Source organism: Levilactobacillus acidifarinae DSM 19394 = JCM 15949 (genome assembly GCF_001434835.1).
Lineage (GTDB): Bacteria > Bacillota > Bacilli > Lactobacillales > Lactobacillaceae > Levilactobacillus > Levilactobacillus acidifarinae.
Window position 1 is genome coordinate 1 of sequence record NZ_AZDV01000001.1, and the last position, 57,671, is coordinate 57,671.

Below are 57,671 nucleotides of genomic sequence, written 5' to 3' on the forward strand. Positions count from 1 at the left end.
ATCGAGAATTTCCTTCCTGTTTTTCTATAGAACTCGAGTTATGTCCCGAACTCTTTGGATTTCGGAACTATGATTTGCGTATATCTCGAATTGTAGGTGTTACTGTTATTCTATTGACGGCAATATGTGGTTACGGATTTTTTAATGCACAGAAAAAGGATACTTTATCCTATAAAGTTGCACATGCGATGGGAAATAATCCGCTCTATTTAAATCCAGAGATTGCTGTTGAAACTAATGGTCCTATTGTGAACTTTTTTAATAATATGAATATCCAAGTTATGGATAAACCTGATAGGTATTCAAAAGCAACCATGGCTAAGCTCGTTGCGCGATATACGAAAATAAGTCGCGATGAGAATAAAACAAGAACAGGTAAAAAACAGAAAGTGGTTTTTATTTTATCAGAGAGTTTTAGTGATCCAACCAAGGTACCAGGTATAAGATTGAATCACGATCCTATACCCTATACTCGAAATGTTATTCGTAATGGCGTTGGTGGTAATATGATTAGCGATGGCTATGGTGGCGGGACCGCAAACATGGAATATCAAGCATTAACGGGATTATCGTTAGGCAATTTTTCTGCAACATTGCCAACCCCCTATACACAGTTGGTAGTCCATCAAACGAAGACCTTTTCTATTAACAACTTGTTCAGTCGAAGCATGGCAATTCACCCATATGAGGGAACATTATATTCGCGAAAAGCGGTCTTTAAAAAGATGCAATTTAATGAATTTAATTATTTAAAGCATGGTTATACAAAACCGTATATTAAAACAATTGATAAGAATCCCTATGTTTCAGATCGCGCAGTTTACAAAAATTTGATTAATACGTTAAAAAGCAACAAAAATAGTGATTTTATTCAGTTGTCTACTATGCAGAACCATATGCCATACAGTAATTATTACAAGAATAATCGTTTTAAAGTAACAGGGAATATTTCGGCTAAAGAAAAAGCGATGATTGAAACGTATGCGCAAGGAATTAATTATACAGATTCTGATAATCGATATCTTCTTAAGCAACTGAAAAAAATGAAACAGAATATTACGGTAGTATTTTATGGAGATCATTTACCTAGTATTTATAATCATGTGAATTTAGAAAAGTATGGGGTAGCTATGCATGAGACACCTTATTTCATCTGGTCTAATCATCTTTCCTTGAGAAAAACAGCATATCAAAGTATGATTGGCACTTACTCCTTTGCTAATGAAATGCAGCAGGTTACTAATACCCAAACAACCCCGTATTATGCTTTACTGAAAGAAGTAACTGAGAAGCTACCAATTATTGCTTCAAAAGTATCCACAACTTCAGCTGACCCTAATTTGCCTAGTGGTGGAATGAATTTAATAAATCGAGAAAATGGTGCGTTCACGAGTGTTTCAAAATTAACAACGAAACAAAAACAACTTTTAAAAGATTATCAGTTGGTTCAGTATGATTTTACGGCTGGTAAACACTATGCTCTGTCTAGAATGACAAGGTAGATAGCATGTATTATTGGGAGTTTTGGCTTTAGAATCACTGGAGTTACCGGTTAAGTAATTTTGATTATTTATCAATTGAGCAAGATGTGGCAACTTATTTTTTAAGTTCATAGACGCCAATATGAAAACAACTTGGCTATTTTCCACCGGTTTGTTTATGATGTTCCCGTGGCGAAAATTACTGGTAAGACATATCGACTAAAAGGTGTTAGATGGCTGTCGTTATGCGATTAATATCACGAAGCTCCGCCAAAAACTAGACTAGCGGTCAGAAGTCACTTACTTTGTGCAGGGCTTACAGCAGACCATTGACTGGTATCGTGAGCATGAAGACTGGTGGCGGGCTGAGAAGGCTGCCGTGGAAGCCAAGTATGCGCAGCGGGGACAATAAGTCGAATAAAACCGTCAACCAGATGTTTTTCCGGTTGGCGGTTTTAGTGTGTGATTAGAGATCTTACTTCGTGTAATATTCAGTCTGTGTGTCGTAAGTAATCTTCAACGCCTTGTGGTGCTTATAGTGACTGCGCTTGAGGTTGAAGTTTTCACCGACTTGTTTACCCTTGTGGGCCTGAAAGACGGTGACGTAACCCTTACCGACGTGGACGCCAAGCTGTTTACCCTTGAACTGAATCACGGCGGCCTTAATGGAACGGGCATGGACCACTAACTTTTGCCCCCGTTTAATTTTAGGGGAGCGCAGGACCCAGGTTCCCCGGTATGACTTGGGAATCGACCGATAGACGCTTTTGGCTGAAGCGGGTTGAACCGTTGCGAAGGTGCCCAAACTGAGGAGTAACGTTAGCATGGTAATCATGAGTTTCTTGAACATGGTAAAACTTCCTTTTATGTAGATTTGGTTCACTTAGTATAATCTTCCCGAAACACGGTGTGGTGGTTAGTTGCCAACTGCTTTTGCCGTTGATCCAGGTAGGCCTTGGCTTCCTGACTGTTGGTGCAGTCCGTCAAGATGACGGCTTCTTGGACCGTGGCGAATCGCTTAGAGGATTGGTCATCCCCGGCCACGGTGAACTTCCCCGTCGACAACTTCTTAAACGCAAAGTTTAAGCTTTTTCGTAATCGGTGAAAGAGCAGATAGTCGTTGTTATCGGACACCGTAATCGCGATAATGGCGTTAGCCGGAGCGGCTAAGATAGCGGCTCGTCGTTGTTGAGGAAGGTACTTTGACAGATAATCGGTCTGTGGGGTGGAATGCTTGACGGCTACTGGCTTAGCTGCGGAGATGCCCACTTCTTGCGGTTGATATCCAAACGTGTGCTGGTTAGCGGGGTTATTTAGGGCCTTAACAAGTTGGTCTTCTCGAACTGCCGTGAATTTGCCGCCCCGCACGGCTTGGTAACCATACCGTTTCATCAGATTTAACGTAGCTTGGGTCTCCGCCGCTTCCAAGTCGGGTCGGGTGATGTCGGTAAATTCCGTTAAACCGATGACCTCTAACGGGTGATGGTCGGTCGTCCAGTAAGCACATTTGAAGCCGTCCTCGTTTTCACCGAGAAAGTGGGCTTGAATGCGACTCCGTAAGTGACTAGTCGAGCCAACGTAGTACTTACCGTCCCGGAGGCGTAATTCGTAAACGTAATTGTGGTGACCTTCGTCTTTTTCGAAGAAGTGCCAGGCCGAGAGTTGTCGTTTTTGATCTTCCAGCTGCTGGGTCTTGGTTACGAGGTCTTGAATTCGCACGGAAGCTTGATCATACCGTGCTTGGGCGTTTTGTAGGTGTTCGCTTAGGGTGTCTAGCCGTTGTTGCAAAGCCTGGGTTTGTTGTTGAAGCTGTTGATTGGTGGCGCGTAGCTCGGTGGTGTCCGGATGATTGCCGAAAAGACCCATAGTGATTCCTCCCAGTTAATTAGTCATTATAAATCTATCTTACCGCTTTTAGATGGAGATGGTAATTAGAACTGGCTATAAATTAAGTGATATAAGGATTATGGTTAATGCAAATTATTTTATGGAAATGATTAATCTTAGTGATAGGGAGCGGTATACTAAAAGTGGTTAATAATTATAAAGGAGAAATTCACGATGCAGAAGTTGGTAAAATTGACCAGTGCGTTACTAATCACAATGGCGGTTGGCACGTCCGGCGTAGAACTGACGACCACGGCAGCTCAGGCCAAGGCGAAGAGGACGGAACGAACGTTACCTAAGTCGATTCGGGGGACCTGGTGGCATTATGATGGCAAAGGACACTACGGCAAAACGACCATTACGGCTAAGAAAATCAAGTCACGTAGTTATAGTAGTGGCGAGTGGTTCAAGTATTCGACAGCAATCCACTCTCGTAAACTAAGCGCTAATCCAGATAAATTGAAAATACATAATAATTGGGGCGTTATTTCGGGTCATTACCATGGCTGGACGGATGTCCGGGGCTGGAATCAATCAGCTGGTGATGGCACCTACTATAAGCTGAGTCAGCGTCAATATCATGGCAAAAAGGTGCGTGTATTGAAGTTGGCTGGTGGCGCGGGTATTGAAACGTATTCTCACCAGTACACAACTAAGAAATTAGCCAAGCATTTTAAGAGTAGTCACGAAATTTACTAAACAAAAACGAGGTAGCTTATTCGAAAATAGGCTACCTCGTTATTAGTATCTCGTTTATCCCGGAGGTGGGGTTCGACCCCCACGTCCCCTTAGGACACTGGAATTTTAGTTTAGTGGTCCCGTTTTAACAACATCCCCGTCAGCCGCGCCAGCGCCTCCCGGTTACTCCCAGCGGGTAACGCCGCAATCAGGTTCAGCGCCCTGTCCGTCCATTCGGTGGCTAACTGCCGCGCGGCTTCGACACCACCATGTTGGGTAACCAGTTCACGTACGGCCAGGATATCGTCTGCTGTCATGTCCTGACGTTTCTTCAGGTACTGATGGAAGTCACGTTTGGCCTTAGGCATTGCCAGCAAGAGTGGCAACGAGTACACGCCGGAACGCAGGTCTTCCAAGATCGGTTTCTTGGTCTTCTTCGGGTCACCCGCGTAGTCCAAGATGTCGTCTAACATCTGGTAGGCGCTCCCGATAGCCTCACCGATCGGCCGGGCACTGTCCTGCACGACTTGCGGTGCGTTGGTCAGCATGGCGCCTTGGTAACAGGCCAGCGCGAACAGCTCGGCCGTCTTGCCGGCAATTTCACTCAGGTAAGCGTCTAGCGTGGCGTCCTCTTGGTAGTTCAATGCCATTTGGCCCAGTTCGCCGGTCAAAATCTTGTGCATGGCGTTAATGTGGGTTTGAATCAAGTATGTATCGCTGGTCGACTTTAAAACCTGGTCGAAGTAGACCGTGAACATGAAGTCCCCGGCGTAAATCGCGTTGCGTTGGCCGTACTTCATCTGAATGGTCCGCACCCCGCGGCGAGTGGGGGAGGCGTCAATCACGTCGTCGTGAATCAACGTCCCCACGTGGAGAATTTCTAGCGCCGCGGCCCCGGATCGTAAGCGTTCGGCCGGTACCGGTTCGCCAAATTTGGTAAATAAATAAAAGTATCCGGGACGGAGAAGCTTGCCGCCGGATTCCAATAAGGCTAATATTTTATTGTGGATAGGTTGGTTGGTCAAGTTTACCGCATCCAGCAGATAGGGCTGTAACGCGTTGAGTTCTGGCTCAACCTGCGGAAATTGCCGCCAAAGTTGTCGATCCATACTGCACCTCGTTTGTTAGTCAAAATTAATCTTACCGACAACCGGAAACGTTGTCAAACAAAGCCGCCCCTAGGGGTGACGAAACTGGGGGAAATTAGCGTGAACCTGAAAGTTTTTCTAGAATTAGTCGAAATTAAAGCCAAAATTGCATCCGTCTGGCCGTTTTTACTGGGCCTGATTTTTGTCTTCCATAATTATGGCCACTTAAATGGGGGGATCAGTCTACTGTTCTTCATCGCCATGTTCCTGTTCAACATGGCCGTGGACATCAACGACAACTACCAAGATTACACCAAGGCCGACGATAATCAAGCCGCCGAATGGAAAAAACATACCAATATTATCGGGGTGCACCACTTGAACGTCCACGGCATCTTCGCGCTGATGGCCAGTTTCACGGTGGTGGCCGCGCTGATTGGGCTGTACCTGGTCTGGCTGACTGGTTGGCCGCTCCTGGTCATGGGCATCTTCTGTTTTCTGGTGGGTTACCTCTACGCTGGTGGACCCAAGCCGTTGTCCGGGACGCCGACCGGAGAGTTCTTCGCCGGCTTCACCATGGGTTTCATGATCATGGCGATCACCGTCTACCTGAACCTTTATCAAACCAATGTCTTGACGTGGACATTGTGGGGCCGGGTCCTGCTGGCTTCCGGGGTGGCCGTCACGGCCATCGCCGCCTTACTACTGGCCAACAACATCTGTGACGCCCAGGAAGACCTGGATCTCAACCGGACCACCATCGTGTACTTCATCGGCAAGCAACGCGCCTTGTGGCTGTTTGCCGGTTTCTACGTCGTGGGGTACCTGTCGTTGATCGTCAGCGTCCTCATTGGGGACTTACCGGTCTGGTCGTTACTGGCCCTAGTCAGCGCCGTACCGGTGGGCAAAAACATCCGCGCCTTCTTCAAGGTTCAGGTTAAAAAGGAAACCTTCATCTTGGCGGTGCGCAACCTCGGCCTGTTAGCCGTCTTCACGGTGGTTTGTGAAGCTATCGGACTATTGTGACCTTAAAGCTTCCTAAATTTATCGGCCCGGGCGTTGTGCATTTGACGATAAGTCGGGTAGAATGGAAGTTAACAGTTTAAACGGCAAACGAGAGCTTGGAGGCTATTATGAAAATTTTAGAGGACCGTATTTTAAAGGATGGCACGATTTTACCCGGGAACGTTTTGAAGGTGGATAACTTCTTGAACCACGAAGTCGACCCCCAACTGATGGACCAGATGGGCGCCGAGTTCGCCCGGAAGTTCAAAGACGCCGGGGTGACCAAGGTCCTCACCGTCGAGTCTTCCGGGATCGCGCCGGCCGTGATGGCAGCCCTGCATTTGGGCGTACCGATGATTTTCGCCCGGAAACACAAGAGTCTGACGCTGACCGACCACCTGTACACGGCCAAGGTCTACTCGTACACCAAGCAGGTCAATAACGACATCTCGATCGACCGGCGCTTCTTGAGTCCCGACGACAACGTCCTAATTATCGACGACTTCTTGGCGAACGGCCAGGCGGTTCAGGGCTTACTGGACATCGCTGAAACGGCCCAGATCAAGGTTGCCGGCGTGGGCGTGGTCATTGAGAAACGCTTCCAGAAGGGCCACCAGTTGGTCACGGACGCGGGCATCCCGTTGGTCGCTTTGGCCAGCATCGCCAAGTTCGAGAACGGTACGGTGACCTTTGCGCAGGACTAGCGGGCTAACGCTTGTGTATTCTGCGGCAAAACTTTAAACTTGAGTTAGGTAAAATCTGCCGCTTCCGGCCAAGTCAAAACGGGCTGGAACGGGGTAGCTGAAACTGTTCGCCTTCCGGCTCTCAGGGGCTGGAACGCCTGCGGGCACGATTCTGAACCTCGCAAAAGGCGCGAGTTTCAAAACTCGGCCTTATTCTAGGGCGGCATAAAACGCCACCCAAGAATAATTTCGCTGGCTGAGCCCCCGAGAGCCTCCAGGCTGGACATTGGTCGTTGTCAGCTTTACTTGCGAAGACGCAACCTGTAAGCTGGGGGTAACGATACTATCTGGTGGATTACCTACCAAACTTAGCGGAGCGGAGTCGACTGGATTGGCTATGGTGAAATTAATGTTAGTCGACGTTTTGGGTCGGCTTACATTAAGGTCGAGTTTCGGAGACCGCGGGTTTGGCGGGCTCCGAAATCGTGCCCACCATAGCGAATCTTGCTCGACGGAGCGCAGCGGCAACAACAAACTATATTTAAAAATCAAACTTAAACTAAACGTGGAAAGTAGGGAGTAAATTGGCGAATACGGTCTTATATCCAGGAGATACCATTGGGGTGATTGGCAACAGTGCCAACGCCGCAATGTTGGTCACCACGGCCCGCAAGATGGGGTTGCGCGTGGGGGCATACGGCGCCGACGAAACCGGCGAAGCCTTACAACTAGCCGACTTCAAGGCAGTGGGGACCGCCAAAGATAAGGACAAGTTACAACATTTTGCGGAAAGCTGTGCGGCGGTGGTCTACGATTCCGACCACGTCAGCACCGCCGTCGTGAAGTTTTTGTCCCAGTTCACCCGGATTCCGCAAGGTAGCGACCTGCTGGAAATGATGCAGGACCGCTTACTCGAACGGGCCTTCTTCGAACAATTAAACGTCAATATCGCGCCGTACGCCACGATCATTAGCCTTGATGACGTGTACCAATCCGTCAACTCGATCGGTTACCCGTGTGTGCTTAAGCCGATTCAAAAGGAATGGTCCCGGGGCCGCGAGTTAGTGATTCGCACCCAAACGGACATCGCCAAGGCGGCCGGTCTACTGGACTGGGGGACCTACATTTTGGAATCCCAGATTGCCTACGACAAGGAGTACTCCTTGATCGTGGCTCGAGACGCGGCGGGTAACCAACAGTTGTTCCCGATTACCGAAGCACAATCCATCGACGACCGGGCGTTTAAGACCTGGGTCCCGGCTAACGTGGATCAAGCCGTTGCCGGGGAACTCCAACGCATCGCGGGCGAAGTCGGCAAGCACGTCAACTACGTGGGGGTCTACGAGGTCAGCTTCTACCTGACCAAGAGTGGCGCCATCTATGTCAAGAAGATCACGCCGGCGCCGAGTGAAAACGGCTACGTCTTCGCCGTGGCCGCCACGGTCGACGAATTCGATCAACATCTGCGCGCCATCTGTGGCTTGCCATTAGCGACGCCTCAGATTTTGACGCCGGCCGTGACGGTGGCCTTCATGGTCAGCCAACAACCGGCCATGCGGACCCAGTGGCAGATCAAGCCTAATTGGCATTTCAACTTCTACCACCTGCGCAACCAGCGGCCCGACGACATCATGGGTCACATCGCCGTAACGGGCGATTCGGCCAAGACCATGTTAGACCAACTTGATGATACTGGGATCTGGTCGGACGATGATGCGGACGATACCGCCGAATAAGTTGAATCTAAGTTAAAAGGTCTTTGAGCCAGTTGGTTCAAAGACCTCTTTTAGATGGAGAAACCAAGGGGCTGGTTAAGTTAGTAGCTTAAAGGGTTGTTCACCCATAAATCGTTTGGGAAGCTTTTCTCAGGGCTATCGGGTATGATTAACGTAACTTGAGACGCGCAACCGGCTAAGGGAGGCCCTGACGATGGAACACATCACGGATACGGAGTTACAACGTAAGGTTTGTCACTATTTAAACGGGGTGACGGATCGTCGCAAGCCCCTCACGGTGACGGCCAAGAACGGCGACGAAGTGGTGATCATTTCCGAAGCGAATTACCGCAACTTGCGGGCCAACCAGCTAGTGTTAGGTGACCCGGCCCACCAAGCGTGGATTCAGGAATCCATGCGCCAAGTCCGCGAGTTGGACGCCCAACAGACGTCCTTGCCGCGGGCACTGGACGAAACGAAATAGCAGCATCGGTGGCTACCCCGGGGTGGGTGGTCATTTTTTGACTGAAGGAGGAACCCAATATAATATGACGATTCACGAAATTCAAGAACGCCCCCAGTTATTAATCGACCAATTGGTAGCATTGTGGGAGGGTTCGGTGCGCGCGACGCACCTCTTTTTATCAACTGACGAGGTGACCCAGATCAAGGCCTACGTGCCCCAGGCGCTACGGCAAGTGCCCAAATTAGTGGTGCTGACCGATAACGACGGCGAACCGGTGGCCTTTATGGGCCTCACGCAACATCACCTGGACATGTTGTTCATTGCCGCCGACCAACGGGGCCACGGGTTGGGCAAACAACTGCTGACCTACGGCATCCAGCAGTGCGGCGTCGACCGGTTAACGGTTAACGAACAGAATCCCGGCGCTTTAGGGTTTTATCAGCACATGGGCTTTCAGGTGACTGAACGTAGCGCCACGGATGAACAGGGTCAGCCGTACCCGGTATTGACCATGCGGCTGGGGTGAAATTGAGTGATGAAAAATAGAAACGACTTAAAAAAGCGTTCAGTCATTTATCCTGAACGCTTTTTGGGGCTAATCTAATAATAGCCCAAAGATACTCCGAACTGCTATTAGGGCTTTTTTACGCGAATTCCTATTAATTTCGCCAACAATCTTACCATGACGTGCCTGGTAGTCATATCCTAAAATGCCACTGAAAACGGCATAGCCATGAATAGACTGGTCCTCTATTCTCATAATTGTTGCGGCGGGCATTGTTTGAGCGATTTCAGACGACGTAATGGGGAACCCAACGACCATGTGTGTGCTGCGATTATAGATTTCGTCACTAATGACTAGCATTGGTCGTCGACTATTGCCGCGGATGGCATCGTGGTCACCGGATTCTTGACCAGCGTGTGGTTCCGCATCGATTCAAATCAAGTCGCCCGGTTTAGGGATGGCCTTTTTCTCTAGCTTACCAGACATTTTCTTTACCTGTTAACTTGCCGTTATCGTGAATTCCCATGTCCTTCATCGCCTTTGAGAAATCAAAATCGGTGTCAAAGATGTTTTGCGGCTTGTCAGGATGATAGGCAATCGTCCCATCTGTAAGTAGTTCAATATGGTAAGCTTTGTCAGAAGGAACACCAAAGCTTACAGGGACTGTTAAAGTCATTAGGTGAGGTTAAGGGGGAAATGATCTTATGGGTTTACAATCAAAGCTAGAGCAGACAATAGCACTAAGGGGCCGTTTAGCACAATTAAAACCGTTATCCCGGCCACAGGCCCATCAACTCGCCACTAACGTGCGTATCGAACACGTCTGGGCCTCTAACGCCCTGGAAGGGAATCGGCTGACACAACCACAGACGGCTTCAATCGTTCAAGCGGGAATAACGGTTGCGGGAGCGACCGTTAGGGATACGTTGGACGCCATAAATCTGAATACGGCCTACCTAGCTGTCATGAAGCCAACGGTTGTCCCTGCTTTAACCATAACCACGATTCAGGAGATTAATCGGCTTATTTTGGGACCAGTGTATCAACTTCGACACCCCATGGTGGGATATCGGACGGTTCCGGCCTGGCCCTGTGGTTTAGAAACGCACCCGTATATGTTACCGCAAAGACTTGAACCGGCCATGGTGGAATTCGAGACCTGGTTAGATGGTAGTGTTGGAAAAATTTCACCCGTACTTTTAGCGGTACAGTTACATCGGCGGTTGGTGACAATCCATCCTTTCCTCGACGGTAACGGTCGGACTGCACGTTTATTGATGAATCTAATGTTGACTCAGGCGGGTTATCCCAGCGTTAATCTACACCCCACCGTCCGGACAGCCTACCTGGAAAGACTGGAATTGGCGCGTTGCGGTAATGAAGAACCCTTCGAAGTTTTCATGGTAGAACACGCCTTACAAGCTCTCCGACAGCGGATTAAAACACTTGAACTTAATGAGCAGAATTATCGTGACGCTCAGCGGGAAACGAATCTCTAAGTGAGGGGTGCAGTCGATATTTAGCCCTGTCGGTTAGCTAAATTCTCCCGACAAATTTTCTCTTAAATTTCCCGGGAACTCGGCAGAACGTATGTTTCTTTGGTATAATAGTCAGGACTAACTACAGAGAGGATTGTGTTCACGGTGGCAGGAGAAGAATTGTTAACGGGCATGAATGACAAACAAACGGAGGCCGTCCTGCAGACGGAGGGCCCCTTATTGGTATTGGCCGGCGCCGGGAGTGGGAAGACGCGGGTCTTGACCCACCGGGTGGCCTATCTGATCGAACACAACCACGTGTTACCGTGGCACATCTTGGCGATCACCTTTACCAACAAGGCCGCCAAGGAAATGCGCGAACGGGTGATCAAGCTTTTGGGCCCCGACGGCAACGACGTCTGGGTCTCGACGTTCCACGCCTTGTGTGTGCGGGTCTTGCGCCGCGATGCCGATAAATTAGGCTACACGCGCGCCTTCACCATCGCCGACACCGGCGAACAACGCACGCTGATCAAGCGGACCTTACAGGAACTCAACCTGGACGTGAAGAAGTACGACCCGCGTTCCGTTTTGAGCACCATTTCCAACGCGAAGAACGCCCTGCAGACGCCGGCCATGTTGGCGGCCGAAGCGGGTGACCCGTTCAAGCAAAAGGTGGCCGAAGTCTACGACCGCTACCAACGGGCGTTAAAGGCCAACCAGGCCATGGATTTTGATGACTTGATCATGTTGACGATTCAACTCTTTCAACAGAATCCCGACGTGCTGGGCTACTACCAGGACAAATTTCAATACATCCACGTCGACGAATACCAGGATACCAACGACGCGCAGTACATGCTGGTCAACATGCTGGCCAAAAAGCACGACAACCTGTGCGTGGTCGGGGATGGTGACCAGAGTATCTACGGCTGGCGGGGCGCCAACATGGAAAACATCCTGAACTTTGAACGGGATTATCCGGGCGCACACGTGACCTTACTGGAACAGAACTACCGCTCGACCAAGACCATCCTGGAAGCGGCTAACGACGTGATTCAAAAGAACGTCAACCGGAAGAAAAAGGACCTCTGGACGGAAAATCCGGAGGGCGATAAGATTTCGTATTACCGCGGGCAAAACGAAAACGACGAGGCCCATTACGTGGTGGCCAAGATTCAAGAAGAACGCGAACAACACCACCGCGGATACGGTGACTTCGCCGTGCTGTATCGGACCAACGCCCAATCCCGGGTGATTGAAGAAACGCTGGTCAAGGCCAACATTCCGTACACCATGGTCGGGGGCCACAAGTTCTACGACCGGAAGGAAATCCGTGACGTTTTGGCTTACCTGACGTTGATCGCCAACCCGGCCGATTCGATGAGCCTGGAACGGATCATCAACGAACCCAAGCGAGGTATCGGGGCCACCAGCTTAGAAAAACTGCGCGACTTCGCCGATTACAACGACTGGACGGAATTGGAAGCCACGCAAAACATTACGCTAGCCACCAACATCAGTACCCGGACGCGCAACGCGATGGATAAGTTCGGCCACACGATTGCCACGGTGCAGGCCACGGCAGCCACGGCCAGCGTGTCCGACATCACCAACGATATTTTGGATAAGACCGGCTACCTGAAGCTCCTCAAGGACGCCAAGTCACTGGAAGCCGAGACCCGGGTGGAAAACATCGAAGAATTCCTGTCCGTGACCCAGAAGTTCGACACGGACTGGGATCAGGCCGATCACGACGAGAACGATAATCGGTTGGTCGAATTCTTGGCTGATTTAGCGCTGGTCTCGGCCCAAGACGACGTCGACGAAGAACCCGCCGAAGTGACGTTGATGACGCTCCACGCCGCCAAAGGGTTGGAATTTCCGGTCATCTTCTTAATGGGGCTCGAAGAGGGCATCTTCCCGTTATCGCGGGCCATGCTCGAAGAAGACGAACTGGAAGAAGAACGCCGGTTAGCTTACGTGGGCATCACGCGGGCGCAAAATAAACTGTATCTGACCAACGCCTATTCGCGGATGCTCTACGGTCGGCGGCAGAATAATCCGGAATCCCGGTTCGTGACCGAAATCAATCCGGAACTCTTACACTTGGACTACAGCGAAAGTAAGAGTGGCTTGACGCCTTCACGCCGCGACGTGCCGTTTGCCCGGCGAACGGCCAGTGCGGTTGCCAACCCGTACCACGGTAAGACCGGTCGGGTGTCGACTGACACGGGGACCGGAGCCGGTAAGGTTGCCTGGACCGTGGGCGACAAGGCCAGCCACAAGAAGTGGGGTGTGGGGACCGTAGTCAAGGTCAGCGGGACCGGCGAAGACGCCGAGCTCGACATTGCCTTTCCAGAACAGGGTGTTAAGCGGCTGTTGGCCGCCTTCGCCCCCATCAAACGTGTCGATTAACCTTAAACGCAAAAGCGTCACGGCGGTCAACGACCGTGGTGGCGTTTTTTTCAGGGGTAGCGAGTAACATTTTTGAGCTATCTGGCGTAAAATTAAAGTGTTATTGAGTGGGGAATCGCTCCATTTCGCCGAGCAAGATTAGCTATGGTGTGAAGGTTGGCGCTCCACGCCGTCGATTAGCGACTGGTAGTGGGCACGATTCTGAAGCCTCGAAACCCTCGAGTCTCCAGAACTCGACCTGATGGTAAGCCAGCAAGAAACGCTGACTAACCATCATTTCACTACCAGTCACCATTCGACTCTGTTACGCTCACGCTAGTTGTTGCTGGTGACATATGGTTTGGTAATTCACCAATAGTCAAGGAATGACAGCCGGGGTTACTGGTAGCTTTTTTCATCAGGGGTGGATAATACTCTTCATGCAATAGTGGAATTTACCGTCAGTAGTAGCGTAACGGAGCCGACTGGATTGGCTATGGTGAAGTTGATGTTAGTCGACGTTTTTGGTCGGCTTACATCAAGGTCGATTTCTGGAGACACGCGGGTTATGCGTGGCTTCAGAATCGTGCCCACCATAGCTAATCTTGCTCGGCGGAGTGCAGCGACAAGTACAAACCTAATTTAAATTGATAAAAACCTAAAGGGGGAGCAATTCAGATGATGACTGACAAACCCGTTAAAGATCTAACCCAACAACAGGCCGCCGATGAAGCCGCCGACCTGCGGCCCCAGCTGCTGCAATGGGGCAAACAGTACTACGACGCCGACGCGCCGGCGGTCGAAGATGACGTCTACGACCGGGTTTACGCCCGGTTAGTCGCCCTAGAAACTGCCTTTCCGGCCATTGTGACGCCGGAGTCACCGACCCAACACGTCGGTGGGACCACCCGGGGCGACCTGCCCAAGGTCAATCACGACATCCCGATGTTGTCGTTGGGTGACGTTTTTTCGGTGGATGAACTTAAAGAATTTGACGCGCGGCTACGCAAGGACGTGGCCGCCGAGGACGGCGACGAGACTGGCTTCGACTATAACTGTGAGCTTAAAATCGACGGTCTGGCCATTTCGCTACGTTACGAAAACGGTAAATTTGTTCAGGGTTCCACGCGGGGCAACGGTCGGATTGGCGAGGACATTACCGCCAACCTGGCGACCTTACCGTCGATTCCTAAGACGCTCAGTCGGCCGCTGACCATCGACGTACGGGGCGAGTGCTACATGCCTAAGCAAGCCTTCTTGGACTTGAATGCGCGCCGCGAAGCCGAAGGGGAGGCGCCCTTTGCCAACCCGCGGAACGCCGCGGCGGGGAGCCTACGCCAACTCGACGTTCAGGTGACCGCCGACCGGAAGCTGGCGACCTTCATGTACAACATCGCCGACTACGAACCGTTAGACACCCGGACGCAAAGCGGCTTACTCGACGAGCTGGCCGAGTTGGGTTTTAGCACTAACCCGACCTACCAGGTGGCCCACGACATGGACGACGTGGCCGCCTACATCGACCAGTACCAAGCTAAACGCGCCGATTTAGCGTACGGCATCGACGGCATCGTCATCAAGGCCAACCCGTTACCGTTACAGCGGGCCATCGGGGCGACGGTCAAGGTGCCGCGCTGGGCGATTGCCTACAAGTTCCCTCCCGAAGAGGTGGAAACCGTGGTCCGCGACATTGAATGGACCGTGGGGCGGACCGGCATCGTCACGCCGACCGCGGCTATGGATCCGGTTCAACTAGCCGGCAGTACCGTGGCCCGGGCGTCACTGCATAACCCGGACTATTTGGCGGCCAAGGACATTCGGTTAGGCGATACGGTCCTGTTGCACAAGGCCGGCGACATCATTCCCGAAATCTCACAGTTCGTGGCGGCCAAACGTCCGGCCGACGCGCAACCGGCCGAGATTCCCGAGTTTTGCCCGTCCTGTGGCGCCAAGCTGGTCCATCTGGATGAAGAAGTTGCCTTACGGTGCATCAACCCCAGTTGCCCGGCGCAGTTAGCCGAGGGGATGAACCACTTTGCCTCGCGGAACGCCATGAACATCGACGGCTTGGGACCCAAGATTGTGGCACAGCTTTTTGACAAGCAGTTGGTTACCGACGTGGCGAGTTTGTATCATTTAACGAGCGAACAATTGTTAACTTTAGATAAATTTGGGGACAAGTCCGCCCAAAACCTCTTGACAGCCATTGATAATAGTCGTCATAATTCATTAGAACGGTTACTCTTTGGCCTGGGCATTCGTCACGTGGGCGCCAAGGCCGGTCGGGTCTTGGCCGAACACTTCGGTGACGTCCGCAGCCTGATGACCGCGGACGCCGAGACGATTGCGGCCATCGACAACATCGGTCAAACTATTGCCGACAGCGTTGTGACCTATTTCGGCACCGACCAGGCACAAGCCTTGATCGATCGGCTAGCCGCCGCGGACGTGAACCTGACCTACACTGGTGGACCGACCGTCACGGTGACCGATAGCCAATTTACCGACCAACGCGTGGTGTTGACTGGGAAGCTGCAGGAACTGACACGACCGGAAGCTACGGCTTGGCTAGAAGCCCGCGGTGCCAAGGTCACCGGGTCGGTGTCCAAAAAGACCGACCTGTTGATCGCCGGTGAAGCGGCCGGGAGTAAACTGACCAAGGCCCAAGCGCTGGGCGTTCCGGTGTGGAACGAAGCCCAGTTGCGTGCGGCCATGGCGGAAAATAACGGATAATCTTAGGAGGAAACAATCGTGAAACGGTTACGAACCTTTATCGCTTTAGCCGCCGTCCCCTTGATTTTGGCGGGTTGTGGTGATTTGAGCAATTCGAGCATGTCGACTAATTCGGGCTCGAGTAAGTCGGGCAGCACCCAGTTAACGGGGCAATCGACCGACAGTGATTATGAAGGGGTCATTCAAAGTGGCCACTATCAGGTCAGCAAGTCGCGGGGCGTGACCAACACCCAAGACTCCGGGAACACCTACAACCTGAAGAGTTTTGAAAACGGGATGTTGAGCGTTTCCAAGAAGGTCTTCTCCACCAAGAAGTACGTCTTCCAGGAAGGCCAATACCTGAGTAGTACCACGGTGCAAAACTGGTTGGACCGTAAGTCGAAGTCCAACACGACGGGGTTAAACCCCACGGATAACGGCTCGAAGTCGGCAACGAAGCGGAATCCGATTTATATCCAGGCCTTAGAAGAACAGGACTACATGACCCAGAAGAACAATAAGCTCTCCTTGGGTGGGGTGACCATCGGGATCGCGGTCAACTCCGTGGATTACTACAAGAAGACTCAGTACGGGGCGACCTACGAGACCAAGATCACCCAGGCGCAGGGCGAGGCCTACGCCAAGAGTGCGGCCAACACGGTTCTGAAACGGCTCCGGCAAAAGTCGGCGTTGAAGAACGTGCCGATCGTGATCGCCGTTTACCGTCAGGCCTCGAACGATAGCCTGATTGGGGGGAACTTCCTGGTCTACTCGACCAACAAGGCGGGTAGTACCAGCGTTTCTAAGTGGACGCCGTTGAACGTGAAGAACTACACCTTCCCGCTGTCTAGCGGCCAGAGTAGCCCGAACAGTAACGATGCCAGCTCCTTCTCCAACTTCAAGAGTCAGGTGGAGAACTTCTTCCCGAACTTGAGTGGGGTCACGGCGCAAGCCCAGTACGACGGAAAGTCGTTGGCCGGGATGCACGTGAACATTACCACGCAATTCTACAGTCAAACGGAAATTATCAATTTCACGCAGTATCTGCAGACCACGGCGCAAAAGTACCTGCCGTCCGGGGTGCCAATTGATATTACCGTGTCGTCGACGGATGGGATTCAAAGCTTCCTGTCGCGGGCGAAGAACGAAAAGAAGTTCACCAGTCACGTCTTTAACAGTTATTAAACCGAATATGAACGGTCGTCCGCTGGGGCGACCGTTTTTTGCTGGGGTGAGTTTTTTGGGACTTCCGGTCAAGTTAAAATGGGCTGGAAAGGGCGTGGACGTGGATAGTCATTTCACTCCGCCGAGCAAGCGACTGATAGTGGGCACGTTTCTGAAGCCTCGAAGCCCGCGAGTCTCCAGAAATCGACCTGATGGTAAGCCAGCCTAGAACGCTGACTAACCATCATTTCACTATCAGTCGCCAGTCGGCTCCGCTCCACACAAAACTGATGGTCGGGGGGAGTTGTTTTAATAGCGAGATTTGCAAGTGTTGTGGCCCGAATCATTACGTGTCAGAGTAATGTGACACCACATGAATTTGACGAAGTTCCCGTGGTCGTCCTCCTGGCTAAATATTTTTGATGAGTTCGTTTTGGTCGCCTGCGGTTCTATGGTAGAATAGCAATGTGTGTTTACACGTCGGGCCCCGGCCCATTAGTAACCGGGGGACGACGGACAGACGGGTGGGTTTTACAAATTGCGAGAGATTTGGTTGTGGGGAGATAAGTCCCGCAACGGTGGCGGTCAACGCACCACAATCCACACGTCACGGATAAATTAGAAAGAGGGACAAATTGATGGCTAATCGTATCAATCGTGAACAGGTTAAGCACGTGGCCGAACTGGCCAAGCTTGAGTTTACGGACGACCAATTGGACGCCTTAACCCCACAACTTGACGATATTATTGGGTTATTCGAGTCGTTGAGTGAAGTGGATACCGACAACGTGGCACCAACCACCAACGTCACGGATCAGATTAACGTGATGCGCGAGGATGTCGCCGATAACTGGGGACAAAGTGCCGCACTCTTAAAGAACGCACCCGACGCCGCACGCGGCTACATCAAGGTGCCAACCATCATCGACGAAAGCGAGGATTAAACAATTTATGGACTATTTCAAGCAAGATCTCGCTAGCTTACACGCGGACTTGGTGGCCAAGAAAATGAGTGCCAAGGAACTGACGCAAGCCACGTTCGAGAACATTAAAGCGACCGATCCTAAGATCGACGCCTTTTTACATTTAAACGAAGACCAAGCCCTGGCCCAAGCCGCAGCGCTCGACCAAGCCGGGATTAGCGACGACCAACCCTTAGCCGGGATTCCGCTGGCTTTAAAGGACAACCTGGTGACCAAGGACGAACCGACCACGGCGGCGTCCAAGATGCTCGAAAACTTCACGCCGGTCTACGACGCCACGGTAGTTAGCAAGCTAGCTGACGCCAAGATGGTGCCGGTCGGCAAGACCAACCTGGACGAATTCGCCATGGGGGGCTCGACGGAAAACTCCGCCTTCAAGACCACCAAGAACGCCTGGGACCAAACCAAGGTGCCCGGTGGCTCTTCGGGTGGGTCTGCGGCCGCCGTTGCGGCTGGGATGGTGCCCGCTGCTTTGGGGACCGATACCGGTGGCTCCATTCGCCAACCGGCTTCCTTTAACGGGATTGTCGGCATGAAGCCCACGTACGGCCGGGTTTCTCGGTGGGGCCTGATCGCCTTTGGCTCAAGTTTTGACGCCATCGGCCCGATGACCCGTTCCGTCAAGGACAACGCCATGCTACTCAGCGCCATTGCCGGTCACGATGATCACGATCTGACCAGCTCCGACAAGGCCGTGCCAAACTTTGCGGCCGACTTAACCGCCGCTACCAGCGTTAAGGGGATGCACATCGGCTTACCTAAGGAATTCTTAGCCGACGGGATCAACGACGACGTGAAGCAAGCCATCTTGGCCGCCGCGGACACCTACCGCAAGTTAGGTGCCACGGTCGACGAAGTCTCCTTACCACATAACAAGTACGGGGTCGCCGCTTACTACATCATCGCCTCGTCCGAAGCGTCCTCGAACCTCCAACGGTTTGACGGGATCCGCTACGGCTACCGCGCTAAAGACGTGAAGAACCTGGAAGACGTTTACGTGAAGTCACGTTCCGAAGGCTTCGGTGCCGAAGTCAAGCGCCGGATCATGTTAGGGACCTTCTCGTTATCCGCCGGGTTCTACGACGCCTACTTCTTGAAGGCTGCCAAGGTGCGGACCGTGATCTTAAACGACTTCAAGGCCATCTTGAAAGACCACGATTTCATCATGGGTCCGGTGGCGCCAACGCCAGCCTTCAACATTGGAGCCGAAATTTCCGACCCACTGACCATGTACATGAACGATATCTTGACCATTCCGGTGAACTTAGCGGGCTTGCCAGGGTTATCCCTGCCAGCCGGCTTCAGTAACGGATTACCCGTCGGTATGCAGCTGATTGGGCGGCCGTTTGACGAAAGCACGCTTTACAAGGCCGGGTACGCCTTCGAACAAAACACCGAATTTCACACCAAAGTACCCGCGTTAGGAGGCCAAAACTAATGAATTTTGAAACCACCATTGGACTGGAAGTCCACGTGGAATTAAAGACGAACTCGAAAATCTTTAGTCCGTCGCCCGTTGAATTTGGGGACGATCCCAACGCGAACACCAACGTCATCGACTGGGGTTACCCCGGGGTCTTACCGACGACCAACAAGGGCGTCGTGGCCGACGGGATCATCGCCGCGTTAGCCTTACACGCGACGGTTGAACAACACACCCACTTCGACCGAAAGAACTACTTCTACCCCGATAACCCGAAGGCTTACCAAATCACGCAAGCCGACAAGCCCATCGGTCACGATGGCTGGGTCGAAATCGATATCGACGGCGTGAAGAAAAAAATCGGGATTGCCGAAATGCACGTTGAAGAAGATGCCGGGAAGAACACCCACGAACGCGACCACTCCTACGTCGATTTGAACCGGCAGGGGACGCCGCTGATTGAAATCGTGTCCAAGCCTGACATTGCCTCGCCAGCCGAAGCCTACGCTTATCTGGAAGCCTTACGTCAACGGATCCAATTTACCGGGATCTCCGACGTGAAGATGGAAGAAGGCTCGATGCGGGTCGACGTCAACATTTCCGTGCGTCCCGTGGGCCAAGATAAGTTTGGGACCAAGACCGAATTAAAGAACTTGAACTCCTTCAACTACGTTAAGCGCGGGTTGGAATACGAAGAAAAGCGCCAACAACAAGTGCTGATGTCCGGCGGCTCTGTGCGCCAGGAAACGCGGCGGTTTGACGAAAAGACCGGTGAAACGATCCTGATGCGGGTCAAGGAAGGCTCCGACGATTACCGTTACTTCCCAGAACCCGACTTACCCGCCCTAAACATTTCCGACGAGTGGATCAAGCAACTCGACGAAGCCATGCCCGAAATGCCAACCGACCGGCGGGAACGCTACGTTAACGACCTCGGCTTGACGGACTACGACGCCATGGTCATCACGCAGACCAAGGAAATGTCCGACTTCTTCAACGAAATGGTCGACTTGAAGGCCGACCCGAAGATGGCCGCCAACTACCTGCAAGGGGACGTGAACGCCTACCTGAACGATAACCAGGTTGATTTGGCCAAGACTAAGTTGACGCCAGCCAACTTAGCGGGTATGATTAACCTCATTTCCGACGGGACGATTTCCACGAAGATGGCCAAGAAGGTCTTCAAGGCCGTGACTAACGGTGAAGAACCGAAAGCCTTCGTCGAAAAGCACGGGTTGGTTCAATTATCCGATCCAGCCAAGCTCCAACCGATCATCGATGACATTTTGGACCAAAATCCCCAATCCATCGAAGACTTTAACAACGGGAAGAAACGGGCCGTGGGTTACCTCGTGGGTCAAATCATGAAGCAAACGCACGGGCAAGCCAACCCGCAAGTCGTCAACAAGCTCTTGATGGCGGCTTTGAATCACTAGAGAAAACACGGAGGCACCAAACATGCGTAAACGGGCACGGGTCATTTATAACCCAACCTCAGGCCGCGAGGCGTTAAAGAAAGATTTAATCGACATCTTAGCGGTGTTCGAACAGGCGGGTTATGAAACCAGCGCCTACGCGACCACCCCGGCGCCTAACTCGGCTCAGGCCGAAGCGACCCGGGCGGCCAAAGCGGGGTTTGAATTAATCGTGGCGGCGGGCGGCGACGGGACCATTAACCAAGTGGTTAACGGCATCGCCGGGCTGCCGCACCGACCGAAGATGGCCATCATCCCGGCCGGCACCACCAACGACTACGCGCGGGCCTTACACATTCCGCGCGAAGACCCCTTAGCCGCGGCTAAAGTGGTACTCAAGGATCAAACCATTAAAATGGACATTGGCCAAGCCAGTGAACAGTACTTCATCAACATCGCGGGCGGGGGGTTACTCACCGAGCTCACCTACGACGTGCCGTCGAACCTGAAGTCGATCTTCGGTTACCTGGCGTACCTGGTGAAGGGTGCCGAGTTATTGCCGCAGATCAAGCCCATCGAAATGGACCTGACCTACGACGGTGGCCATTTCCGGGGTAAGGCCTCGATGTTCTTGCTGGCGTTGACCAACTCCATTGGCGGGTTCGAGCAAATCGTGCCCGACGCGGCGTTAGACGACGGGAAGTTCACCATGATCATCGTCAAGACCGCTAGTCTGCCGGAAATTCTCCGGCTGATGGGCTTGGTCTTAAACGGTGGTCGGCACATCAACGACCCGCACATCATCTACGTGAAGACCAACAAGGTCACCGCCCGGCCGGTCAAGGACCGGATGATGATCAACCTGGACGGCGAATACGGTGGCGACGCGCCGATGAAGTTTCGTAATTTGAAACAACACATCGAGATGTTTGCCAACCTCGACGCCATCCCGGATCACGCGGTCACTAGCGAAACGGCCGAGATGTTAGCGGCCGAAGAGAAGTTCGTCAAGCAGGTCCAGGACCTGCCGGCGGACGCCACAAAATAGTTTGTAAAGTTAAAAAGTTTACGGGAAAGGGATTTTGCGTGATAATAGGGCAAAGTCCCTTTTCTAACGTCTAATCAATTTATGAGGTAATTTAATGAAAATCACAGCACCAGTAACTAAGAACCAACGACTCGACGTGACCATCGCTGACCTGACTTATCAGGGGATGGGAGTCGCTAAGGTCGATGACTTCACCCTGTTTATCGAAAACGCCTTACCGGGCGAACAGGTGACGATTCAGGTCACCAAGGTTCAAAAACACTACGGTTTCGCCCGCGTGGTGGCTTGGCAGACCAAGTCGCCCGACCGGGTCGAAGACGTCGACAAGACCTACCGGCAGACCGGGATTGCGCCGCTACAACACTTGGCGTACCCGGCCCAATTGATCTTCAAGCAACACCAGCTGGCCGAACTCTTCAATAAGGCCCACATCGACGTCAACGTGGCACCGACGCTGGGGATGGCTCACCCAACCCAGTACCGCAACAAGGCGCAAGTACCCGTGCGGACGGTCAAGGGCCAACTCGAAACCGGGTTTTACCGCCAACACAGTCACGAACTGATTCCATTGACCGATTTCTACATCCAAGATCCCGAAATCGACAAGGCCATCGTCAAGGTCCGCGATTTACTACGGCAATTTGAAATTCCGGCCTACGACGAAATCAACGACAAGGGCGTCATCCGTAACGTGATGGTCCGGCGGGGCTACTACAGCCACGAGATGATGATCGTACTGATCAGTCGGCAACAGAAGCTGCCAAGTCAGGCCCAACTGGTGGAACAGATCCACGCGGCCTTACCGGAAGTGACCAGTATCATCTTAAACGTCAACGCCAAGCGGACCAACGTGATCATGGGCAACGTGACGCGGGTGCTGTACGGCAAGCCAACCATCGAAGATACCTTGATGGGCCTGACGTTTGCCATTTCGTCGCGGTCGTTCTACCAAGTTAACCCGCAACAGACCGAAAAGCTCTACCAGATGGCCATCGACAAGGCCGGCCTGACGGGTAACGAAACGGTCATCGACGCGTACTGTGGGATTGGGACCATTTCCCTGGCTTTAGCCAAGCACGCCAAACAGGTCTACGGGGTGGAAATTGTCCCCGAAGCCATCGAAGACGCGAAGATCAACGCGCAAAAGAACCATTTGACCAACGTGGAATTCGCCGTTAACAAGGCCGAAGACCAGATGGCCCAATGGCAAGAAGCCGGCGTCAAGCCGGACGTCATCGTAGTCGATCCACCGCGTAAGGGACTGGCGCCCAGCCTAATCGACAGTGCGGCGAAGATGGGCCCCAAGAAGGTCGTCTACGTCAGCTGCAACCCGGCTACGCTGGTGCGCGACGTCGCGCACTTCCAGGAATTGGGTTACGCCATCGACGGCGACATCCAGCCGGTCGACCAATTCCCACAAACGCCACACGTGGAAAGCGTCACGGTGCTGGTAAAACAGTAGTTCTGAATATGTTAGTCAAAAAGTAGCTTTCTCGAATGGGAAGGCTACTTTTTTTGACTAATTAACCTAAAAAGTCATTACTTGTAATGACTAAACAATCATGGCATAATCTCAGTGAGGTGAGCAAAATGGAAACCACAAAAGCGCGCAAGCAAGGGAACGCCATCGTGCTAACGGTGCCGAAGTCCTTTAATATCAAGGTGGGAACAGTCGTCAAACCGCGACTCACCAGTGAGGGTATTTTTTATGAGTTTGTGGATGAAGATGACTTTTTTGATTTTGATGAAGAAATTCTCCAGGACTTGGTGGACCAAGGTTATCAAGGTCAGAAATTGATTGAAGAATTTAAGGCGATGAAGAAAAAAATCCCAGCTGCGATGGATAAGTTAATCACGCAAGCGGCGCAGGCTCCGACCTTAACTAAAGCGGAGGCGGCAAAGCAAATTGGCCTATAAAGTTCGGCTTGCTAAGCGAGTGATTAAGTTTTTGAAGAAGCAGAAGGATCAACAATTAAAGAAGAAATGTCTTAATGTGATTTACGATGAAATCGCTAATCACCCGGATAAGGGGCTTGCTAAACGAGGCGATTTGAGTGAGTTCTTCACCCAAGGCTTTCGGTATGCTCAGGTGACCTATCGAATGGCGTATACTATCGATGATGTGGGGGATATCGTCGTTATCTTTTTGGCCGGGTCACATGAAAACTTTTATGAAGAGTTAAAACGGGTATTGGCACGGTAGTTTTTGGGATGTTTTGAGCATAAAACGACTAAATTTATTTTCGTTTCCAAGCTAAAAGCAGCTTTCTCGAACTGAGAAGGCTGCTTTTTTGGTCTACTACCGTTCGTTCATGCCGCGGTAGTACGATTGGTTAAAGGTGTCACGCTTTAAGTGATGGTCGTGTAGTGCCAGGTCCGCGGTGGCGACCCAATTTGGGTTACGTAAGAGGGCGCGCCCCTCTAAAATCAGGTCCGCTTGATGATTCTGTAGGACGTACTCGCACAGACCCGGGTTGTCCAGTAGGCCGACCGTGGAAACGGGGATGTCGACTGCGTGTTTAAGTTTGGTGGCAAATTTGGTTTGGTAGCCGTCGTGAACCGGGAAGTTGGGTTTTAGTGGGAATAATCCCCCGGTCGACGCATCGAGCAAGTCAACGCCATCGGCCTCCAACCATTGGGCAACCCGCTGCCACTCGGAAAGTGAGTTTTGTTGGGTGCTAGTCTGGTAGTCGGTGAGGGATAGTCGCGTCCACAGCGAGCCGGAAAATTCTTCACGGATCGCGGTAACGATTTCATGCAGGAGCCGATACCGGTCGCGTAAGGAGCCGCCATAGGGATCGTGACGTTGGTTGACCACCGGTGAGAGAAATTGATCGATCAGGTAACCGTGGGCACCGTGAATATCAATGACGTCCACCCCCGCCGCAGTCGCGCGCTTGGCGGCCGACCGAAAGTCCGCGACAATGCCGTGAATTTCGGCAATCGTTAAAGCGTGGGGTTGCCGGTAATCGGGGCTATAGCGTTGTTCACTGGGCGCCACTGGGGTCACTGCGTCAACGGCTTTCCGTCCAGCGTGGTTCAGTTGAACACCGACTTTGGTTCCAAGTTGGTGGAGGTCGGTGACCAGGTCACGTAGTTTAGTGGTCTGAGCGTCATTCCAGAGACCGAGATCGTTTTTGGTGATCCGACCGTCAGGGGTTACCGCGGTGGCTTCTAGGATGATGAGGCCAACTTGCCCCATGGCGCGGGTCAGATAGTGGGCGTAGTGGATGGGCGTCAATTCGCCATCTTCTTGGGCCACGGCGTACAGGCACATAGGTGACATGACTACTCGATTTTTAAGTGATAGTTTGGCAAGTTGCACGGGTTCCAGCAATTTTGACATAGCAAGGGTCCTTTCTATGGCGATTATCCTTAGTGTATCACGTAAGCGCTGTCATTTCAGAGACCAATCGACAAAATCATTTGTCTAACGTAAAATCAATGTGTTATCTAAAATTTAATTTCAGCCAACCAATTAAGGAGTGAAGGATAATGGATCAAAAATTTTTAGATGTCATCAAGGATGAAACCCCGGCCACCATCGTGACCATCAACGCACAGCCGGCTAGCGTGGTCAACACGTGGAGCCACTACATCAATGTGCTGGACAATCAGACGTTGCTGATTCCGTCGGCGGGGATGCACTCTATCGAAAATGATTTTCAGACGGACAATCACGTGACCGTCACGATTGGCAGTCATAAGGTCGAAGGGACCCAGGGGCTGGGGTGTGGGTATCACATTCACGGGACGGGGATTTTTGAAACCAGCGGGGCCAACTTTGAGCGGATGAAAGCGCAATTTGACTGGATTCGAGCCGTGTTGGTCGTGACCATTGACGATATTCAACAAAAAATTTAGTAAGTGGTTTCCGTTGAACTGAAAACGGCGAATTAGTAAAATGAAATTGTAAGCTAGTGAAAAACGACCAACCTAGCGTTTTAGAATGCTGATTTGGTGGGATTTGTTTAGTATTCCCCACAGGTGTGGGGCTGTTTTTAGCGAGATTTTTTGGTGTTCTTTACGGATATTAAACATTTTTGGGAGGTTATGGTGATGAGTGATCACGAGGAACGGATGGCGCAACTACGGAAAAAACGTGATCGGGCCATGTACATATTCATTTTCCTGTTAGTGATTTTATTGATTGAAAAACTAACGCTAAGAAATTAAAAATAATAACAGCTGATATCCGATACTTAGGAATTTAAGGACCAGTTTATGGTGGGTGACTATTCAATGGTGAGTAGTCACTTTTTTGTTATTTTGGATTTTAGGTTACAGTTGCGTGTCACCGTTAAGTTCCCTTTAAGGAAACGTCATTAAAATACTACTTCATACAGATAACCGTTTTCACTAACTAGAGACCTGAACCTACATAGGAATTCATCTTATAGCCGGCTACCGCTAACTCAGCGATTAACGGGTCGTTTATTTTCCTATATGAAATCTTAAAGAGATTAAGGATTTGTTACAGCCGGTTTTTCCCGAATTTTCTTTGCTATACTAACCTCGTTCGTTAGAACAAAGGCATTTATATCAAGGAGGATTTTTAGATATGAAATCAAGCTTATCCAAGTCATTATACTTAGGCTTAGCGGCTCTAAGTTTTGGGGCCGTCGCAACGGTGGCTACCACTTCAACCGCTAGTGCCAAATCTTACGCCACCGCGGGCGCGTACCAATCATTAACCACGGCCGCTACTTCCCGGAACGTTGAATCTACCGGGACCAACGCCTTATACACTAAGCCGGGAACGGTCAAAGGTGCCAAGGTTGTGGCTTCCAAGGCCAAGATGGCGACTTTTGCCTCTTCCAAGACCTCAGCGAACTACTTCCGTGCTTACGGGGTGAAGACGACTAACCGGGGTTCCGTTTACTACAAGGTTGTTTCTATGGACGGTAAGTACCGTGGTTACATCTACGGTGGGGCCTCCACTTCAGCCTTCGCCGGTGGGATCAAGTCTGCCACGACCACGACGAGTGCCACGATGCCAACGCAAACCAAGAACTACTACCTGAAGAATACGTCCGCAAATACGATCTGGACGGCGCCTAAGTACACGCAGTACAAGGCCAGCAAGGTAAGTCTTTACAACTCTGCCAAAACCGACAAGTTTACGATCGACCAGGCCGCAACTAAGACGCGTGAAGGTTCTCTGTACTACCACGTCACCGACACTAGTAATTCCGCCATCACCGGCTGGATTTACGCGGGTGGCTTGACCACTACGGCACCTTCCGCAACGGCGACTAGCAGTAACAGCGTGACGGTGAAGTACGTGGACGCTAACTACAGTGCCGTTGGTTCAAGCCAAACTTGGGTCACTTCAACTAGTGATACGACCGAAGGGGCCGCTTTAGGGACCAGTGATTTAACCTCTCTGAACAGCTACATCACGTCTAACGTGCCATCCGGCTACGCGGTGACGGATTCTAGTTTAACTTCCGCTAAATACGGGAGTACGATCCAGGTGAAGGTCGCTAAGGCGGCAACGTCTAAGGTCACTTTCAAGTCCGAAGGGTCTTCCACCACGGATACGGCCACAATCACCGCTGCTAGCTTAGCGGACAAGGCTTTCCCATCCTTGACCACGACGGAACAAGAAGCCTTCACGGGTAACGCCGATGACACCATCGACATCAGTACCGCGTCCGTCTTCACGTCTGGTAAGTTGAATACCTTAACTGGTGCAACCCAAACCGATTCCGACGGGAACAAGACTTACAAGGTCTACACCTTCGATGCTGCTACGACGAAGACCGCTAACAGCGCTACTAAGTACGGTGATGCTGTCACGGCTTACTACACGGTCACTACCAAGACCGGTGATGCGCCAACCACGTCTACGGATACGGGTAACACCAACTACGTAGATTAATCTTCCTCCTCCAAACATGTTAAAAAGCTCATTTTCGGCTAGATTGCGGCCGGAAATGGGCTTTTTCATTGGAAAATAAATTGTAAATTGGCGATTACCTCAGTAAAATATGGGCTAATGGATTAGTTGTAAAAGTTACGACAGGAGGGTCTTTCATGTTAGATGTTCATTTTTTAACCACTGCTGATGGGCCACAGCTCAGCCAATTTTATCAAGTGGTTTGTGCCCAACAAACCCATGATACCTATAGTCCGGATTGGCATTGGGGTGTCTATCCCAACTCGGTGGATCTTGTGAGCATGAGTCATCAGGGTCAGATGATCGGCGGCTTTCAAGACGGACAACTGGTTGCTGCGGGACGCGTGACTCGCGGAGAGCAGGCCGATTATCGTAGTGTTCCATGGACTTTTTCCGTAGCGGATGAGGATGTGGCGATTTTACATCTTTTTGCCGTCCATCCCGATTTTCGGGGGCAGGGAATTTCGTCGGCGATGCTACAGGCGATTTTGCAGACTTTGCGTGATCAGGGTCGCCGGGTCGTTCACCTCGATGTGATGGCGGGAAATGTTCCGGCCGAAAAGCTTTATGTCAAAAATGGCTTCATCTTCACTCAGGAACGGACCCTGCATTATCAAGATGTGGGAGATACGTTGGCACGACTTTTTGAATGTCGACTCTAAAAACTCGTGATTTCTGGAAATGGAAATCACGAGTTTTTTAAAGCTGTTCAGCATTTTCCAACATTTGGGTCATGACCGTAGCTGCGATATCGAGGTCAGCCTGGGTAATTCCATGAGTGACTTGTTGTTGGAATTCTCCAGCTAATGGTAATCCATCATTCAACCGTGTCAAACCTGCGGGGGTGAGAGTGAGCAAGCGTTCTCGTTTGTCGATAGGGCTGGGGGTAACTTTGATGAGTTGCGCAAGCTGTAGTTGAGCAATGATTTTGACTAGGCTGGGGCCCTTAATTCCCAGTAATTCTGCCAAGGCTTTTTGATTGATTTGCTCATGTTTATCAATATAATAAATTGCTGTCCAAGTACTCTTGGTCAGGCCAAAAGGTTGCAGAGCCAAATTGAATTTTTTAGCAAACAGTTTACTGCTCCTGGCAGTCATGCACAGTAAACAGCTATCTAGGTCGAATTGGGTTGTTGTCATATTTAGTCACCTACTTATTAATGCCTCGATTATAGCATTTTTAAGACGTAAATGGATAGTTAGCTAACTATTGACTTTGAACGGTTTGCCCGTATAATGAAGATGTAAGCGCTTATAAAATTCGGTTAAGGAGTGATTTTCGATGAAGAGAACTTATGCCTCGGCCAGAAAAACAAATACGAGTTTGCAGGTGGATACTCACTCGCGAGGAATTCACCATACCTTTGATGAGCCAGCCAATTTGGGTGGCTCCAATGCAGGGATGAACCCGGTTGAGCTGGAACTTTGCTCGCTGGGTGCTTCTCTCCAAGAGACCGCTGCTCGGTTAGCTCCAGCACACCATTTTACTTATCGTCAAATGACCGTGAATCTCGAAGGGGATTTAGATGCGGCCGGTTTCATGGGTGATCCCGAAATTCGAAACGGTTTTCAAGCAATTCGGTTTGGCGTCGTCTTCGATACCGACGCTACTCCAGAAGCCTGTAGGCATTTCATGGACGCTGTGGAAGCCGCGTGCCCGTTGGTAGACATGTTAAAGCTGGGAATTGATGTCGAATTGAACCAAGTTGAAATCGTCTAAAGGAGGAGCTGACCATGACCTTAGAAACTTTTAAAGCAACCGTTACCAGTACTGCAACGCCAAATCTGTACCAAGCTTCTGTTCGCGACTTTATGCTCAGCTTTTCACCAAACTCCACTACAGCGATTTCGCCGCTTGAAGGGATTTTGGCTTCATTGGGGGCTTGTGAGTCCATTGTGATGGCTTCCTTTCATGAACGAGAAAAATTTAGTTATCGTAGCGTGTACTTTACCTTGGAAGGCCAAGAGGAGGATACTGACCGACCTGGGTTGAACCGAATCTTAGTATCGGTCCATTACGATACCGACGAGACGCGGCAGGCCAGTCATGACTTCATGGAGTTCGCTGAGGGGACCTGTCCGGTAATGGACAACCTGACCAATGCCGTGCCAATTACCCGCATGGAAGTAACCACAGAGACATCCAACCAAGAAACCATTAAAAGCTAGAAAATGTGTTAAAAATGCCGTTTGGTCGTCTTGATCAGCGGCATTTTTGATGGGATCAGCTTGGAGGGGGGAGCTTGACTAGAGACTAAAGTCATAACTAAGTTTATAGGAGGTGTAAGTTGTGATGGAAAGCTGAGTTATGTAGAATTAAAAATGTAAGTTAATGAAAAACGGGTGTTTTAGAATCTATGGACGCTGCTACAACGGGATTTGTTTAGTGTATTCCCCACACGTGTGGGGGTGATTCCACGGTGAGAAGCTTTCATTTGGTAATCTGCTGGTATTCCCCACACGTGTGGGGGTGATTCCCATCTCCTCAATGTTTCTATTATACCACAATAGTATTCCCCACACGTGTGGGGGTGATTCCTGTTCGCCGTGACAGTTGCCCCCTAGGCTTTTGTATTCCCCACACGTGTGGGGGTGATTCTGACTTCCCAATTGCGCGGGTTCTCCTCGTCGTGTATTCCCCACACGTGTGGGGGTGATTCCTTGCACCGACTGAGCTTGCGGCTGATTTTATAGTATTCCCCACACGTGTGGGGGTGATTCCTATGAACGAGTTGCCAAGGCATTCAAGGCACTGTATTCCCCACACGTGTGGGGGTGATTCCGACATTGGCCCGTTAATTCAGCGCCTTAACCGGTATTCCCCACACGTGTGGGGGTGATTCTCAGGCGTATTCTATTAGTATCGAGACAAGTAACTATTCCCCACACGTGTGGGGGTGATTCCGTCAACGGCAACTATCTAAACGCCCTCACGATGTATTCCCCACACGTGTGGGGGTGATTCCTATGGGCGGCTGGCGAAGGCCTGGTCTACGAGGTATTCCCCACACGTGTGGGGGTGATTCCAATCCTAAAATGATTACCACTACGAATAATCTGTATTCCCCACACGTGTGGGGGTGATTCTTGTGGTCGGCACGGCTATATCTATAGTTTAATGTATTCCCCACACGTGTGGGGGTGATTCCAAAGATGTCGCCGGGTACATTGTGGCTACAGCGTATTCCCCACACGTGTGGGGGTGATTCTCAAGGAATTAACCGAGCTTAACTTTGAGGGGTGTATTCCCCACACGTGTGGGGGTGATTCTAAGTTTGAAAACGTTTGGAACTTTTCCAAAAAGTATTCCCCACACGTGTGGGGGTGATTCCAGGTTATGGATAATTTTACCCCGGACGAGTTTGTATTCCCCACACGTGTGGGGGTGATTCTGGTAATAAACTGTGGCAAACAGAGGGTGGTGAGTATTCCCCACACGTGTGGGGGTGATTCTACGGCCCTTAGAAGCGAACTGAGCTGGATTAGGTATTCCCCACACGTGTGGGGGTGATTCCTTCAAAAATATCAGCTAATTTGGAAAGTTCATGTATTCCCCACACGTGTGGGGGTGATTCCTGGGTTATCCACTGTGGCTCTTTAGACGTTCAGTATTCCCCACACGTGTGGGGGTGATTCTACACGCATGGACAGAATGGTCGCTAAGGGTAAGTATTCCCCACACGTGTGGGGGTGATTCCATGTAAGACGATGTACAAGCGATGTGGACCGAGTATTCCCCACACGTGTGGGGGTGATTCCTGGGCGGGGTTATCAGCTAATCGTGTTAATGCGTATTCCCCACACGTGTGGGGGTGATTCTCATCGGGAACTAGTGCAAGCTCCCCGGACGGAAGTATTCCCCACACGTGTGGGGGTGATTCTGTTAACATCGTTTGAATCGGTTATTTGCATGTGTATTCCCCACACGTGTGGGGGTGATTCTCAACATTGATTAACGCGTCAAACCATTTCATGGTATTCCCCACACGTGTGGGGGTGATTCCATGTTCGGTGTCCTTTGCAGTTTCACCGGAAAGTATTCCCCACACGTGTGGGGATGATTCTTTTTTCTACATCGAATCGATTGCTCTGCCGGCGTGTTCCCCGTATGTAAAAATGGTCCATTTTAGAGGTTCTGGCACCACTGTTAAAGGTGGTGCCAGAATCTCTTTTTGGTTTGATCAAAACGTAGAAACGTTACGGATGGTTAATCAAAAGCAACCGCAATAAAAAAACTTTTTAAAAAATAAACTAACCCCAATCACTTTTTTACCTGGCAATTGGTGCTGCAAATTTCCCGTTAAGAATCCCGCACCATCAACGCTTATCGTGTGCAGGTAAACCGATAAACGTATGTAAAGAAGCTGTGAATTTATCCACAATTAGGTTCTGATTTGAACAGAATTTCAAGAAAGCGCTTTACAAACGTGCAAAAATTAGGTATATTATTGGTGACAAATGAAAGGGGTTTCATACTAATGACATTAACCACTGAACAACTCGCAAAATACATTGACCACACTAACTTGAAGGCAGACGCTACCGAAGCTTCCATTCGCCAAACCTGCGAAGAAGCCAAGCAATTTAACACCGCTTCCGTTTGTGTCAACTCTTACTGGATTCCGTTCGTTGCTGAGCAATTAAAAGACAGCACGGTGAACCCAATTGCCGTTGTCGGTTTCCCACTAGGGGCCATGGCTACGGAAAGTGAAATCTTCGAAGCCACCACGGCTATCGACCAAGGGGCCGAAGAAATCGACATGGTTTTGAACGTTGGCGAAATGAAGTCGGGTAACTTCGAGGTCGTTGAAGAAGATATCGAAGGCTTGGCTAACGCCGTTCACGCCAAGGGTAAATTGCTCAAGGTTATCTTGGAAACTTGCCTCCTGACTAAGGACGAAATCGTGAAGGCTTGCCAATTAAGTGAAAAGGCTGGCGCCGACTTTGTCAAGACGTCCACTGGGTTCTCTACGGCCGGTGCGAAGTTAGACGACGTGAAGTTGATGCGCGAAACGGTCGGTGACCGCTTAGGCGTTAAGGCTTCCGGTGGGATTCACAGCAAGGAAGAAGCTTTAGCCATGATCGATGCCGGCGCTAGTCGCTTAGGGGTTAGTGCAACGGTTGCAATCTTAACTGGTAAGCCAGCTGCTAAAAAAGCCGGTTACTAAAACATAATTTTCAGAAAGCGGGGCAATCAAGGATGAAATTTAAACGAATTTTTGGATTAGTCATGGACTCTGTTGGAACGGGCGCTGCGCCTGACTCCATTAAGTACGGTGATGAAGGGGCCGACACCATCGGCCACGTCGGCGAACACTTTGCGGGTAAGCTGGCATTGCCTAACTTAGCAAAGATGGGGATTTCTAACCTGCGCGATACGCCAATCGAAGGTGTTCCCGTGGCGGATGACCCCCACGCTTACTACGGCAAGATGCAAGAAATCTCTGCCGGTAAGGATTCCATGGACGGTCACTGGGAAATGATGGGCCTGCCCGTTCGTAAGGCGCTCAGCACGTTCCCGAACGGCTTCCCAGCCGACATCATTGATAAGTTGGAAAAGTTCTCCGGCCGCAAGGTGATTGGAAACCGGCCAGAATCCGGGACCAAGATCATCGCCGAACTCGGGGAACAACAGATGAAGACCGGGGACCTGATCGTTTACACGTCCGGAGATTCCGTTCTCCAGATTGCCGCGCACGAAGAGGTCATTCCGCTGGACGAACTTTACAAGATTTGTGAATACGCCCGCTCATTAGTGAATGGCCCCGAATACTTAGTGGGTCGGATTATCGCCCGGCCTTACGTGGGCCCCGATGCCCAACACTTTACCCGGACGGCTAACCGGCGCGACTTCACGTTGGAACCAACCGACAAAACCGACATGGATCGGTTGCAAGCCGCTGGCGTTCACGTCGTTGGTGTCGGTAAGATCAATGATATCTTCTCCGGCCACGGAATTGACGAAGGCTACCATAACGAAAGCAACATGGACGGGATGGACCACGTCGACCACGTGATGCAAGAAGACTTCACCGGTTTTTGCTTCATTAACTTGGTGGACTTCGATGCGATGTACGGTCACCGGCGGAACCCAGAAGGCTTTGGGAACGCGTTGATGGACTTCGATAAGCGTTTAGGCACCGTGATGGCCAACATGCACGACGATGATTTATTGATGATCACCGCCGATCACGGGAACGACCCAACTTACCGGGGAACCGACCACACCCGTGAATTCGTGCCGTTAGTGGTTTACTCACCAGGCTTCAAGCAGGGTGGCAGCCTCGGCATTCGGTCCCCATTCTCCGACTTTGGGGCCACGGTCTTGGATAACTTTGGTGTTAAGGGTAACAATGAAGGACACAGTTTCTTAGCGGATTTAAAGTAGGTCAACACTAAGGAGGAAACGAATCATGAGTAATCATTTGGAAGCGAAACAGGGCGACATTGCGGACACGGTCTTAATGCCAGGTGACCCGTTACGGGCCAAGTATATTGCGGAAACGTACTTAGACAATCCCGTTTGCTATAACAAAGTCCGGAACGCCTTCGGGTACACCGGGACCTACAAGGGTCACCGGATCTCCGTTCAAGGCACCGGGATGGGGATTCCTTCAATCTCCATTTACGCTCACGAATTGGTCACCGAATACGGTGCCAAGAAACTCTTCCGGGTGGGGACGTCCGGTGGGATGAGCCCCGACGTTCACGTCCGTGACGTGGTCTTAGCCCAAGCAGCCACGACCGATTCTTCCATTATCCACAACATCTTTGGTGGCGGCATCTACTACGCGCCAATCAGTGACTTCGGTCTGTTGGATAACGCCTACCACGCCGCTAAGGAATTGAACATTCCGGTCAAAGTTGGGAACGTCTTAGCCGAAGACCGGTTCTACAACGATGAAATGGACCGCAAAAAGTTGGTCGACTACGGTGTCATCGCGACCGAAATGGAATCCGCTGCGCTCTTCTTGATTGCCGCGAAGTACCACGTTAAGGCGATGTCCGTTCTAACCATTAGTAACCACCTGATTACCGGCGAATCGACGACGCCCGAAGAACGGGAAAAGTCTTTCGATGACATGATTAAAGTCGCCTTAGAAGCTGCCATTCGCTAGATCTATCGGTTAACCGTCATCCAGCGAGATGACCACCCTGAATCACGAAGGAGGCAATACCATGACCGAGACCACGGATCAACGGATCGCCCAAGGGCTAACCGTCGCGAAGCTGTATTATCAAGCGGACCAAAGTCAAAGTCAGATTGCCCAGCAACTTGGTATCTCTCGGCCCACGGTTTCACGGCTCTTACAATTTGCCCGCAAACAAGGCCTGGTCCGCATTCAGATTATTGATCCGGTTCAAGACGTGCAGACGCTCGAACAGGCGTTGACCGACGCCTACCACGTGGAAGTTCACGTGGTCCCGACACAGCTTACGGCAACCAACGAAGTCCTGAATACCGTCGGGCAGTACGCAGCCCGTTACCTCGAGAGCATCGTGGCGGAACACGATGTGATCGGGATTGGTTGGGGGAAAACGATCTACGCTATTGGTCAAAATTTACAACCCGACACCCTGACGGGGGTGGAGGTGATCCAGCTGAAGGGGAGTGTCAGTTACTCCACGGAGCATACTTACGCGTATGAAAGTATTGATGCCTTTGCCAATGCCTTTCACGCCATGCCCCAGTACCTGCCACTACCGGTGATTTTCGACCACCAACAAACTAAGGAATTGGTGGAAGCGGAACGCCATATTCAATACCTCTTACAGCTCGGAGAAAAGGCTAATATCGCAATCTATTCGGCGGGAACCGTCCGCAACACCGCACTGGTATTTCAATTAGGCTACCTCCAAGAAAAGGAGAAGCACTACCTGCAACAGCGCGCGGTGGGGGATATTTTCTCCCGGTACATCGATGAGAATGGTGAAATCGTCGATACCGAGTTGAATCAACGCACCATCGGCATTGAACTGGACAGCTTACGCCACAAGGAGCACTCAATCTTAGTGGCGGCGGGTGATGCCAAAGTTCCCGCGGTTCAAGCGGCCTTGCGGGGCGGGTATTCCAATTGCCTGATTATTGATCAACACGCAGCAGCAACCCTTTTAAAAGTAACGAAGTAAGCGACAGGGGCAGTTCGCCAGCCGACCGGCGGCGACTGCCTTTGCTGATTTCACGAGGAAAATGGACGGCGTCTGGCTTAAAGACGTCAATGACTAGAAATGGAGTGACTGAAGCATGAGAATGGTAGATATTATCGATAAGAAACGTAACGGCGGCGAATTAACCAAAGAAGAAATCCAAACCTTCGTTGATGGGGTCGTTTCCGGTGAAATTCCTGATTATCAAACCAGTGCCTTTCTAATGGCAACCTACTTCAAGGACATGACCGATGCGGAACGTTCCGAATTGACCATGGCCATGATGAAGTCCGGGGACCACTTGGACCTCTCAAGTATCGACGGCATCAAGGCCGACAAGCATTCGACCGGTGGGGTCGGTGATAAGACCAGTATCCCATTGGCTCCAATCGTGGCGGCCTTAGGGATTCCGGTACCCATGATTTCCGGCCGGGGCTTAGGTCATACCGGTGGCACCTTGGATAAATTGGAAGCGATTCCAGGCTACACGGTGGAAATTAGCGAAAAGGACTTCCTCAAGCAAGTTCAAGACGTGAAATGTGCCATCGTCGGTGCGACCGGGAACATTGCCCCGGCCGACAAGAAGATCTACGCCTTACGGGACGTGACCGACACGGTGGACTCCATTCCGTTGATTGCCAGCTCCATTATGAGTAAGAAGATTGCTTCTGGAACCGACGCCTTAGTCATTGACGTGAAGACCGGCTCCGGGGCCTTCATGAAGACCCTAGACGACTCCCGGGAATTAGCGCATGCCTTGGTTGAAATCGGCAAGGGTGTGGGCATGGACTGCATGGCCATCATCTCCGACATGAACCAACCCTTAGGGAACGCCATCGGGAACGCCTTGGAAATTAAAGAATCCATCGATATCTTGAAGGGCAACGGCCCGAAGGATATTACCGACTTAGTCTTGACCTTGGGTGCCCACATGGTGGTCATGGCCAAGAAGGCCGACAACTTGGACGACGCGCGGAAGATGTGTGAACAAACCATCACCGACGGCTCAGCTTTGAAGAAGTTTGGCGACATGGTCGCTGCTCAAGGCGGGGACCGTAACGTGGTCGATCACCCAGAAATCATGCCACAAGCCAAGTTCAAGATTGACTTGCCTGCGCAAAAGGCCGGAGTGGTCAGCAAGGTCGCAGCCGACGAGATGGGGATTGCTTCCATGTTACTCGGTGGTGGTCGGCAAAAGGCTGACGACCAGCTGGATTACGCGGTCGGCATCATGATGAACAAGAAGATCGGTGATCAAGTTAAGGAAGGCGACTCACTGTTGACCATCTACAGTGACCGCGAAGACGTGGACGATATCAAGAAGTTGTTGTACGACAACATCGAAATCAGCGACCACGCCGAACCCGTAACCTTGATCCATGAAACGATTCGGTAGAACTATGTCAAATCCTAGTTTGTAGGATAGGTAGGCTCAGCGCTTCCGGACCAGCCAGCAATGGGCTGGAACGGAGTGGGCACGGCTTCAAGCCTCCCAGACCGAGTCTTGAAGACCGACCTTGGTCTAAGTCGACTCAAAACGTCGGCTAAGACCAACGACACTCCTGAGCTCATTGCTGGCTGGTCCTTCAGCTCACACTAGAATGGATTGTAGTTTTAGTCGATTGTTCAGATTAAGTAGTATAGGGTTTTAAATTGAATAGGCACAAACCAAGAGACGATATCGGGACGAGTGTTCCGACGTCGTCTCTTTTTTCTGGGTTCAGATGCTGACTTTTTCAGACATCCCAGATGTAGTATCAACGTGCTAATGGTTAATCCCAAAATCACCCGATTTTAGGCCCTCGTTTTGCCCGTCAATGCGCTCGGCGCCCGTCAAAAATAAAAGTTGCGTTTTTCGCAAGAAATTTAAGCCAGATTAGTGACAGGACCGTCGCTTTTGGCTAAACTTTAGGTAAACGGGTTATTTGCAGTCAGGGGATGTTACCGCCATGCTGGAAAACTTATTAGCGGTTATTCGAGAAGAAAATTTATCAGAGCAACTTTACCATAGTTTAGTGGGCATTAAATTAACGGAGCACCGGGTCGACCAGCATGGTCACCTTAGCCGCCGTCCCCAACCGCACGCCTGGGCGAACCGAGCGGATCATCCGTACCTGCGTGAAGGCAAACGGCCCAGTCAGGTTACCTTGGTGACGGAACCCAATCCCAATATTGGGGGCATCCTGGATCGGTTAGACACCCTGCAAACGGTGGCGTACCGGTCACTGGAGGGTGACGATCGGATCTGGCCGTTGACCCTGCCACCCAAGATTGAAGCCGCCGAACTGGCCAGTGCCGGGGCGGGACATCAGACCGATTGGCTGACCGGGGTCAAAATCAGTTACAGCTTACCCGATCCCGTGATTCACCGGCTGTACAGTCATTACACGGCTGATTTCGATTCCGTGGTGGCCTTTAAGAATGAACTCTACTTTCGGGTCGCCCAGAACTTCGTGCGGTATCAATGGTTATTGACCTACCTGTTCGGCGCGACACCCATGGCCGAAAAGGGCTTTCTCGATACGTTGCCGGAGTTGCCCCAACGACCGGTGCGCAGCCTACGTTATTGCGGGGCACTCCCCGCGGGGACCCCGGTGACCTACACCTCTTTAGGAGCCCATCTAGGCGCGCTACAACGGTTGATTGCTGCCGGGGCTGCCGTGCCGGCCGGACCCGTGACCTTGAAGGGACAACCCACACCGCAGGACTTCTTGACCGGGGGGATTGGCTACCTGGAATTTAACGGGTTCGACAACACGCCGTTCACCGCTAACGGCGTCAGTCGTCACGCGTTATACTTCTTAAAGACCTTCATGATCTACCTGTTGGTGACGCCCTTACCAACGACTAACCTGGCGGCGGTCCTGACGGCGGCGCGACAACAAAACATTGCCGTGGCGTTGGAACAACCTGATCAACCCACCCAATTTCAGACGGCGGGCGAAGAGATCTTTCAGGCCATGAAGACCATGGCGCAGAAGTTGCACGCGCATACGGAGCAGTGGGGGGCCATCGACGATCTGGGCGAGGTCCTGACGCATCCGGAATTAACGCCGGCCGCTAAGATCATGACGCGAGTCGAACAGCACAGCCTGATGGATTACGGGTTGCGGGTCGCCAACGCCTGGCGCTATCAGCGGCTGAACAGCGTGGCGTTATTACCGGTCTACAAGGATTTGAATTTCCGGTGCCAGCACTTCATCTTAATGGCGATGCAGGCGGGCATTCAGTTCTACCAAGTCAAAGACGAGTTCGGTGCCGACTTGCTGATGTTTACCTATCAGGGGGTCACACAAGTCTTGCAGGAGCGCGACACGCAGACCAAGGATCCGCGTGCGCAGCTGAGAGAATTGTTCCCGGAACTCCCAGAATTTTAAGCTAAAGGAAGTGGCGGCGTGGAGCTACGGCTACTACGATATTTTTGGACGATAGCGGAAGAGGAAAATATTTCGCGCGCCGCGGAGATCCTACACGTGACGCAGCCGACGCTAAGTCGCCAATTAAAAGAATTAGAAACACAACTCGGTACGCCGTTATTCGAACGACAAAGTAAGGGGCTCGTGCTCACCGAGGCGGGGCTCTTTTTGAAGAGTCGGGCCGCCGAAATCTTACAGTTGACCCAGCAAACGGAGCAGGAATTTGCCAACCGTCAACAGCAGCTCTTTAGTGGCCACGTGGCGGTGGGGTGCGTCGAGGCCGATAACTCCGACACGTTGGCGATGATGTTGGAAGATTTCGTGAGCGACTACCCGCAGGTGACCTTTCACATCTTCAGCAGTGCCAGCGACATCATCACCGATCAACTGGACAAGGGCTTGATCGACCTGGCGATTTTACTGGAACCGGTCAACACCGATAAGTACGCGACGTTGACCTTGCCGCGGACTGAAACCTGGGGCCTGTTAGTGGCGGCCGATGCCTTTTTGGCCCAACAGGCCAGTGTGGCGCCCAGTGACCTCGCGGGGATGCCGTTGATGATTTCCAATCGACCGGAAGTACAGCGCTTGTTGACCGATTGGTCGGGGTTGACCCGCGAACAGCTCAATATCGTGGGCACCTATAACCTGAGTTTTAACGTCCTGCCGTTGGTGGCCCATCAGGTAGCTGCGGCGTTGATGATCGCCGGGGCGGTGACCAACCGCCAGCCGGCCGAGACGCGGTTCATTCCGCTCAAACCGGCCATTCAGACTAACTGTGTGTTGGTTTGGCGCAAGGATCGGGTGTTGACGCCGGTCGTGACCGAATTTATTCATTACTTTCAAGACGCGTTCGCGCATTAGGCGACGCGTTTTTTTGTCGAACCGAATTCGATATTGATATGCCTTAAAAGCATTAAAACAATATTAACAAGCATTAGACCTATATCAATTTTGGCCGTACACTAGGTTCTGTTATCAAGGCGCAACGTTGAAGGAGGTTTGCCGATGATCACGTTAATTGAATTTTCATCACCCGGGGAAACCCTGGTTCACGGTCAAACGCCGTTGGTTCGCGTGGGTCATACGGCACAGGTCGCCCGTTTATTGGGTGACCGCCTGAACGTTACGCCGGTAGCCCTGCAACCGCGAGTTGCCTACCCAATCAGTTATCCAGCGGTTTTGCACCGCGCCAAGTTGGAGTTAGCCGACCAAGCCCTACCGGCGATTCAACCACTAGACGCTGTGACCTTACAATCGCCCATCTGGTTTCTGGGTTACCCCATCTGGTTCGGCCACGTGCCGCGCGTAATCGCCACGCTACTTACCCAAACCACCCCGTCCCCGCGAATAATTTATCCGTTTGCGACGCACGAGGGTAGCGGTCTGGGGCAGAGTGTGGCCGACCTACAACGGTTGTGCCCCAGTGCGGTAGTGCAACCCGGTTTACCGATTCGCGGGTCGCGGGTCGCCCGCGCGGCCCCGGCCGTGGACCATTGGCTCCAACAGTATTTAGAAAACAATCCCACAACATTAAAGGAGTAATCTCTATATGACAGTTAAAGATAAAGTTATCGTGATTACCGGCGCGTCTTCCGGTATTGGTGAAGCCAGTGCCAAGCTCTTAGCCCAAAATGGGGCCAAGGTGGTCCTGGGGGCCCGGCGAGCAGACCGACTCCAAGCCATCGTTCAGGCCATTGAAGCGGCAGGGGGCCAAGCAACTTACCACGTGACCGACGTGACCAAGCCGACCGATGTTCAGGCCTTAGTTGACCACGCCAAAACGACCTTTGGCGGCTTAGACGTCATCTTCAACAACGCTGGTATCATGCCGAGTTCACCAATCAGTGCGTTACACATCGACGAATGGAACGCGATGATCGACATTAACTTGAAAGGGGTCCTCAACGGCGTAGCGGCTGTGATGCCGACCTTTACCGCCCAGAAACACGGGCAGATCATTACCACGTCGTCCGTTGCCGGTCTGAAGAGTTTTGCCGGCGCCGGGGTCTACGGGGCCACCAAGTTTGCCGTCCGTAATCTGATGGAAGTCATTCGGATGGAAAGTGCCCAGGAAGGCACCAACATCCGGACCGCTTCACTCTATCCGGCGGCCATTAACACTGAACTGTTGCACACGATTACCGACCAATCGACGGCGACCGGGATGCAACAATTCTACGACGCCGTGGGAATCACGCCGGACGCCGTTGCCCGGGTGGTTAACTTTGCGGTCGACCAACCCGAAGACGTGAACGTCAACGAATTTACGATTTACCCCACCAAACAAGCTTAATTTTAGGAGGAAAACAATCATGGCTAAAAACGAAAACATCAAGAACGGTATTTTTCCAATGGGTCCCAAGAACGACGCGTACGCGAAGTTCTTCACCGGTCAGAGTTACTTACAAGGCTTAGTGAACGACCCGAACGTGAGTGTCGGGGTCGGCAACGTGACCTTTGAACCCGGTTGCCGGAACAACTGGCACATCCACCACGACGGGTTTCAGATCTTACTGGTGACCGGTGGGGAAGGCTGGTACCAAGAAGCCGGCCAACCCGCCCGGCATTTGACGGCCGGTGACGTGGTCGTGACTCACGATGGCGTCAAGCACTGGCACGGGGCTACCAAGGATAGCTGGTTCTCCCACATTGCGATTACCGCGGGGACGCCAGAATGGCTCGAACCGGTTTCCGACGAAGAGTACGCCGCTGTGGAAGGGGATAAGTAAAATGGCCGAAAAACAAACTGCGGGTCGCGATAACCTGGGGGACTTTGCCCCAAAATTCGCCGAACTCAACGATGATGTGTTGTTTGGGGAAGTCTGGTCTCGCGAGGATCAACTGTCCGCCCGCGACCGGAGTCTGATCACGGTGGCTAGCCTGTTAACGCAGGGGGTGCCCCAATTAGAGGCTCACATGAAGATTGCCAAGCAACACGGGGTGACTAAGGACGAAATGGTTGAATTGATCACCCATCTGGCCTTTTACACCGGCTGGCCTAAGGCGTGGTCCGCGTTTGGCCTGGCGAAGGAAATCTACAAGGACTAGCATCGATCTTAAAAACAGCCCCCATCCAGAACCGACAGTTGTTGTCGGTCACCTGGATGGGGGCTATTTTTCGGTCAAGACCATAAGTCCTTCTTGGTTTTGACTGCGGTGGTCAGGTCGTGAATCACCGCGGGAAAGTAGGCTTCTTTCTTGGTAGTCCGCAGGTAGCTGACCCCGTAGTTGATGGGGATGGGAACGTCTAAGAAATTGTAGACCACGTCGGGATTCCCGGTATCGTAGGCCACACTAGGCACGATTCCCAGGCCGGCTCCCGAGGCCGCGTACATGGCACACTCCGCGATGTTGACAACCGGCGTGAGCGTAGCACTGGGCACCCGGTCGCGGATGAGCTGACTGACCTGGACCACGGACCGGACCGGTGGCTCACTGTTCCAAACCCACAGGTGTTGGTGCGCTAGCTGCTCTAAAGTGATCAGTGGTTGGGTGGCTAACGGATGTTGCCGTGGGACGATGACCGAGTAACGGGCCTGAAGCAATGGGGTAAAGGAAATTCGGGAATCGTGGCGGAAAAAATCTTCCTGCATCAACAGGAAGGTCGCTTCTTGCTGCAACAGGAGGTTTAGGCTGTCCGCGTACGCCGCGGGGGAGAAATTGATGAGGTGCACGGGCCGCTGGTGATGGGCCGCGAAGCGTTGAATGAACAGCGGCAGGAAGGCCCGCTCGAAGGGGATGATGGAGTGGGCCACGGTGATTGGGGTCGAGGCCTTCTGAGCGTAAATGTGTTCGATCACTGCGGTGAACTGGGCGTCCAGTTTTTGCACGTGCGTCCAGAGGTACTGGCCCTCGGGTGTTAGGTGTGTTTGGTGGGCCCGAACGGTGAGAATGGGGAATCCCAACTCATCTTCTAAGCGTTTGAGATTTTTAGAAACCGTTGATTGGGCGATGTAGAGCTTGGCGGCGGTTTGCGTGATACTGTGGGTCTGCCCCAGCGAGATGAGGCATTTAAGCTGCATTGAGTTCATTTTCAACATTCCATTTCGTCAACTTGACTTGCCGTTTAGTCTTCATCATACGCCAAGAAATGGCTTAATATCAAGGGTGTAAGCGATAACGGAAAAAGGAGTGGATCGTCATGGAAAATGCAGCATACGACGTCATCGTCGTGGGAGCCGCTAACGCGGGCGGTTTTGCCGCCGGGGCCGCCGCCGAAAAGGGCGCCAAGGTCTTGGTCATCGACAAGAAGGCCAACAGCGAATACCTCTACCGTAACACCATTGCGTCCGTGGACAGCCACGCGCAACAACGGGCCGGCGTTAAGATTGACAAACGTGAACTGGTCGAATTTCTCTCGGCCTTCGCACAGGATAACGTTGACCAACAACTTTTGTGGACTTGGGTGAACCACAGTGGTGAGGCCTTGGATTGGTTGGAAGAAAAGGTCTTAAAGCCCAACGGCGATCACCTTTACGCCACCGGGGACGCCTATTACGAAACCTTGATGAACAAGGCCTTTCCGTCCGGCAACGAGATCACGGCCGACGAAAAGGCCTGGGACTGGGGGTGGGGCAAGTACGTGATTGCCACCGACCAAGCCCTGGGAGTTGAGTTCCAGTACAATACCAAGCTGGAACATCTGCTGACCGACGCTCAGAATCGGGTCATCGGGGTGCAGGTCGAAGATACCGAGACCCACGCAGTCCGGGAGATTACCGCCAAGCAAGGGGTGATTCTGTGTACCGGGGGGTACGGCGCCAATGAGGCGTTGATGCAAAAGTGGGCCCCGACACTCCTGAAAAAGAACACCTACACGCAGAGCCCGCGCGACGACGGGTCCGGTCAAGTGGCCGCCCTTGAAGTCGGTGCGGCGCGTGACCTGGAGCCGGCCAGCATCATTTTCGACAGAGGGGCGGTCCCCGTGGGCACCAACATCGACGACTATTACGTTAAGGACTGGCAGAGTCACCAGTTCGTATTGGGGTCTTACCCGTTACTCAAGGTCAACCTGCGGGGCGAACGGTTCTTTAACGAAAGCGCGCCCTATCAGTTTGCCATGAATTCGTTGATGCACCAACCGGGACACCTGGAAGTTATGGTGTGGAACGCCAAGACCATGGATAACCTCAAGCAATTCCACACGTTGGGCTGCTCGCGGTTGGGGTGGCCGGGAATCTTCAGCACCGATGGCGAAAAGAAGTTGCTACAAGACTACCTTGACAAGGGTTACGTGCAACAGGCCGATAGTATCGCCGAGTTGGCCACCAAGATGCACCTACCGGTCGATCAATTGACCAAAACGGTCGCTCACTATAACGACCTCTGCGACGCGGGGAAGGATACCGACTTTGGCAAGGAAGCCTACCGGTTGTTCCCGGTCGACGAAGGACCGTACTACGCGGTGACCCTGGGTGGTATTTTATTGGCCACCCTAGATGGGTTGCACGTCAATTCGCAGATGCAAGTCCTCGACCAACACGAAGCCCCGATCGCCGGGTTGTATGCCGCTGGTAACTGTGCCGGTGGCTTCTTCTGGGGCGCCTATCCCGACCGGGTGCCCGGATTGACCGCCAGTCATGCGGTGACCTTTGGCCGGTTAGCGGGCCAGTGTGTCGTCGACGCTTAAACTCAGTTAAAAAAAGGCGCAATGCCCGATCTCAGTTACGGATCAGGCGTTGCGCCTTTAGTGTCTATAATAATTAGTCGGTCGTTCGGCGGTGTTTTTGGTGCCAGAAGTAGACCGGCAGTCCCAGCGACGTCAGCACCAGGCCGGTCACGGCTAAGCCCGTTTCGGTGATCAGGGTGGTGACTAGGATAAAAATCCCACCCACTAAGGCAATCAGGGGAATCACGGGGTAACCGGGGACCCGGTACGGCCGGACCATCTCGGGTTCGCGGTGGCGGAGCTTAAAGACGGCCAGAAAAATCAAACAGTTGAAGACCCACATCACGAAGACCAGCATATCGGTCAACAGATCGAAGCTCCCCAAAAACATCATGATCAGGGCAATCCCCAGCTGGACCAGCCCCGCAAAGTAGGGCACATAAGTCCGGCGGGACAACCGGTGAAAGTACGTTGAGAACGGCAGACTGTCTTCTTCGGCCATGGCAAACGGGACCCGCATCCCGGTCATGGTATAGCCGTTGATGGCCCCGTAGACCGAGATCAGGATACCGATGGTGACCAATTTCCCGCCCATTTGACCGAATAGTCGCATGGCGGCGTCGGCGGCCGAGTTCTGGTTACCGGCAATCAGGTCGATCGGGAGGGTACGCAGAACCACTAAGTTAACGAGGGTGTAGACGACGGTAATCGCCGCTAATCCTAAGACGATGGCGCGGGGCAGGTCGCGTTCGGGTTTCTTCATTTCCCCGGCGATGTTACCGATGTTGATCCACCCGTCGTAAGCGAACATCGTCGCCAGTAAGCTCGACGCAAAGGCTTGCCCCCAGTTGAGGTGATCCCCGGTCGCGATGGGCCACAGGGGGATCGGCGTGTTGGCCGGCGCCATTAAGCCGAAAATCACGATGATGGCGATGGGGATTAATTTGAACACCAACGCCACGGATTGTAACCGGCCCGCGGCCCTGGCTCCCAGGAAGTTGATGGCGGTAATGCTCCCCCCACAAAGAATGGCGATGGGGAGTTGCCAGCCAGTGGCCAGGTGGAACAGGGCGATGAACTGCGTCCCAAACACGATGGATAACGCGGCGATGTTGGCGGGGTAGTAGACCAGAATTTGGGCCCAGCCCATCAAAAAGCCCACGGGCTTGCCGTAGGCGTATTCCAGGTAGCGCATGGCCCCACCGGTCTTGGGGATGGCCGCGGCTAATTCGGCACTGGTCAAACCGGCGCAGATGGTTAGCAGCCCGCCGAGGACCCAGGCCAGCAACGTCATGTTGGCGGAATGGTTGGCCGCCACCACGCTAGCAGTCTTGAAGAAGACCCCACCCCCGATGACCGTGCCCATCACGGTCGCCAGGGCGGTAAACGTTCCAATTTCGCGGCGTAGCGCCTTTGCCAAAATACGATGCCTCTTTTCTCTAAAATGACTGATTTAACCATTATAGCACGGAATTTCGACCGTTGGCTCCCGAAATCATCAACGGGTGCAATGTAACCGGATACAAACCAGTTGTGATAATGGGGACTGACCTTGCGGGGCCGTGGCTCGGAGGAAAGCCACCTCCGGACCAGTCGGTAACGAGTTTTAGACGACTTAAAAAGGACGCGGCCGGGGAGCCGCGTCCTGAAATATGGGTTAAGTTGGGAGGTCGACTAGTGAACGACCAAGCTCAGTAGTAGGACAATCACGATCCCGACCACCGAGATGACCGTTTCTAGCACGGTCCAGATGCTCAGCGTTTGTTTGACCGATAAATCGAAGTATTCCTTGAACATCCAGAACCCGGCATCGTTCACGTGCGAGGCCGCTAAGGACCCCGCTCCGATGGCCAGGACCATCAGTGCTGGTGCGACACCGGCTTGGGCCATCAACGGCGCCACGATACCGGCGGCGGTCAGGGCAGCCACGGTCGCAGACCCTAAGGCCACCCGGAGCACCACGGCCACTAACCAACCTAATAGGAGGGGTGACATGTTGGAGTTAACGAAGATTTTGGCCACTTCTTGGCCGACCCCACCGTCAATTAAGACCTGTTTGAAGGCCCCACCACCCCCGATGACCAGGAGCAGCATCGCGATGGATTTGACGGCATCTTCCAGGGTTTGCATGATGTCGGCCGTTTTCCGGTTACGCCGCCAGCCCATGGTGAACATGGCCACTAACAGTGAGATCAGCATAGCCATGGCGGGATCCCCAATCAGGGCCACAATCTGGTCGAGCATGGTGGCGTTCTTGGTCGGGGTCGCGCCGCCGTTAACGGTCATCTTGTAGATGGTGGTAATCGCCATTAAGATGACGGGGAAGAGCGACGTTAGGACGGACAGGCCGAAGCTGGGAGCGTCTTCCGGCTTAATGGTTTTGACCTCACCTAGTGAAGAGAGGTTCCCTTTACGCTCAAAAGCACTCGGGGCAAACTTGCGGGCAAGCTTGGTGAAAACTGGCCCGGCAATGATCGCCGCCGGAATCGCGACGATTAACCCCAGTAACAGTATTTCCCCGTCGTTGGCCTTTAAGACCGCGGCAATGGCGACCGGGGCCGGGTGTGGTGGTAAGAACCCGTGGGTCACGGATAGGGCGGCGGCCATCGGAATCCCTAAGTAGAGAATTGGAACGTTGGCTTCCAGTGCAATGGCGAAGACGATCGGAATCAATAACACCAACCCGACTTCGAAGAAGAGGGCGATCCCGATGATAAAGGACGCAAGCATAATGGCCACTTGGAGCCGTTGTTTACCGAATTTGTCAATTAAGGTCGTGGCAATCACGTTAGCCCCACCGGCGTCGGCCACTAAGCGACCCAGCATGGCACCGAACCCGAAGACCAGGGAGAGTTCTCCCAATTGGCTTCCAATCCCGGCTTCAATGGTGACCATGATCTTGGTCAGGTTCATGCCCAGCAGTAGCGCGGTCAGGACGGACGTCATAATCAGTGAGACGAACGTGTTGATCTTGAAACGAATAATGAGGACTAATAGAAAGATGACCCCAATTACAAGTGCAATTAATTCCATAAGAAGTAAGCCCTTTCATCTTAGATATTTTAAAAAGCTAGCACCCCTATACTAGCTTTCCGTTGAGCAGTTCATATTATACTTGATGGCACACAATTTGTATATTAAAGAACCTTCTTAACTTTCACAAAAGTAGCAGTTAAGAAGGTTCTTTTCAGAAACTATTGAGATTGGGTTATTTCTTTTGCGTGGTTTGTTGCGGGTGTTTCCGTTGGAATTCGGCAATGTTCTTGTATTCGGATTGTAATTGCCGACTTAACCGGATGTAAATTGGCACTAAGGTCCGGTAAGCTTCGAACGTGTCCGGGTTCGGGTGGTGGACGTTAGCCACCCCGATAAAGTTCTTGACCTGAGCCAAGTCGTCGATCAACCCTAACGAGTACATCCCCAACGTTGCGGCCCCTAAGGCCGTACCTTCGGGACTTTCGGGAATCGTCACGTCTTGTTCGAAGATGTCAGCTAACATTTGGCGCCAAAGCGCGGAGCGGGCGAACCCACCAGTTGCTTGGATGCTGGATGGCTTGCCGACCACTTCTTCTAAGGCCAACATCACGGTGTAAAGGTTGTAGACGATTCCTTCCAACGCAGCGCGGACCATGTGGGCCCGGGAGTGCGTCCGCGTCAGGCCAAAGAAGGAGCCCCGAGCGTTGGCGTCCCAGATAGGCGCCCGTTCGCCACCCAAGAAGGGGTGGAAGATCAAGCCGTCGGAACCGGCTGGAATCTTGGACGCGATTTCGGTCAGCAGGTCGTAAGAGTCGACCTTCATTTGTTCGGCCGTAATCTTTTCGGGGGCGAAGAGTTGATCCCGGACCCAACGGAAGACGATCCCCCCGTTGTTGACCGGTCCACCGACGACCCAACGGCCTTCGGAAAGGTAGTAACAGAAGACCCGGCCCTTAGGGTCAATCTTCGGCTTGTCGGTCACGACCCGCACGGCACCGGACGTTCCGATGGTGACGGCCACGACACCGGGATCGATGGCGTCGACCCCGAGGTTAGCCAACGGACCGTCGGAAGCACCCATGACAAACGGCGTGTTGGGATCCATCCCGATGACGCCGGCGTAGTCGGCCTTCATGCCGGAGATTTGATCCGTGGTGTCGACTAACTTAGGCAGTTGGTCGCGCGTAATGCCGGCCACCTGTAAGGCTTGGTCGTCCCAGTCCATCTTGAAGATGTTGAATAGCCCCGTGGCGTTAGCGATGGAGTAATCTTCTTGTAAGACGCCGAACAGCTTGTAGATCACGTATTCCTTGATGCCGACGAACCACCGTGCCTGTTTGAACAGATCGGGTTGTTCGTTTCGCAACCAAATTAACTTGCTGAGTGGCGTCATGGGATGAATTGGCGTCCCCGTCTTTTCGTATAGTTGTTTCCCCACACCGTTTTCTTTGAGTTCATCGGCGTATTGAACGGCCCGGTTGTCGGCCCAGGTGATGGCCCGCGTCAACGGTTGGTGGTTTTCATCCAATAAAATCAAACTGTGCATGGCAGCGGAGAAGGAAACCCCGTGCAGGGTGCCGTTCTTTAAGTCCGCCTTGCGCATGACCGTGGTGAGGCCGTCGATAATTGCGGAGAAGATTTCTTCTGGGTCTTCTTCCGCCATATCGGGAACATCTTGATAGAGGGGATACAGGTTATTGGAATAGCCTTGCATCTTACCATCGGTGTCATATAGTACCGTCTTAACACTGGTCGTTCCAATGTCGACGCCAATCATGTAGTCCATAAAACTCTTCCTTTCGTGGTAACTCGTTGAAGTCACAAGCGTTGTTACTTTAGTTAATGTTTGCGCCGAGTGAAAAATCACCGGCCCGCCGTCGAAAACCCGGGAAACACCAGCAAGAAAACGTTATCATGGATAGCGTACTGGGTCGCTTAGCGAAAAGCAAGCGTTATCCCTTCGTTTAACCTGGCTTAAGTGCCATTTTAGACAAAGAGGCCCCCGAAGGCAACGCTGTTTATTATATGTAAAAAAGTTTCACTTTTCAAGTAGGATGTTGTAAAATATTTACAAAAAGATTTTTAAACGAAGAAGGGTGATGGTGGTTATCGCACGTTCAGCATTGGGTAAGCTTCGCGGTAAGTATGACAGCTTGTCTACCACAGAAAAAAGGATTGCACAGCTGGCGCTCAACAGTCCGTCGACGGTCAGTGAGATGACCATCCGGGAACTGGCGAGTGCGGCGGGCGCGTCGACCGCGTCAATCTCGCGGTTCGTCAAACGATTGGGGTACGCCAACTACCGGGAATTTACCATGGAGCTGGCGCACGTGGTCGTAGTCGACGCCCAGGAAGGCGCTAAACTATTCAAGGAATTGGGTGAAGGGGACTCGTTGGGCGTGATTGCCAACAAGGTTTTTCACTCATCCATGGCTTCCTTAGAAGCTACCAACGATGCGTTGAGTGAAAACGACATCGCCCGGGCGGTGCTTAAGTTGATCAACGCCGGGACCGTCAACTTCTTCGGCCTGGGCGGGTCATCGATCGCCGCTTTGGACGGCTACCATAAGTTCGTGCGGACCTCGTTGAACGTGGCCTACCACCCCGACTACGATATTCAGCTGATGCAGGCGGCTAAGTTGACCGCTGACGATTGTGCCGTGGTGATCTCACACTCCGGCAAAAACTACGAAACCATTCAAATCGTCAAGGAATTAAAGGCTAACCACGTGCCCATCATCGGAATCACCAGCTACAGTGGGTCACCATTAGCCCGAGCGGCCACGGTAACCTTGTTGTCGTTGACCGACGAGATCAAGTACCGTTCCGAGGGGATGTATTCGTTGATTTCGCAAATTGCCATCCTGGATAGCCTGTTTATGATGACGGTTCTGCGCAGCTCATCTCGAACGCAACCCGTCCTGATGCACGTTCGGGACGTGATTGAACGAACCCGTGAAGAACCTTAAGGTTGTCATGGTATAATAGTCCAAAAGCGTGACGCGAGGATCGGTGACAACGGTGAAACGACAGGATTATCAACCAATTTATGAAAAACGCCGCCGACGTCAGCGACGTTGGCGCCGGCTGGGTGCCTTGGTCCTAACCTTAGTGGTCGTGGGCCTGGGCATCTGGGGCTGGCGCACCTGGCAGAGTTACCAGCAGGCCCGCCTGGCACGTTACCCGATTCACGGGGTGACCATCAACCAGGATAGCGGGTATCTGGATTTTCAACAATTGGCGAAAAACAATCAGTTTGTGTACATCCAGGCGACTTCCGGGGCGACTTATAGCGATAATGATTTTAGCAATAATTATTCGCGGGCCCAGGGCGCCGAGATTAAGGTCGGGGTCGTGCACACGTTTAGTTTTTCCACGTCGGCTTCACGACAGTTACACCACTTCAATCAGACGGTTGGCCGGCAGACCGGGACGTTACCGATCATGGTCGCGGTTAGTTACTACGATCAGTACAACAGCAGTAACCAAGATATGGCGGCGCAGGGACAGAAGTTAAAGAAAATCGTCACCGCGTTAGAAACGACTTACCAGCAAGGCGTAGTCATCTACGCCAACAAGACGGTCCTGACGCAGTTTGTCCGACCGGTCTTGCCAAATCAAGACGAATGGATGGCTGACGGGCACCTGGGCCACTATGACTCGCCGGTGCAATTAATCGAGTACAACGCGAGTGGTAAGCTCAGTCAAAACGGCCAGTCGCAGGCGGTCGGTTTCACGGTCTTTAACGGGACGCAGCGCCAATGGACGAAGTTTAGTCAGCAAAATTAAGGAACAGGTCACGTGTCCGGAACGAAAGCTCCGGACACGTTTTTTGTCCCGGTAATTTTCACCGGACGGTCGCCGATTAACCGGCGCTAAACCAAAAAGCCCGGAAGTTAAGTTCCGGGCTTGCGCTGGTTTAGTTGGTTGAAGTTGGCCCGTCGGCGGGATGAACTGTGTAGGTACAATCATCGGCTTCATCAAAAAATGAAATGGGCTGTTGTTCGTTGGCGTGAATCACCAGGTGATACCCAAACTTGTCTTGGAACGTCAGCTGATGGTCGTTTAGTTCTTGAACCCGAACCTCCAGCGAACGCCCATCGATGTGGACATCCAAATTCGGGCTGATCTCTAACCGGTGGTGCCGTTGATTGTGCGGATCCACGAACTGCCAGGTTCCCGCGTAGAAGAGCGGGGAGTCGTGACTCGACTGGCCCTGTTGTTTTTTACGCAACGAAAAGCCGCCGGTCAGCCCGGCTAGTAGTGAAATTCCAAACAACGCCAGTTCTCGACCTTTCACCGATAATCCCTCCTTTGACTTTATTAGCTGTCTTCAATATAACATTTTTTAAGAAAGAAGCCACGCAAAACCCCGCCAACTCCTGAGCATTTTTAGAAAAATATAAGGTGGTTGCTATGCCTATTCGGCGGGGACTGTTAGAATAAGGGGTAACAACTGATACGTGGTGTTCGGCCAGCTCATCAGCGCGAAGTGACCCTAGTTGTTAGACCCGGAATTGCCCGAACCTACCGCGTAACTTATGCATTGGAGGAATGACTCATGATTCGGATTGGAACAGTGGGGACGCATTGGATTACCCAGCAACTCGTCGAGGCCTTGGCCTTATCGCAACAGTACGAGTTAGCGGCGGTTTATTCCCGGCACGACCAAACGGCGCAAGCCTTTGCGGCGAAGAATCACGCCCAAGCGAGCTACACGGACTATGCCACGATGTTAAACGATGCCAACCTGGACGTGGTGTATTTGGCCTCGCCCAACAGTCTACACTTTCAACAGGCCTTGGCCGCGATTCGGCACGACATTTCGGTCATTGTCGAGAAACCGGCCGTTAGCAATCAGGGGGAAATGACGGCCTTGATGGCCGAACTGGCCAAGCACCCCCACGTGCGGTTATTAGAGGCCGCGCGAAACGTGCACACACCGAACTTCCACGCCCTAGAAAAGGCCGTGGCGGCGTTACCGACGGTGCAGGGCGCAACGTTGACTTATATGAAATATTCCTCGCGTTACGACAACGTGTTGGCGGGCGAGCGGCCCAACGTCTTCACCAAGGAATTTTCCGGTGGGGCGCTTCAAGACTTAGGCGTTTATCCCATCTATCTGGCCGTGGCATTGTTCGGCCAGCCGGCCAACGTGGCCTACTTCCCAACACTGGTCGCGACCGGTGCCGACGGGAAGGGGATTGCCATCTTGCGGTACGGGGACTTTGACGTGACGGTCAACTTTGGAAAGACCAGTAACGCCTACGCCTGGTCCGAAATCTACGGCTTGAAGGAAACGTTAGCCCTGGATAGTGCCGGCGAACTGACCCAGGTTAAAGCCTACGCCGCGGACGGTACCGCCGCAGACCTGACCCAACCCGATTTACCGAACCCGATGTTACCCGAAGTGACCGACTTTGCGCGCCTTTTACAGGATCCGGATGATGCGCAGAACGCCGCCGACTACCGCCGGTGGTTGCGGTGGAGTCAGCAGGTCAACCAGGTGCTGTACGATTTACGGGTCTCGGCCAACTTATATTTCCCAGCAGACGAAAACTAGTAAAGAAGAGGACCAATTATGTTAGAACAGTACCAAGCGCACTTTCGCACTTTAGGCTATGATGCTCCGACCGCAATCCAAGCGGCCGTTTACGGCCCCATGACCAGCGACCAGAACGTGTTGGGGTTAGCCCCGACCGGTTCCGGGAAGACCGTGGCCTTTACCTTACCGGCCTTAGCCAACCTGTTAGCGGGCGACGGCATTCAACTGATCGTGTTGGAACCGTCCCAGGAACTGGCGATTCAGACCAGCCGCGTGATGCGCGACTGGGCCAAGCTCCTTGATTTGAAGGTGGCTGCGTTGACCGGGGGTGCCAACGTTAAACGCCAAACGGAACGTTTGAAGAAACGACCCGAGGTCATCGTGGGAACGCCCGGTCGAATTTTAAATCTGATTCAAGACCACAAGCTAAAAATGCATTTAATTTCCCACATTATCGTGGATGAAGCCGATGACCTTTTGACCGGGGACACGTTGGAAACGGTCCGGGCGGTGGCCCAAGCCGCCCCCGCCGACAGTCAATTAAGCTTCTTCTCGGCGACGGATACGGCCATTTTAAGTGATCTCCCCAAGTGGTTCGGTCAAGAAGTCACCCGCATTGACGTGCGCCAACAGGACCAGACACAAGGCGTCGTCCGTCACGGCCTGTTACAGATCGGGATGGGGAAGCGCGACCAGATGTTGAAGCGCTTGTTAGCCCAGCCCAATTTCCGGGCCTTGGTCTTCTTTAAGCAGACCAACACCTTGAAGCACACGGCCACTAAGTTTTACCACGACCACGTGTCCGCCACCAGTCTGACCAGCGACTTGCGGCAGGTCCAACGGGAGAAGGCCTTACAGGACTTCCGGCAGGGCCGGATTCGCCTGTTACTGACCACGGACGTGGCCGCCCGGGGCCTCGACATCGCCAAGTTGCCGGCCGTGATCAACTATGATCTCCCCAGTACGGTCAACGAATACGTACACCGGGCGGGGCGGACCGGTCGGATGGGCGAACCCGGTCAGGTTATTAGCCTAGGGGACGACCACGATTTACGTGACCTGAAGAAGTTGTTGCGCGACACGGATTACCAACTCGTGCCGGTTTATTTCCAGGGTAAGCAATTAACCACGGAACGGCCGACCGCGACGAGTACGACCCCCGCCGTTCGAGCGGAGGGTCATCCGGCGCCGCGTCCGGCCGGAACGGTGGCGACCCAACCGGCGCACGAACACCTGACCCCGGCCGTCAAGGCGGGCAAGCAAGTTCCGGCTACGACGACTAAGGCGGGGGTGCCGACCGTGACGGCAGCACCCGTGTCGAAGAAGTCCAAACAAAAACACAAGAACCGGCATAACAAAAACAAGGGTATGCGGAAGAAGTGGCGTGATCGCGACGCCCAACACGACCAGGCCTAAAGTTTGCTTTACAATTCACGCAATCCGTGTCAGAATTAATTCACGGGTTGTGATTTTGGCCCTATAGCACAACTGGATAGGGCACTCGCCTCCTAAGCGAATGATCCCGGTTCGAGTCCGGGTGGGGCCAGTCAATTTAGAAGCTTCCTAACCGACGTGGGTTGGTAGGGGGCTTTTTTAGATTAAGGGAGGAATAACTCATGGCAACAGCTAGCGCGCTGAAAAGCGCCAGTCAGATTTTTGCGTCCAACGCGATTCATCAGGAGGCCAGTTTTTTAAACTCGACCTGGGCCTACGCCGACGATGCCAGTTTAGTGGCCCCGTTGGCCCAACTCGCTACGGAGTTTCCGGGGACCAACGTTTACACATTTGCAATTCGGGATTTCGACCGGTTAACGCAGGCGTACTTGAAGCAACTCTACAAGGAAACCAGTGCCGGGGCCGTGGGAGCCGCCGAATTTGTGGCGACCCACACCGTGATGATCGTGACGGGGAACCGCAACGGTCGCAACCGGCCCATCATTAATATTTTATTTCAGTAACTGGATGTCTCCCCCGTTATCGTTGGATGCGGGGGCTTTTTTATCCCGATTCATAGAAAAATTCAAAAAAACCATTTGACAAGTCTATCAAAGACTCGTAAACTCAGTGTCATTAAGTAAACATTAATTTTCTAAGGAGATTTTAATTATGCGAACCTGGCCCCGACAAAAACAAAATCGATTTTATTATTACTGGTTTCTGCAGTAGTGTCGGCACCTGGTGCGGGCACTACGTCCGCATCGATGGTGACCAGTAATTTTCGTATAATTAAGTTCTTACGGAAAAGTCATATCGGTGTTTTACCAATCACTGTGTGACTTTTCTCGTGGCGGAGACCCACCGTTTATTAACGGTACCGGTCCACCGTTACCGAAGCGTCCACAGTTTAGTCTGTGGGCGCTTTTTTGTCCCTCAAGGAGATGGCAATGATGCAAAAAAGGGAATTTGATGAGACCGACCAATTAGCAATTAATAATTTACGGGTGTTGAGTATCGATATGATCGAACGGGCTCAGTCGGGACATCCCGGGTTACCGTTGGGCACGGCCCCGTTACTGTGGGTGTTATGGAGCCGACATCTACGGCTTGATCCGCGCCACCCGCAGTGGGTTAACCGCGACCGTTTCGTCCTTTCCGCCGGTCACGGGTCCGCTATTCTGTATAGCCTGTTACACCTGAGTGGCTTTGACCTCAGCATGACCGATCTCAAGCAGTTTCGCCAGTTCGGTAGCCGCACGCCGGGACATCCCGAATACGGCAAGGTGCCCGGCGTGGACGCCACGACCGGACCACTGGGGCAAGGCTTAGGGATGGCCGCGGGGATGGCTCTCGCCGAGCGGCACCTCGCATCCCAGTACGGGGCGACCGTCAGTGACCACTTTACGTACTGTCTGGTGGGTGATGGTGATCTGATGGAGGGGGTCTCCCACGAAGTCGCCAGTTTTGCCGGTCACCAACGGTTAAATAAATTGATTGTTTTATACGACGACAACGCCGTTTCGCTCGACGGCCCCACTAGTCGTTCGACGACGACCGACGTCCCCCAGCGCTTCCGGAGCTACGGCTGGGACGTTCAGGTGGTGACCAACGGGGCGGACCTAGTGGCCATCGATGCCGCGGTGATCCGTGCGCAGCAGAGTGACCGGCCGTCGTTAATTGACGTGAAGACCGTCATTGGCTTTGGAGCCCCCGGGGCGGGGACCAATCAGGTGCACGGCAAACCCCTGGGGGCAGCGGGCCGCCAGCAACTCTGTAAGGTGCTGCACTGGACAGCACCGGCCTTTACCGTTTTGCCGGCGGTAGCCGAGCGGGCTCGGCAGGCCATCACGTTGCGGGGGCACCGGGCTTATCACCGTTGGCGAACCCGGCTCACGACCTTAACGCCCCAGCAACGGCGCCAATTCGCTCGCGTCTTAGCGGGCGAGTTACCGGCTACCCTGGGGGCTAATCTCCCCAGCTACGACCAGGGCGCCGCGGCGTCACGGCAAACTAGCCATGCCGTCATCCAGCAATTAGCCGCGCAATTACCCGAACTAGTGGGGGGCTCCGCGGATCTGGCGAGTTCTAACCGTACCACGCTGGCGTCCGACCAGTTGATGACGCCCCAAGCCCCCGATCAACGCAACCTGGCTTTTGGGGTCCGGGAGTTTGGAGAGGGGACGTTGCTGAACGGCTTAGCCTTGCACGGGGGCTTACGGGTTTTCGGGAGTACCTTCCTGGTGTTCTCCGATTACCTGCGGGGAGCCATTCGCTTGGCGGCCTTACAGCACCTTCCCGTGACCTACGTCTTCACCCACGATTCGTTAGCGGTGGGGGAAGACGGTCCGACCCATCAGCCCATCGAACAGCTCATGAGTTTACGGGCGATTCCCAACGTGACGGTGATTCGGCCGGCCGACCCCAACGAGACCGTTGCGGCGTGGTGGCAGGCCATTAACGCCACGGATCACCCCACGGTGTTGGTGCTGACCCGCCAGGCCTTGGCCG

The 57,671-nt window shown here is 52.5% G+C and carries 53 protein-coding genes, 1 tRNA gene, 1 pseudogene and 1 CRISPR repeat array (1 of these 56 running past the window's edge); of the genes and pseudogenes, 43 read left to right on the forward strand and 12 right to left on the reverse strand.

The window, feature by feature from the left end; genetic code table 11:
* Together FD25_RS00005 and FD25_RS14250 are read left to right on the forward strand one after the other, a co-directional pair.
* Positions 1-1,502 (forward strand): LTA synthase family protein (locus FD25_RS00005; protein WP_157050042.1); only part of this gene is annotated, 1,502 nt, incomplete at its 5' end.
* Between the two features lie 220 nt (positions 1,503-1,722).
* A pseudogene (locus FD25_RS14250) lies at positions 1,723-1,893 on the forward strand (dTDP-glucose 4,6-dehydratase); the annotation flags it as partial.
* Between the two features lie 63 nt (positions 1,894-1,956).
* On the opposite strand, the gene FD25_RS00010 reads toward FD25_RS14250, so the two are convergent.
* Positions 1,957-2,331, reverse strand: a complete 375-nt coding sequence (locus tag FD25_RS00010) for a hypothetical protein (RefSeq protein WP_057800548.1) — start codon at positions 2,329-2,331, stop codon at positions 1,957-1,959.
* A gap of 29 nt (positions 2,332-2,360) precedes the next feature.
* Positions 2,361-3,347, reverse strand: a complete 987-nt coding sequence (locus tag FD25_RS00015; protein WP_057800549.1) for a GIY-YIG nuclease family protein — start codon at positions 3,345-3,347, stop codon at positions 2,361-2,363.
* 195 nt (positions 3,348-3,542) lie between these two features.
* Here FD25_RS00015 and FD25_RS00020 point away from each other — a divergent pair, with 195 nt between their 5' ends.
* Positions 3,543-4,067 (forward strand): hypothetical protein, encoded by a 525-nt coding sequence (locus tag FD25_RS00020; protein ID WP_057800550.1) that lies wholly within the window; start codon positions 3,543-3,545, stop codon positions 4,065-4,067.
* A 110-nt stretch (positions 4,068-4,177) separates the two neighbouring features.
* On the opposite strand, the gene FD25_RS00025 is transcribed toward FD25_RS00020, so the two are convergent.
* A complete protein-coding gene (locus FD25_RS00025) occupies positions 4,178-5,155 on the reverse strand; it encodes a polyprenyl synthetase family protein (RefSeq protein ID WP_057800551.1) in 978 nt (325 codons plus the stop codon).
* 99 nt (positions 5,156-5,254) lie between these two features.
* Between FD25_RS00025 and FD25_RS00030 the strand changes: the two genes are divergently transcribed.
* The 5 genes from FD25_RS00030 to FD25_RS00050 all read left to right on the forward strand — a co-directional run bounded on the left by FD25_RS00030 (position 5,255) and on the right by FD25_RS00050 (position 9,529).
* Positions 5,255-6,160, forward strand: a complete 906-nt coding sequence (locus tag FD25_RS00030; protein WP_057800552.1) for a 1,4-dihydroxy-2-naphthoate polyprenyltransferase — start codon at positions 5,255-5,257, stop codon at positions 6,158-6,160.
* 107 nt (positions 6,161-6,267) lie between these two features.
* On the forward strand, positions 6,268-6,843 hold the full coding sequence (locus FD25_RS00035) for a xanthine phosphoribosyltransferase (protein ID WP_057800553.1): 576 nt from the start codon (positions 6,268-6,270) through the stop codon (positions 6,841-6,843).
* Between the two features lie 563 nt (positions 6,844-7,406).
* On the forward strand, positions 7,407-8,558 hold the full coding sequence (locus FD25_RS00040; protein ID WP_057800554.1) for an ATP-grasp domain-containing protein: 1,152 nt from the start codon (positions 7,407-7,409) through the stop codon (positions 8,556-8,558).
* 193 nt (positions 8,559-8,751) lie between these two features.
* The gene (locus FD25_RS00045; RefSeq protein ID WP_057800555.1) at positions 8,752-9,021 is read left to right on the forward strand and encodes a type II toxin-antitoxin system prevent-host-death family antitoxin; all 270 of its coding nucleotides are present in this window, start codon (positions 8,752-8,754) and stop codon (positions 9,019-9,021) included.
* A gap of 64 nt (positions 9,022-9,085) precedes the next feature.
* The gene (locus FD25_RS00050; protein WP_057800556.1) at positions 9,086-9,529 is read left to right on the forward strand and encodes a GNAT family N-acetyltransferase; all 444 of its coding nucleotides are present in this window, start codon (positions 9,086-9,088) and stop codon (positions 9,527-9,529) included.
* A gap of 69 nt (positions 9,530-9,598) precedes the next feature.
* Here FD25_RS00050 and FD25_RS14475 read toward each other — a convergent pair whose 3' ends face one another.
* Together FD25_RS14475 and FD25_RS13985 are read right to left on the reverse strand one after the other, a co-directional pair.
* On the reverse strand, positions 9,599-9,940 hold the full coding sequence (locus FD25_RS14475; RefSeq protein WP_420835896.1) for a type II toxin-antitoxin system PemK/MazF family toxin: 342 nt from the start codon (positions 9,938-9,940) through the stop codon (positions 9,599-9,601).
* A gap of 43 nt (positions 9,941-9,983) precedes the next feature.
* Entirely contained in the window at positions 9,984-10,184 is a 201-nt protein-coding gene (locus tag FD25_RS13985; RefSeq protein WP_146999933.1) for a hypothetical protein, read from the reverse strand.
* A 28-nt stretch (positions 10,185-10,212) separates the two neighbouring features.
* Here FD25_RS13985 and FD25_RS14440 point away from each other — a divergent pair, with 28 nt between their 5' ends.
* From FD25_RS14440 to FD25_RS00105, 11 genes are all read left to right on the forward strand, one after another.
* Positions 10,213-11,007 (forward strand): Fic family protein, encoded by a 795-nt coding sequence (locus FD25_RS14440; RefSeq protein WP_057800557.1) that lies wholly within the window; start codon positions 10,213-10,215, stop codon positions 11,005-11,007.
* A 144-nt stretch (positions 11,008-11,151) separates the two neighbouring features.
* Entirely contained in the window at positions 11,152-13,404 is a 2,253-nt protein-coding gene (gene pcrA / locus FD25_RS00060; protein WP_146999932.1) for a DNA helicase PcrA, read from the forward strand.
* A gap of 660 nt (positions 13,405-14,064) precedes the next feature.
* Positions 14,065-16,116, forward strand: coding sequence for an NAD-dependent DNA ligase LigA (ligA, locus tag FD25_RS00065; RefSeq protein ID WP_057800626.1), 2,052 nt, complete (start codon positions 14,065-14,067; stop codon positions 16,114-16,116).
* An 18-nt stretch (positions 16,117-16,134) separates the two neighbouring features.
* Positions 16,135-17,280, forward strand: a complete 1,146-nt coding sequence (locus FD25_RS00070; protein WP_057800558.1) for a CamS family sex pheromone protein — start codon at positions 16,135-16,137, stop codon at positions 17,278-17,280.
* 617 nt (positions 17,281-17,897) lie between these two features.
* The gene (gene gatC / locus FD25_RS00075) at positions 17,898-18,203 is read left to right on the forward strand and encodes an Asp-tRNA(Asn)/Glu-tRNA(Gln) amidotransferase subunit GatC (RefSeq protein ID WP_057800559.1); all 306 of its coding nucleotides are present in this window, start codon (positions 17,898-17,900) and stop codon (positions 18,201-18,203) included.
* A 7-nt stretch (positions 18,204-18,210) separates the two neighbouring features.
* Positions 18,211-19,680: an Asp-tRNA(Asn)/Glu-tRNA(Gln) amidotransferase subunit GatA gene (gatA, locus tag FD25_RS00080; RefSeq protein ID WP_057800560.1), complete on the forward strand. Its 1,470-nt coding sequence runs from the start codon at positions 18,211-18,213 to the stop codon at positions 19,678-19,680.
* Positions 19,680-21,101 (forward strand): Asp-tRNA(Asn)/Glu-tRNA(Gln) amidotransferase subunit GatB, encoded by a 1,422-nt coding sequence (gene gatB / locus FD25_RS00085; protein WP_057800561.1) that lies wholly within the window; start codon positions 19,680-19,682, stop codon positions 21,099-21,101. Before gatA ends, gatB begins: the two co-directional genes overlap by 1 nt.
* A gap of 22 nt (positions 21,102-21,123) precedes the next feature.
* Complete coding sequence (locus FD25_RS00090; protein ID WP_057800562.1) at positions 21,124-22,128, forward strand: diacylglycerol kinase; 1,005 nt, start codon at positions 21,124-21,126, stop codon at positions 22,126-22,128.
* A gap of 94 nt (positions 22,129-22,222) precedes the next feature.
* Positions 22,223-23,590 (forward strand): 23S rRNA (uracil(1939)-C(5))-methyltransferase RlmD, encoded by a 1,368-nt coding sequence (rlmD, locus tag FD25_RS00095; protein WP_057800563.1) that lies wholly within the window; start codon positions 22,223-22,225, stop codon positions 23,588-23,590.
* Between the two features lie 128 nt (positions 23,591-23,718).
* The gene (locus FD25_RS00100) at positions 23,719-24,045 is read left to right on the forward strand and encodes a hypothetical protein (protein ID WP_057800564.1); all 327 of its coding nucleotides are present in this window, start codon (positions 23,719-23,721) and stop codon (positions 24,043-24,045) included.
* On the forward strand, positions 24,035-24,331 hold the full coding sequence (locus FD25_RS00105; protein ID WP_057800565.1) for a type II toxin-antitoxin system RelE/ParE family toxin: 297 nt from the start codon (positions 24,035-24,037) through the stop codon (positions 24,329-24,331). Before FD25_RS00100 ends, FD25_RS00105 begins: the two co-directional genes overlap by 11 nt.
* A gap of 96 nt (positions 24,332-24,427) precedes the next feature.
* Here the strand turns inward: FD25_RS00105 and FD25_RS00110 are convergent, their stop codons facing one another.
* A complete protein-coding gene (locus FD25_RS00110) occupies positions 24,428-25,474 on the reverse strand; it encodes an oxidoreductase (RefSeq protein WP_057800566.1) in 1,047 nt (348 codons plus the stop codon).
* A gap of 149 nt (positions 25,475-25,623) precedes the next feature.
* Here FD25_RS00110 and FD25_RS00115 point away from each other — a divergent pair, with 149 nt between their 5' ends.
* From FD25_RS00115 to FD25_RS00125, 3 genes are all read left to right on the forward strand, one after another.
* Positions 25,624-25,992: a pyridoxamine 5'-phosphate oxidase family protein gene (locus FD25_RS00115; RefSeq protein WP_057800567.1), complete on the forward strand. Its 369-nt coding sequence runs from the start codon at positions 25,624-25,626 to the stop codon at positions 25,990-25,992.
* Between the two features lie 697 nt (positions 25,993-26,689).
* A complete protein-coding gene (locus FD25_RS00120; RefSeq protein WP_057800568.1) occupies positions 26,690-28,012 on the forward strand; it encodes a hypothetical protein in 1,323 nt (440 codons plus the stop codon).
* Between the two features lie 155 nt (positions 28,013-28,167).
* Positions 28,168-28,692, forward strand: a complete 525-nt coding sequence (locus FD25_RS00125) for a GNAT family N-acetyltransferase (protein WP_057800569.1) — start codon at positions 28,168-28,170, stop codon at positions 28,690-28,692.
* Between the two features lie 37 nt (positions 28,693-28,729).
* Here the strand turns inward: FD25_RS00125 and FD25_RS00130 are convergent, their stop codons facing one another.
* Positions 28,730-29,170: a MarR family winged helix-turn-helix transcriptional regulator gene (locus FD25_RS00130; RefSeq protein WP_057800570.1), complete on the reverse strand. Its 441-nt coding sequence runs from the start codon at positions 29,168-29,170 to the stop codon at positions 28,730-28,732.
* Positions 29,171-29,312: 142 nt separating this feature from the next.
* On the opposite strand from FD25_RS00130, the gene FD25_RS00135 reads away from it, so the two are divergent.
* The 13 genes from FD25_RS00135 to FD25_RS00195 all read left to right on the forward strand — a co-directional run bounded on the left by FD25_RS00135 (position 29,313) and on the right by FD25_RS00195 (position 42,645).
* A complete protein-coding gene (locus tag FD25_RS00135) occupies positions 29,313-29,750 on the forward strand; it encodes an OsmC family protein (RefSeq protein ID WP_057800571.1) in 438 nt (145 codons plus the stop codon).
* A gap of 14 nt (positions 29,751-29,764) precedes the next feature.
* The gene (locus FD25_RS00140; RefSeq protein WP_057800572.1) at positions 29,765-30,199 is read left to right on the forward strand and encodes an OsmC family protein; all 435 of its coding nucleotides are present in this window, start codon (positions 29,765-29,767) and stop codon (positions 30,197-30,199) included.
* Positions 30,200-30,418: 219 nt separating this feature from the next.
* Positions 30,419-32,094: direct repeats of the CRISPR family, unit length 28 nt; unit sequence GTATTCCCCACACGTGTGGGGGTGATTC.
* Positions 32,095-32,508: 414 nt separating this feature from the next.
* The gene (gene deoC, locus FD25_RS00145) at positions 32,509-33,198 is read left to right on the forward strand and encodes a deoxyribose-phosphate aldolase (RefSeq protein WP_057800573.1); all 690 of its coding nucleotides are present in this window, start codon (positions 32,509-32,511) and stop codon (positions 33,196-33,198) included.
* A gap of 32 nt (positions 33,199-33,230) precedes the next feature.
* Positions 33,231-34,418 (forward strand): phosphopentomutase, encoded by a 1,188-nt coding sequence (locus FD25_RS00150; protein ID WP_057800574.1) that lies wholly within the window; start codon positions 33,231-33,233, stop codon positions 34,416-34,418.
* Positions 34,419-34,443: 25 nt separating this feature from the next.
* On the forward strand, positions 34,444-35,148 hold the full coding sequence (deoD, locus tag FD25_RS00155; RefSeq protein ID WP_057800575.1) for a purine-nucleoside phosphorylase: 705 nt from the start codon (positions 34,444-34,446) through the stop codon (positions 35,146-35,148).
* A gap of 61 nt (positions 35,149-35,209) precedes the next feature.
* Positions 35,210-36,160 carry a sugar-binding transcriptional regulator gene (locus tag FD25_RS00160; RefSeq protein ID WP_057800576.1) on the forward strand — a complete coding sequence of 317 codons (951 nt, stop codon included), beginning with the start codon at positions 35,210-35,212 and terminating at the stop codon, positions 36,158-36,160.
* 115 nt (positions 36,161-36,275) lie between these two features.
* Positions 36,276-37,574: a pyrimidine-nucleoside phosphorylase gene (locus tag FD25_RS00165; protein WP_057800577.1), complete on the forward strand. Its 1,299-nt coding sequence runs from the start codon at positions 36,276-36,278 to the stop codon at positions 37,572-37,574.
* A gap of 553 nt (positions 37,575-38,127) precedes the next feature.
* A complete protein-coding gene (locus tag FD25_RS00170) occupies positions 38,128-39,555 on the forward strand; it encodes a gamma-glutamylcysteine synthetase (RefSeq protein ID WP_057800578.1) in 1,428 nt (475 codons plus the stop codon).
* 18 nt (positions 39,556-39,573) lie between these two features.
* Positions 39,574-40,458 carry a LysR family transcriptional regulator gene (locus tag FD25_RS00175; RefSeq protein ID WP_057800579.1) on the forward strand — a complete coding sequence of 295 codons (885 nt, stop codon included), beginning with the start codon at positions 39,574-39,576 and terminating at the stop codon, positions 40,456-40,458.
* Positions 40,459-40,602: 144 nt separating this feature from the next.
* Entirely contained in the window at positions 40,603-41,139 is a 537-nt protein-coding gene (locus FD25_RS00180) for a flavodoxin (RefSeq protein ID WP_057800580.1), read from the forward strand.
* Positions 41,140-41,146: 7 nt separating this feature from the next.
* Positions 41,147-41,890, forward strand: coding sequence for an SDR family oxidoreductase (locus FD25_RS00185; RefSeq protein WP_057800581.1), 744 nt, complete (start codon positions 41,147-41,149; stop codon positions 41,888-41,890).
* A 19-nt stretch (positions 41,891-41,909) separates the two neighbouring features.
* The gene (locus FD25_RS00190; RefSeq protein WP_057800582.1) at positions 41,910-42,326 is read left to right on the forward strand and encodes a cupin domain-containing protein; all 417 of its coding nucleotides are present in this window, start codon (positions 41,910-41,912) and stop codon (positions 42,324-42,326) included.
* A 1-nt stretch (position 42,327) separates the two neighbouring features.
* Positions 42,328-42,645, forward strand: coding sequence for a carboxymuconolactone decarboxylase family protein (locus FD25_RS00195; RefSeq protein ID WP_057800583.1), 318 nt, complete (start codon positions 42,328-42,330; stop codon positions 42,643-42,645).
* 74 nt (positions 42,646-42,719) lie between these two features.
* Here the strand turns inward: FD25_RS00195 and FD25_RS00200 are convergent, their stop codons facing one another.
* Positions 42,720-43,619 carry a LysR family transcriptional regulator gene (locus FD25_RS00200; protein ID WP_162256250.1) on the reverse strand — a complete coding sequence of 300 codons (900 nt, stop codon included), beginning with the start codon at positions 43,617-43,619 and terminating at the stop codon, positions 42,720-42,722.
* 119 nt (positions 43,620-43,738) lie between these two features.
* Between FD25_RS00200 and FD25_RS00205 the strand changes: the two genes are divergently transcribed.
* Positions 43,739-45,226, forward strand: coding sequence for an FAD-dependent oxidoreductase (locus tag FD25_RS00205; RefSeq protein WP_057800585.1), 1,488 nt, complete (start codon positions 43,739-43,741; stop codon positions 45,224-45,226).
* A gap of 73 nt (positions 45,227-45,299) precedes the next feature.
* Here FD25_RS00205 and FD25_RS00210 read toward each other — a convergent pair whose 3' ends face one another.
* The 3 genes from FD25_RS00210 to gntK form a co-directional block, all read right to left on the reverse strand.
* Complete coding sequence (locus tag FD25_RS00210) at positions 45,300-46,571, reverse strand: APC family permease (protein ID WP_057800627.1); 1,272 nt, start codon at positions 46,569-46,571, stop codon at positions 45,300-45,302.
* Positions 46,572-46,879: 308 nt separating this feature from the next.
* Positions 46,880-48,238: a gluconate:H+ symporter gene (locus FD25_RS00215; protein WP_057800586.1), complete on the reverse strand. Its 1,359-nt coding sequence runs from the start codon at positions 48,236-48,238 to the stop codon at positions 46,880-46,882.
* A gap of 175 nt (positions 48,239-48,413) precedes the next feature.
* Positions 48,414-49,967, reverse strand: a complete 1,554-nt coding sequence (gene gntK / locus FD25_RS00220) for a gluconokinase (RefSeq protein ID WP_057800587.1) — start codon at positions 49,965-49,967, stop codon at positions 48,414-48,416.
* Between the two features lie 313 nt (positions 49,968-50,280).
* Here gntK and FD25_RS00225 point away from each other — a divergent pair, with 313 nt between their 5' ends.
* Both FD25_RS00225 and FD25_RS00230 read left to right on the forward strand, forming a co-directional pair.
* On the forward strand, positions 50,281-51,150 hold the full coding sequence (locus FD25_RS00225; protein WP_057731869.1) for a MurR/RpiR family transcriptional regulator: 870 nt from the start codon (positions 50,281-50,283) through the stop codon (positions 51,148-51,150).
* Between the two features lie 52 nt (positions 51,151-51,202).
* Positions 51,203-51,970: a GH25 family lysozyme gene (locus tag FD25_RS00230; protein WP_057800588.1), complete on the forward strand. Its 768-nt coding sequence runs from the start codon at positions 51,203-51,205 to the stop codon at positions 51,968-51,970.
* A gap of 130 nt (positions 51,971-52,100) precedes the next feature.
* Here FD25_RS00230 and FD25_RS00235 read toward each other — a convergent pair whose 3' ends face one another.
* Positions 52,101-52,481, reverse strand: coding sequence for a DUF4828 domain-containing protein (locus FD25_RS00235; RefSeq protein WP_057800589.1), 381 nt, complete (start codon positions 52,479-52,481; stop codon positions 52,101-52,103).
* Positions 52,482-52,742: 261 nt separating this feature from the next.
* Between FD25_RS00235 and FD25_RS00240 the strand changes: the two genes are divergently transcribed.
* The 5 genes from FD25_RS00240 to tkt form a co-directional block, all read left to right on the forward strand.
* Complete coding sequence (locus FD25_RS00240; RefSeq protein ID WP_057800590.1) at positions 52,743-53,744, forward strand: Gfo/Idh/MocA family protein; 1,002 nt, start codon at positions 52,743-52,745, stop codon at positions 53,742-53,744.
* Between the two features lie 18 nt (positions 53,745-53,762).
* Entirely contained in the window at positions 53,763-55,142 is a 1,380-nt protein-coding gene (locus FD25_RS00245; RefSeq protein ID WP_057800591.1) for a DEAD/DEAH box helicase, read from the forward strand.
* Between the two features lie 57 nt (positions 55,143-55,199).
* Positions 55,200-55,272 (forward strand) — tRNA-Arg (locus FD25_RS00250).
* Between the two features lie 70 nt (positions 55,273-55,342).
* Positions 55,343-55,684, forward strand: a complete 342-nt coding sequence (locus FD25_RS00255; protein WP_057800592.1) for a hypothetical protein — start codon at positions 55,343-55,345, stop codon at positions 55,682-55,684.
* Between the two features lie 429 nt (positions 55,685-56,113).
* Positions 56,114-57,671, forward strand: the 5' portion of a protein-coding gene (tkt, locus tag FD25_RS00260; RefSeq protein ID WP_057800593.1) for a transketolase. It continues 455 nt past the right edge of the window; the window shows 1,558 of its 2,013 coding nt (coding positions 1-1,558); its start codon is at positions 56,114-56,116; the stop codon falls past the right edge of the window.

Coding starts and splice junctions, on each gene's coding strand:
- FD25_RS00010 (WP_057800548.1), bottom strand. CDS start 2,331: ATGTTCAAGAAACTCATGATTACCATGCTAACGTTACTCCTCAGTTTG.
- FD25_RS00015 (WP_057800549.1), bottom strand. CDS start 3,347: ATGGGTCTTTTCGGCAATCATCCGGACACCACCGAGCTACGCGCCACC.
- FD25_RS00020 (WP_057800550.1), top strand. CDS start 3,543: ATGCAGAAGTTGGTAAAATTGACCAGTGCGTTACTAATCACAATGGCG.
- FD25_RS00025 (WP_057800551.1), bottom strand. CDS start 5,155: ATGGATCGACAACTTTGGCGGCAATTTCCGCAGGTTGAGCCAGAACTC.
- FD25_RS00035 (WP_057800553.1), top strand. CDS start 6,268: ATGAAAATTTTAGAGGACCGTATTTTAAAGGATGGCACGATTTTACCC.
- FD25_RS00045 (WP_057800555.1), top strand. CDS start 8,752: ATGGAACACATCACGGATACGGAGTTACAACGTAAGGTTTGTCACTAT.
- FD25_RS00050 (WP_057800556.1), top strand. CDS start 9,086: ATGACGATTCACGAAATTCAAGAACGCCCCCAGTTATTAATCGACCAA.
- FD25_RS13985 (WP_146999933.1), bottom strand. CDS start 10,184: ATGACTTTAACAGTCCCTGTAAGCTTTGGTGTTCCTTCTGACAAAGCT.
- FD25_RS14440 (WP_057800557.1), top strand. CDS start 10,213: ATGGGTTTACAATCAAAGCTAGAGCAGACAATAGCACTAAGGGGCCGT.
- ligA (WP_057800626.1), top strand. CDS start 14,065: ATGACTGACAAACCCGTTAAAGATCTAACCCAACAACAGGCCGCCGAT.
- gatC (WP_057800559.1), top strand. CDS start 17,898: ATGGCTAATCGTATCAATCGTGAACAGGTTAAGCACGTGGCCGAACTG.
- gatA (WP_057800560.1), top strand. CDS start 18,211: ATGGACTATTTCAAGCAAGATCTCGCTAGCTTACACGCGGACTTGGTG.
- gatB (WP_057800561.1), top strand. CDS start 19,680: ATGAATTTTGAAACCACCATTGGACTGGAAGTCCACGTGGAATTAAAG.
- FD25_RS00090 (WP_057800562.1), top strand. CDS start 21,124: ATGCGTAAACGGGCACGGGTCATTTATAACCCAACCTCAGGCCGCGAG.
- rlmD (WP_057800563.1), top strand. CDS start 22,223: ATGAAAATCACAGCACCAGTAACTAAGAACCAACGACTCGACGTGACC.
- FD25_RS00100 (WP_057800564.1), top strand. CDS start 23,719: ATGGAAACCACAAAAGCGCGCAAGCAAGGGAACGCCATCGTGCTAACG.
- FD25_RS00110 (WP_057800566.1), bottom strand. CDS start 25,474: ATGTCAAAATTGCTGGAACCCGTGCAACTTGCCAAACTATCACTTAAA.
- FD25_RS00115 (WP_057800567.1), top strand. CDS start 25,624: ATGGATCAAAAATTTTTAGATGTCATCAAGGATGAAACCCCGGCCACC.
- FD25_RS00120 (WP_057800568.1), top strand. CDS start 26,690: ATGAAATCAAGCTTATCCAAGTCATTATACTTAGGCTTAGCGGCTCTA.
- FD25_RS00125 (WP_057800569.1), top strand. CDS start 28,168: ATGTTAGATGTTCATTTTTTAACCACTGCTGATGGGCCACAGCTCAGC.
- FD25_RS00130 (WP_057800570.1), bottom strand. CDS start 29,170: ATGACAACAACCCAATTCGACCTAGATAGCTGTTTACTGTGCATGACT.
- FD25_RS00135 (WP_057800571.1), top strand. CDS start 29,313: ATGAAGAGAACTTATGCCTCGGCCAGAAAAACAAATACGAGTTTGCAG.
- FD25_RS00140 (WP_057800572.1), top strand. CDS start 29,765: ATGACCTTAGAAACTTTTAAAGCAACCGTTACCAGTACTGCAACGCCA.
- deoC (WP_057800573.1), top strand. CDS start 32,509: ATGACATTAACCACTGAACAACTCGCAAAATACATTGACCACACTAAC.
- FD25_RS00150 (WP_057800574.1), top strand. CDS start 33,231: ATGAAATTTAAACGAATTTTTGGATTAGTCATGGACTCTGTTGGAACG.
- deoD (WP_057800575.1), top strand. CDS start 34,444: ATGAGTAATCATTTGGAAGCGAAACAGGGCGACATTGCGGACACGGTC.
- FD25_RS00160 (WP_057800576.1), top strand. CDS start 35,210: ATGACCGAGACCACGGATCAACGGATCGCCCAAGGGCTAACCGTCGCG.
- FD25_RS00165 (WP_057800577.1), top strand. CDS start 36,276: ATGAGAATGGTAGATATTATCGATAAGAAACGTAACGGCGGCGAATTA.
- FD25_RS00170 (WP_057800578.1), top strand. CDS start 38,128: ATGCTGGAAAACTTATTAGCGGTTATTCGAGAAGAAAATTTATCAGAG.
- FD25_RS00180 (WP_057800580.1), top strand. CDS start 40,603: ATGATCACGTTAATTGAATTTTCATCACCCGGGGAAACCCTGGTTCAC.
- FD25_RS00185 (WP_057800581.1), top strand. CDS start 41,147: ATGACAGTTAAAGATAAAGTTATCGTGATTACCGGCGCGTCTTCCGGT.
- FD25_RS00190 (WP_057800582.1), top strand. CDS start 41,910: ATGGCTAAAAACGAAAACATCAAGAACGGTATTTTTCCAATGGGTCCC.
- FD25_RS00195 (WP_057800583.1), top strand. CDS start 42,328: ATGGCCGAAAAACAAACTGCGGGTCGCGATAACCTGGGGGACTTTGCC.
- FD25_RS00200 (WP_162256250.1), bottom strand. CDS start 43,619: ATGCAGCTTAAATGCCTCATCTCGCTGGGGCAGACCCACAGTATCACG.
- FD25_RS00205 (WP_057800585.1), top strand. CDS start 43,739: ATGGAAAATGCAGCATACGACGTCATCGTCGTGGGAGCCGCTAACGCG.
- FD25_RS00210 (WP_057800627.1), bottom strand. CDS start 46,571: ATGGGCACGGTCATCGGGGGTGGGGTCTTCTTCAAGACTGCTAGCGTG.
- FD25_RS00215 (WP_057800586.1), bottom strand. CDS start 48,238: ATGGAATTAATTGCACTTGTAATTGGGGTCATCTTTCTATTAGTCCTC.
- gntK (WP_057800587.1), bottom strand. CDS start 49,967: ATGGACTACATGATTGGCGTCGACATTGGAACGACCAGTGTTAAGACG.
- FD25_RS00225 (WP_057731869.1), top strand. CDS start 50,281: ATGGTGGTTATCGCACGTTCAGCATTGGGTAAGCTTCGCGGTAAGTAT.
- FD25_RS00240 (WP_057800590.1), top strand. CDS start 52,743: ATGATTCGGATTGGAACAGTGGGGACGCATTGGATTACCCAGCAACTC.
- FD25_RS00245 (WP_057800591.1), top strand. CDS start 53,763: ATGTTAGAACAGTACCAAGCGCACTTTCGCACTTTAGGCTATGATGCT.
- FD25_RS00255 (WP_057800592.1), top strand. CDS start 55,343: ATGGCAACAGCTAGCGCGCTGAAAAGCGCCAGTCAGATTTTTGCGTCC.